The 54416-nt window shown below is 71.4% G+C and carries 59 protein-coding genes and 4 tRNA genes (2 of these 63 running past the window's edge); 50 read left to right on the top strand and 13 right to left on the bottom strand.

Annotation, left to right across the window (positions count from 1 at the left end; translation table 11 throughout):
• Nucleotides 1-509, bottom strand: the 5' portion of a protein-coding gene (locus BJ971_RS35835; protein WP_184997737.1) for a TetR/AcrR family transcriptional regulator. 154 nt of this gene lie to the left of the window's left edge; 509 of the gene's 663 nt are visible here — the first part of the coding sequence; it begins with the start codon at nt 507-509; its stop codon lies beyond the left edge, outside the window.
• A gap of 229 nt (nt 510-738) precedes the next feature.
• Between BJ971_RS35835 and BJ971_RS35830 the strand changes: the two genes are divergently transcribed.
• From BJ971_RS35830 to moeZ, 5 genes are all read left to right on the top strand, one after another.
• Nucleotides 739-2733: a Daple gene (locus BJ971_RS35830; RefSeq protein ID WP_221478914.1), complete on the top strand. Its 1995-nt coding sequence runs from the start codon at nt 739-741 to the stop codon at nt 2731-2733.
• Nucleotides 2733-3701, top strand: a complete 969-nt coding sequence (locus BJ971_RS35825) for an alpha/beta fold hydrolase (protein ID WP_184997735.1) — start codon at nt 2733-2735, stop codon at nt 3699-3701. Before BJ971_RS35830 ends, BJ971_RS35825 begins: the two co-directional genes overlap by 1 nt.
• A 65-nt stretch (nt 3702-3766) precedes the next feature.
• Nucleotides 3767-4642, top strand: coding sequence for a DUF3152 domain-containing protein (locus BJ971_RS35820; protein WP_184997734.1), 876 nt, complete (start codon nt 3767-3769; stop codon nt 4640-4642).
• A gap of 71 nt (nt 4643-4713) precedes the next feature.
• The gene (locus BJ971_RS35815; protein WP_239087629.1) at nt 4714-5577 is read left to right on the top strand and encodes a DUF3152 domain-containing protein; all 864 of its coding nucleotides are present in this window, start codon (nt 4714-4716) and stop codon (nt 5575-5577) included.
• A gap of 110 nt (nt 5578-5687) precedes the next feature.
• Nucleotides 5688-6869: an adenylyltransferase/sulfurtransferase MoeZ gene (moeZ, locus tag BJ971_RS35810; RefSeq protein ID WP_184997732.1), complete on the top strand. Its 1182-nt coding sequence runs from the start codon at nt 5688-5690 to the stop codon at nt 6867-6869.
• Nucleotides 6870-6915: 46 nt separating this feature from the next.
• Here moeZ and BJ971_RS35805 read toward each other — a convergent pair whose 3' ends face one another.
• Nucleotides 6916-8199, bottom strand: coding sequence for a glutamate-5-semialdehyde dehydrogenase (locus BJ971_RS35805; RefSeq protein WP_275411387.1), 1284 nt, complete (start codon nt 8197-8199; stop codon nt 6916-6918).
• Between the two features lie 33 nt (nt 8200-8232).
• Nucleotides 8233-9393 (bottom strand): glutamate 5-kinase, encoded by a 1161-nt coding sequence (gene proB / locus BJ971_RS35800; RefSeq protein ID WP_184997730.1) that lies wholly within the window; start codon nt 9391-9393, stop codon nt 8233-8235.
• 12 nt (nt 9394-9405) lie between these two features.
• Between proB and BJ971_RS35795 the strand changes: the two genes are divergently transcribed.
• Complete coding sequence (locus BJ971_RS35795) at nt 9406-9708, top strand: MGMT family protein (protein WP_184997729.1); 303 nt, start codon at nt 9406-9408, stop codon at nt 9706-9708.
• Nucleotides 9708-10505: a class I SAM-dependent methyltransferase gene (locus BJ971_RS35790; RefSeq protein ID WP_184997728.1), complete on the top strand. Its 798-nt coding sequence runs from the start codon at nt 9708-9710 to the stop codon at nt 10503-10505. Before BJ971_RS35795 ends, BJ971_RS35790 begins: the two co-directional genes overlap by 1 nt.
• A 308-nt stretch (nt 10506-10813) precedes the next feature.
• Here the strand turns inward: BJ971_RS35790 and BJ971_RS35785 are convergent, their stop codons facing one another.
• Nucleotides 10814-11488, bottom strand: coding sequence for a TetR/AcrR family transcriptional regulator (locus tag BJ971_RS35785; protein WP_184997727.1), 675 nt, complete (start codon nt 11486-11488; stop codon nt 10814-10816).
• 102 nt (nt 11489-11590) lie between these two features.
• Here BJ971_RS35785 and BJ971_RS35780 point away from each other — a divergent pair, with 102 nt between their 5' ends.
• A complete protein-coding gene (locus BJ971_RS35780; protein ID WP_184997726.1) occupies nt 11591-12520 on the top strand; it encodes an NAD-dependent epimerase/dehydratase family protein in 930 nt (309 codons plus the stop codon).
• Here BJ971_RS35780 and BJ971_RS35775 read toward each other — a convergent pair.
• Nucleotides 12513-13934: a gamma-glutamyltransferase gene (locus BJ971_RS35775; protein ID WP_184997725.1), complete on the bottom strand. Its 1422-nt coding sequence runs from the start codon at nt 13932-13934 to the stop codon at nt 12513-12515. The genes BJ971_RS35780 and BJ971_RS35775 overlap by 8 nt on opposite strands.
• Before the next feature lie 49 nt (nt 13935-13983).
• On the opposite strand from BJ971_RS35775, the gene BJ971_RS35770 reads away from it, so the two are divergent.
• Genes BJ971_RS35770 through BJ971_RS35755 form a run of 4 tightly spaced genes read left to right on the top strand, consistent with a single transcriptional unit; the run spans nt 13984 to nt 18663 of the window.
• Nucleotides 13984-15291, top strand: a complete 1308-nt coding sequence (locus BJ971_RS35770; RefSeq protein ID WP_184997724.1) for an MFS transporter — start codon at nt 13984-13986, stop codon at nt 15289-15291.
• A gap of 10 nt (nt 15292-15301) precedes the next feature.
• A complete protein-coding gene (locus BJ971_RS35765; protein WP_184997723.1) occupies nt 15302-16753 on the top strand; it encodes a pyridoxal phosphate-dependent decarboxylase family protein in 1452 nt (483 codons plus the stop codon).
• Nucleotides 16754-16769: 16 nt separating this feature from the next.
• Entirely contained in the window at nt 16770-17330 is a 561-nt protein-coding gene (locus BJ971_RS35760; protein ID WP_184997722.1) for an NADH-quinone oxidoreductase subunit B, read from the top strand.
• Between the two features lie 31 nt (nt 17331-17361).
• Nucleotides 17362-18663 carry a DUF2252 domain-containing protein gene (locus BJ971_RS35755; protein WP_184997721.1) on the top strand — a complete coding sequence of 434 codons (1302 nt, stop codon included), beginning with the start codon at nt 17362-17364 and terminating at the stop codon, nt 18661-18663.
• A gap of 7 nt (nt 18664-18670) precedes the next feature.
• On the opposite strand, the gene BJ971_RS35750 is transcribed toward BJ971_RS35755, so the two are convergent.
• Nucleotides 18671-19678, bottom strand: a complete 1008-nt coding sequence (locus tag BJ971_RS35750; protein ID WP_184997720.1) for a hypothetical protein — start codon at nt 19676-19678, stop codon at nt 18671-18673.
• Complete coding sequence (locus BJ971_RS35745; RefSeq protein WP_184997719.1) at nt 19671-20183, bottom strand: RNA polymerase sigma factor; 513 nt, start codon at nt 20181-20183, stop codon at nt 19671-19673. Before BJ971_RS35745 ends, BJ971_RS35750 begins: the two co-directional genes overlap by 8 nt.
• 122 nt (nt 20184-20305) lie before the next feature.
• Here BJ971_RS35745 and BJ971_RS35740 point away from each other — a divergent pair, with 122 nt between their 5' ends.
• The 14 genes from BJ971_RS35740 to BJ971_RS35675 all read left to right on the top strand — a co-directional run bounded on the left by BJ971_RS35740 (nt 20306) and on the right by BJ971_RS35675 (nt 33857).
• Nucleotides 20306-21004, top strand: a complete 699-nt coding sequence (locus BJ971_RS35740) for an NADH-quinone oxidoreductase subunit C (protein ID WP_184997718.1) — start codon at nt 20306-20308, stop codon at nt 21002-21004.
• The gene (locus BJ971_RS35735) at nt 21004-21963 is read left to right on the top strand and encodes a complex I subunit 1/NuoH family protein (RefSeq protein ID WP_184997717.1); all 960 of its coding nucleotides are present in this window, start codon (nt 21004-21006) and stop codon (nt 21961-21963) included. The genes BJ971_RS35740 and BJ971_RS35735 overlap by 1 nt, the downstream gene beginning before the upstream one ends.
• A gap of 58 nt (nt 21964-22021) precedes the next feature.
• Entirely contained in the window at nt 22022-22606 is a 585-nt protein-coding gene (locus BJ971_RS35730; protein ID WP_184997716.1) for a NuoI/complex I 23 kDa subunit family protein, read from the top strand.
• Nucleotides 22603-23118: an NADH-quinone oxidoreductase subunit J family protein gene (locus BJ971_RS35725; protein ID WP_184997715.1), complete on the top strand. Its 516-nt coding sequence runs from the start codon at nt 22603-22605 to the stop codon at nt 23116-23118. Before BJ971_RS35730 ends, BJ971_RS35725 begins: the two co-directional genes overlap by 4 nt.
• Nucleotides 23118-23450: an NADH-quinone oxidoreductase subunit NuoK gene (gene nuoK, locus BJ971_RS35720; RefSeq protein WP_184997714.1), complete on the top strand. Its 333-nt coding sequence runs from the start codon at nt 23118-23120 to the stop codon at nt 23448-23450. Before BJ971_RS35725 ends, nuoK begins: the two co-directional genes overlap by 1 nt.
• Entirely contained in the window at nt 23447-25339 is a 1893-nt protein-coding gene (locus tag BJ971_RS35715) for an NADH-quinone oxidoreductase subunit 5 family protein (RefSeq protein ID WP_184997713.1), read from the top strand. The genes nuoK and BJ971_RS35715 overlap by 4 nt, the downstream gene beginning before the upstream one ends.
• Nucleotides 25336-26883 carry a complex I subunit 4 family protein gene (locus BJ971_RS35710; RefSeq protein ID WP_184997712.1) on the top strand — a complete coding sequence of 516 codons (1548 nt, stop codon included), beginning with the start codon at nt 25336-25338 and terminating at the stop codon, nt 26881-26883. Before BJ971_RS35715 ends, BJ971_RS35710 begins: the two co-directional genes overlap by 4 nt.
• On the top strand, nt 26880-28331 hold the full coding sequence (locus tag BJ971_RS35705; protein WP_184997711.1) for an NADH-quinone oxidoreductase subunit N: 1452 nt from the start codon (nt 26880-26882) through the stop codon (nt 28329-28331). The genes BJ971_RS35710 and BJ971_RS35705 overlap by 4 nt, the downstream gene beginning before the upstream one ends.
• Before the next feature lie 120 nt (nt 28332-28451).
• Entirely contained in the window at nt 28452-29336 is an 885-nt protein-coding gene (gene htpX, locus BJ971_RS35700) for a zinc metalloprotease HtpX (protein WP_184997710.1), read from the top strand.
• 105 nt (nt 29337-29441) lie between these two features.
• Nucleotides 29442-30707, top strand: coding sequence for an MFS transporter (locus tag BJ971_RS35695; protein WP_184997709.1), 1266 nt, complete (start codon nt 29442-29444; stop codon nt 30705-30707).
• An 81-nt stretch (nt 30708-30788) separates the two neighbouring features.
• Entirely contained in the window at nt 30789-31253 is a 465-nt protein-coding gene (locus tag BJ971_RS35690; RefSeq protein ID WP_184997708.1) for a DUF1707 SHOCT-like domain-containing protein, read from the top strand.
• A 73-nt stretch (nt 31254-31326) separates the two neighbouring features.
• A complete protein-coding gene (locus BJ971_RS35685; protein ID WP_184997707.1) occupies nt 31327-32343 on the top strand; it encodes an LLM class flavin-dependent oxidoreductase in 1017 nt (338 codons plus the stop codon).
• 36 nt (nt 32344-32379) lie between these two features.
• On the top strand, nt 32380-33201 hold the full coding sequence (locus BJ971_RS35680; protein WP_184997706.1) for a GNAT family N-acetyltransferase: 822 nt from the start codon (nt 32380-32382) through the stop codon (nt 33199-33201).
• Nucleotides 33198-33857: an MOSC domain-containing protein gene (locus BJ971_RS35675; RefSeq protein WP_184997705.1), complete on the top strand. Its 660-nt coding sequence runs from the start codon at nt 33198-33200 to the stop codon at nt 33855-33857. Before BJ971_RS35680 ends, BJ971_RS35675 begins: the two co-directional genes overlap by 4 nt.
• On the opposite strand, the gene BJ971_RS35670 is transcribed toward BJ971_RS35675, so the two are convergent.
• Nucleotides 33854-34315, bottom strand: coding sequence for a hypothetical protein (locus BJ971_RS35670; protein ID WP_184997704.1), 462 nt, complete (start codon nt 34313-34315; stop codon nt 33854-33856). The two genes, BJ971_RS35675 and BJ971_RS35670, sit on opposite strands and share 4 nt — an antisense overlap.
• 135 nt (nt 34316-34450) lie before the next feature.
• Here BJ971_RS35670 and BJ971_RS35665 point away from each other — a divergent pair, with 135 nt between their 5' ends.
• Nucleotides 34451-34729 (top strand): hypothetical protein, encoded by a 279-nt coding sequence (locus BJ971_RS35665; protein WP_184997703.1) that lies wholly within the window; start codon nt 34451-34453, stop codon nt 34727-34729.
• On the opposite strand, the gene BJ971_RS35660 is transcribed toward BJ971_RS35665, so the two are convergent.
• Nucleotides 34720-35514 carry an AAC(3) family N-acetyltransferase gene (locus BJ971_RS35660; protein ID WP_184997702.1) on the bottom strand — a complete coding sequence of 265 codons (795 nt, stop codon included), beginning with the start codon at nt 35512-35514 and terminating at the stop codon, nt 34720-34722. The genes BJ971_RS35665 and BJ971_RS35660 overlap by 10 nt on opposite strands.
• Before the next feature lie 259 nt (nt 35515-35773).
• Nucleotides 35774-36442 carry a hypothetical protein gene (locus BJ971_RS35655; protein ID WP_184997701.1) on the bottom strand — a complete coding sequence of 223 codons (669 nt, stop codon included), beginning with the start codon at nt 36440-36442 and terminating at the stop codon, nt 35774-35776.
• A gap of 471 nt (nt 36443-36913) precedes the next feature.
• Here BJ971_RS35655 and BJ971_RS35650 point away from each other — a divergent pair, with 471 nt between their 5' ends.
• The 4 genes from BJ971_RS35650 to BJ971_RS35635 all read left to right on the top strand — a co-directional run bounded on the left by BJ971_RS35650 (nt 36914) and on the right by BJ971_RS35635 (nt 40145).
• Nucleotides 36914-37480, top strand: coding sequence for a hypothetical protein (locus BJ971_RS35650; RefSeq protein WP_184997700.1), 567 nt, complete (start codon nt 36914-36916; stop codon nt 37478-37480).
• Between the two features lie 10 nt (nt 37481-37490).
• Nucleotides 37491-37775, top strand: coding sequence for a YbaB/EbfC family nucleoid-associated protein (locus BJ971_RS35645; protein WP_184997699.1), 285 nt, complete (start codon nt 37491-37493; stop codon nt 37773-37775).
• Nucleotides 37772-39088 (top strand): hypothetical protein, encoded by a 1317-nt coding sequence (locus BJ971_RS35640; RefSeq protein ID WP_184997698.1) that lies wholly within the window; start codon nt 37772-37774, stop codon nt 39086-39088. The genes BJ971_RS35645 and BJ971_RS35640 overlap by 4 nt, the downstream gene beginning before the upstream one ends.
• A gap of 103 nt (nt 39089-39191) precedes the next feature.
• Complete coding sequence (locus BJ971_RS35635) at nt 39192-40145, top strand: hypothetical protein (protein WP_184997697.1); 954 nt, start codon at nt 39192-39194, stop codon at nt 40143-40145.
• Nucleotides 40146-40981: 836 nt separating this feature from the next.
• Here the strand turns inward: BJ971_RS35635 and BJ971_RS35630 are convergent.
• Together BJ971_RS35630 and BJ971_RS35625 are read right to left on the bottom strand one after the other, a co-directional pair.
• Nucleotides 40982-41365: a barstar family protein gene (locus BJ971_RS35630; RefSeq protein ID WP_184997696.1), complete on the bottom strand. Its 384-nt coding sequence runs from the start codon at nt 41363-41365 to the stop codon at nt 40982-40984.
• Between the two features lie 226 nt (nt 41366-41591).
• A tRNA-Tyr gene (locus BJ971_RS35625) sits at nt 41592-41672 on the bottom strand.
• Between the two features lie 150 nt (nt 41673-41822).
• Between BJ971_RS35625 and BJ971_RS35620 the strand changes: the two genes are divergently transcribed.
• The 3 genes from BJ971_RS35620 to BJ971_RS35610 are packed head-to-tail and all read left to right on the top strand — an operon-like array spanning nt 41823 to nt 43475.
• The gene (locus tag BJ971_RS35620; RefSeq protein ID WP_184997695.1) at nt 41823-42317 is read left to right on the top strand and encodes a YajQ family cyclic di-GMP-binding protein; all 495 of its coding nucleotides are present in this window, start codon (nt 41823-41825) and stop codon (nt 42315-42317) included.
• Nucleotides 42318-42347: 30 nt separating this feature from the next.
• A complete protein-coding gene (locus BJ971_RS35615) occupies nt 42348-42650 on the top strand; it encodes a hypothetical protein (protein ID WP_184997694.1) in 303 nt (100 codons plus the stop codon).
• Nucleotides 42651-42662: 12 nt separating this feature from the next.
• A complete protein-coding gene (locus BJ971_RS35610) occupies nt 42663-43475 on the top strand; it encodes a sulfurtransferase (RefSeq protein ID WP_184997693.1) in 813 nt (270 codons plus the stop codon).
• On the opposite strand, the gene BJ971_RS35605 is transcribed toward BJ971_RS35610, so the two are convergent.
• The gene (locus BJ971_RS35605; protein ID WP_184997692.1) at nt 43476-43871 is read right to left on the bottom strand and encodes a hypothetical protein; all 396 of its coding nucleotides are present in this window, start codon (nt 43869-43871) and stop codon (nt 43476-43478) included. It lies immediately after the preceding gene.
• Between the two features lie 256 nt (nt 43872-44127).
• On the opposite strand from BJ971_RS35605, the gene BJ971_RS35600 reads away from it, so the two are divergent.
• From BJ971_RS35600 to rpoB, 16 genes are all read left to right on the top strand, one after another.
• A complete protein-coding gene (locus tag BJ971_RS35600; RefSeq protein ID WP_184997691.1) occupies nt 44128-44268 on the top strand; it encodes a hypothetical protein in 141 nt (46 codons plus the stop codon).
• 72 nt (nt 44269-44340) lie between these two features.
• A complete protein-coding gene (locus BJ971_RS35595) occupies nt 44341-46869 on the top strand; it encodes a putative bifunctional diguanylate cyclase/phosphodiesterase (RefSeq protein WP_184997689.1) in 2529 nt (842 codons plus the stop codon).
• A 102-nt stretch (nt 46870-46971) separates the two neighbouring features.
• Nucleotides 46972-47047, top strand: a tRNA-Thr gene (locus BJ971_RS35590).
• Between the two features lie 28 nt (nt 47048-47075).
• Nucleotides 47076-47148, top strand: a tRNA-Met gene (locus BJ971_RS35585).
• Between the two features lie 127 nt (nt 47149-47275).
• On the top strand, nt 47276-47443 hold the full coding sequence (gene rpmG / locus BJ971_RS35580) for a 50S ribosomal protein L33 (RefSeq protein ID WP_067495822.1): 168 nt from the start codon (nt 47276-47278) through the stop codon (nt 47441-47443).
• A gap of 68 nt (nt 47444-47511) precedes the next feature.
• Entirely contained in the window at nt 47512-47958 is a 447-nt protein-coding gene (locus BJ971_RS35575; protein ID WP_184997688.1) for a MaoC family dehydratase N-terminal domain-containing protein, read from the top strand.
• Between the two features lie 2 nt (nt 47959-47960).
• Nucleotides 47961-48356, top strand: coding sequence for a MaoC/PaaZ C-terminal domain-containing protein (locus BJ971_RS35570; RefSeq protein WP_184997686.1), 396 nt, complete (start codon nt 47961-47963; stop codon nt 48354-48356).
• A 99-nt stretch (nt 48357-48455) separates the two neighbouring features.
• A tRNA-Trp gene (locus BJ971_RS35565) sits at nt 48456-48528 on the top strand.
• 127 nt (nt 48529-48655) lie between these two features.
• Entirely contained in the window at nt 48656-49030 is a 375-nt protein-coding gene (secE, locus tag BJ971_RS35560; RefSeq protein ID WP_184997685.1) for a preprotein translocase subunit SecE, read from the top strand.
• Nucleotides 49031-49054: 24 nt separating this feature from the next.
• Nucleotides 49055-49783: a transcription termination/antitermination protein NusG gene (gene nusG, locus BJ971_RS35555; RefSeq protein WP_184997683.1), complete on the top strand. Its 729-nt coding sequence runs from the start codon at nt 49055-49057 to the stop codon at nt 49781-49783.
• Between the two features lie 64 nt (nt 49784-49847).
• Nucleotides 49848-50564, top strand: a complete 717-nt coding sequence (gene rplA, locus BJ971_RS35550) for a 50S ribosomal protein L1 (RefSeq protein ID WP_184997682.1) — start codon at nt 49848-49850, stop codon at nt 50562-50564.
• 66 nt (nt 50565-50630) lie between these two features.
• Nucleotides 50631-51368 (top strand): ATP-binding cassette domain-containing protein, encoded by a 738-nt coding sequence (locus BJ971_RS35545; protein WP_184997680.1) that lies wholly within the window; start codon nt 50631-50633, stop codon nt 51366-51368.
• Complete coding sequence (locus tag BJ971_RS35540) at nt 51365-52066, top strand: hypothetical protein (RefSeq protein ID WP_184997678.1); 702 nt, start codon at nt 51365-51367, stop codon at nt 52064-52066. Before BJ971_RS35545 ends, BJ971_RS35540 begins: the two co-directional genes overlap by 4 nt.
• A 257-nt stretch (nt 52067-52323) precedes the next feature.
• The gene (gene rplJ / locus BJ971_RS35535; RefSeq protein WP_184997676.1) at nt 52324-52869 is read left to right on the top strand and encodes a 50S ribosomal protein L10; all 546 of its coding nucleotides are present in this window, start codon (nt 52324-52326) and stop codon (nt 52867-52869) included.
• Nucleotides 52870-52926: 57 nt separating this feature from the next.
• Nucleotides 52927-53310, top strand: a complete 384-nt coding sequence (gene rplL / locus BJ971_RS35530; protein ID WP_184997674.1) for a 50S ribosomal protein L7/L12 — start codon at nt 52927-52929, stop codon at nt 53308-53310.
• Nucleotides 53311-53910: 600 nt separating this feature from the next.
• Nucleotides 53911-54416, top strand: the start of a protein-coding gene (rpoB, locus tag BJ971_RS35525) for a DNA-directed RNA polymerase subunit beta (RefSeq protein WP_184997672.1). It continues 2935 nt past the right edge of the window; 506 of the gene's 3441 nt are visible here — the first part of the coding sequence; the start codon lies at nt 53911-53913; its stop codon lies beyond the right edge, outside the window.

Genomic DNA, 54416 nt, shown 5'->3' with positions numbered 1-54416 from the left:
GCGCCGACAAGTCCGGACGCGAGCAGTTCCGCCTCCGCCCGGCCGAGGCCGGTGTCGGAGACCACCGTGTCGGTGATCGCGGCGATGGAGCCCTGTTCGACCCGTTCGACCCGCTCGCGGACCTGCGGGTCGTTGCGCAGGTCGGACTCGAAGACGAGCCGGAACGCCTCGCTCTCGTGGTCCATGAAGTCGAAGTAGGCCCGGACCGCGCCCTTGACCCGTTCCTTGTTGTCCGGAGTCGCCTGCATCGCGCCGCGCACCTTGGCGATTATCGCGTCGCAGTGGGTGTCCAGTAGGGCAAGGTAGAGGTCGAGCTTCCCGGGGAAGTGCTGGTAGAGCACGGGCTTGGAGACGCCGGCCCGTTCCGCGATCTCGTCCATCGCGGCGGCATGGTAGCCCTGTGCCACGAAGATCTGCTGCGCGGCGGCAAGCAGTTGCTTACGGCGTGCCGAGCGCGGCAGGCGCGTGGGGCGTCCTGCCGTCTGTGCCCCGCCGGACGCAGCGGTCATGTGTACCTCCGAGACTTGGTCCCCCGCGCCATGGCGAAGATTGCCCGGTTAGCCGCCTACCGGTTTCCGGGCGGGCAATTGTCGCGACGCTGCAACTTATCGCCACTGCAACCACACGGTAGCCTCAGCGGGGGCAAGCGAGGAGCGCGCGGTGGACGAAACAGGGCATTCCGGGGACGCCGGGGCAGGGGAAGGTGGCGCTGGTGCTGAGTCGCGTGACCGTACCCTGTTGAACGGCTGGGCGACACGGGAGAGCCCGTGGTCCAACGCCGGCTCGGCGCTGGACGCGGAGTCCGACGTGCCGGCCTGGCGCCGGCCACCGGCCGAACTCCGGTCCTTCACCCAGGAGCGGCCCCTTCCGGCGGACACCCCTTCGGGGGAGATTCATCCCTTCGCGCCGCCGTCCTTCACGCCCGCGAGCCCGGCCTCGGCGCCGCCCTCGGCCATCGAGGGTTCCCGGCCCGACAACGCCGCGGCGCCGCGCTGGTCCGACAGCCGGACGCGCTACCAGGACCTGATGGCGCACCTGTCGCCCAACGGCAGCGAGCCACGGCAGAACGAGCCGCCCCGCGCGGCCGAGCCGCCCCGCGCCGCCCTGGTGCGGCCGGACCCGCTCTCGCCGGAGCTGCTGCGGCCGGACGCGCAGGACACCACCGAGCTGCGCGCGGTCGGCGGAATCCTGCCGGCCAGCGCCCCGCCGTTCCCCTACGAAGGTGATCTTGACGACGCCCGGCGCGACGTGTCGCGCCCGCCGGTGGGGCAGCAGCGCACCGTGGTGCCCGCCGAGCGGCCCTTCCCAGCGGTACGCCCGGCGACGCCCGGCGGACGCCGCCCGGACTGGTCGGCGATCGACTCCGCCCGGCACGCCCTCGACCCGCCGCTGGACGGCCTGTCCCCGGCGGCCGACGAGTCGCGCTCCGGCGATCAGGGATCGGTCCGGCCGTCCTACGACCCGTCCAGCTTCCCCCGCCGACTGCGGTCCGAGCCGTCCGACGCCCCGGCCCGCTACGGAGCGGCGGGGTCGTTCCCCGGCCGCGCCGCGGACGAGGCCGGCACCGGCGACACGCCGGACCGGTCCTCGGCGGCCCTGCCGCAGCGCGTTCCGGCCCAGCCGGACGTGCCCACCGTCCCGGAGCCGCCGTCGGTGGAGCCGACCGCCGAGACACCCGCACTGGCCCGCATCGCGACGCATCTGCGCCGCGGTGACGTGCTGTCTGCGCAGGAGCGGCAGGAGGGCTTCGACGTGAACGCGATCCTGGAGGCCGTCCGCGAGGTCGACGGTGTCCGGGACGCGTCGCTGCGTACGACGCCGGCCGGGGCGCACAGCCTGCGGCTGGACCTGTCCGAGGGCGCCGACCCCGCCGAGGTGAGCCGCCAGGTCGCCCGGCTGCTCCAGGACCGGATGGGCCTGGACGCCGCCATGCAGGGCGCCACCCCGCTCGCCGGCGCGCCGGTGCCCGCGCCGCGGTCGGCGCCGCCGGCGCTCTCGCCCGCCCCGCGCTCGGCGCCGCCGTCCTACTCACCGGCCGCTCCGGCCTCGGCGCCGCCGGCCGCCCAGCGGTCCGCCCCGCCGGCCGTCCGGACCGCGCCGCCGCCGGCCGCCCGGACCTCGGCCGCGCCGTCCTCGGCGCCGCCGGCCCGGGTCGTCGCGCCGAACGCGCCGGTCACGCCGTTCGTGCCAACCCAGCCCAACCCGGCCGGCCGGTCGATGCAGCCTGGCCAGGGCCTGCCCTCCGCGCCGACCGCCGGATACATGGCGCCGCTGCCGTCCGGCATCGAGCCGGCGCCGCCGCGCCCGCTCGACCCCGGCGAGCAGCCCGGCCCCCGCGTGATGATCGAGAACGTGCGGGTCAACACGTTCGGCACCGAGGCGACCGTCGAGGTGCGGCTGATCGTCAACGGCCTGGTCACCTCCGGGGAGGCCACCGGCCCCGCGGTCGACGGCTACCTGCTGCGGCTCTGCGCGATGGCCACCGCCAGCGCGGTCGACGAGTTGCTCACCCATTCGGACCACGCCGACGGCCCGGCGAAGTGCTTCGTCGAGCACGCCGCGTCCGTGCCGTTCGGGTCGACGCAGGTCGCCGTCGTCGTGCTGCTGCTCTCGGTCGGCGGCTGGGTCGAGCAGCTCTCCGGGTCTGCGGTGATCACCGGCGACGACCGGCATGCCATGGTTCGCGCCACTCTCGCCGCGATCAACCGCCGGCTTGAGGCACTGTTGTCCTGATGAAGGGTGCGATCCTCGCGGCGGACAAGGTACTGCCGCCCGACGGCGCCGTACCGATGCCGTGGCCGGCACGCCGGGTCGTCATCGACGGCGCCATGCTGCACGTCCGCGACACCCCGGCCACCGCGCCGGGCGCCGAGCCCGCGGTGTACGTGCACGGGCTGGGCGGCTCCTCGCAGAACTGGACGGACTTCGCCGGGCTGCTCACCGACCGCTTCGACGCGCAGGCCGTCGACCTGCCCGGCTTCGGCTACAGCGACCCGAGCCCGCGCTACTCCATCCCGGCCTTCGCCGACCGGCTCATCGGCTACCTCGAGTACGCCGGCCGCGGCCCGGTCCACCTGGTCGGCAACTCGCTCGGCGGCTCCATCTCCGTACGCGTGGCCGCCCTGCGCCCCGACCTGGTCAGGACCCTGACGCTGGTCTCGCCGGCCATGCCGTTCCTCGACCCCCGGCGCACGGCGCAGGGCCCGATGCTGCCGCTGCTCGCCCTGCCGCGCGCGGAGCGGCTCTTCGCCTGGGGCCTGGCCCGGCTGACCCCGGAGCAGCTCGCCGAGCAGGTGCTGCTGGCCTGCTTCGGCGACACCGCCAAGGTGAACCCGCAGCGCCGCGTGGAGGCGATCGAGGAGATCAAACTCCGGCACACCGTCGAGCACTACCCGCGGGCCTACCTCGGGACGCTGCGCGGGCTGGTGTCCAGCTTCCTGCGGGCGTACCTGCCGGGTGCCGACTCGCAGTGGCGGCTGGCCGCGCGGATCACCGCGCCCACCCTGGTGATCGGCGGCCTCCGGGACGAGCTTGTCGATCCGCGGGTGCCGGCGCAGGTCGCCAAGGCGATACCGGACGGCCGGCTGCTGATCCTGCCGGGCGTCGGCCACGTCGCCCAGATGGAGGTTCCGCGTCTGGTCGCGCGGGCCGTCGTCGGGCTGCTGGACGACGTCGATTCCGCGGTCGGCCGCGGCGCGTGACCTAAATCGCCCGTGCGGTCGTCCGGGCGGCCGTGTCCGTGCCGCTGTGGCAGGCTTGTTCCCAAATGATCGATTCCCGTGCCCCCGACGCGGCCGCCGTCGCACCCGGAGTTGACAGCGATCGACGGCGCCGCTGGTGGATCGCGGGTCTGGTCATCGCGGCCCTGCTGCTGGCCGGCGGGATGCTCATCCCGGCCTTCCTGCCGGTGGCGCCCCTGACCGTGCCGGCCGCGGCGCCGACACCATCGACCCCGTCCGCGTCGCCGTCGGTCTCGCCGCCACCCCCGTCGCCGTCGCCCTCGCCGGCCACCGCCGCGGCCTTGCGACCCGACCTGCTGGCGCTGCCGGGCCCGGTGCCCACGCGCGGCTCGGGCAAGTTCGCGTACGCGCCGGGTCGCGGCCGGGTGCTGGGCACCAAGGGGGAGCTGCGGCGCTTCCGGGTCGCGGTGGAGCGGGGCGGCAACGAGGACGTGGCCGCCTTCGCGGCGCAGGTGGAGGCGACGCTGGGTGACCGGCGGAGCTGGACCGGCGACGGGCGGCTGCGGTTGCAGCGGGTCTCCGGCGGCGAGCCGGCGAGCTTCACGGTCTACCTCGCCACCCGGGACACCGCCGGGAAGATGTGCCGCCGGGGAGGCACGAACATCACGATCGGCGGGCGCCCGCACACGTCGTGCCGGGTCACCGGCAAGGTGATCATCAACCTGGACCGCTGGCGGCTGTCGGCGCGGCCCTACCTCGACGCGAAGGTGCCGCTCTCCACGTACCGGCACTACGTGGTGAACCACGAGGTCGGTCACGAGCTGGGCCAGGGCCATCAGGGCTGCCCGAGGCGCGGCGGGCCGGCGCCGGTGATGGTGCAGCAGACGCTGACGCTGCGCGGCTGCGTGCCGTACGCGTGGCCGCGCCGGGGCGATCGCCGGTTCACCGGGCCGGGGCTCTGAGCGCGGCGGGTCTCCCGAAACCCCGGTGACGCCCGCCCGCCTCTGGCAGGCTGGCGGTGGCGATGGCACACGTGGCAAGGGGTTCGGCGGTCGATCGGGCCGCGCCACCGGGAGCGCCCGCCAGGGCGGTGCGGGCCACGTCCCGGCACTGGCACCGGCGCCGCCGCGAGCGGCGCCTCAGGGCCGTGCTCTACCTGTTGATCATCGCGGTCGTCGGCCTCGCGGTAGGCGGGATCATGGGGAACGAACGCGGCGGCGACCGGGTCGCCGACGGCCCGGCCGAACCGGCCCCGGCCCCGGCCCCGCCCCCGCCCTCCGTCCGTGCCGTGCCGCCGCCCGACGCCGCCGACGCGGTGCCGGCCGGATCGGCGCCGAAGGCCGGCCGGTTCGCCTACGCCGGCGGATACGGCCCGGTGCTCGGCACCGCCGGCCCGGTGCGGCGCTTCCGGGTCGCCGTCGAGGAGAACCTCGGCGAGGGCGACGGCGGGGACTTCGCCGGCGAGGTCGACCGGATCCTCGGCGATCCGCGCAGCTGGATCGCCGGCCGGCGGTTCCGGTTCCAGCGGGTGCCGCACCCGGCCGACGCCGAGTTCACGATCTTTCTGGCCTCCGCCGGCACCTCGGAGCGGATGTGCGCCCGCGGCGGCCTGCGGACCGAGGGCTTCACCTCGTGCCGGCTGCCGGGCCAGGTGATCATCAATCATGATCGCTGGCGGTACGCGGTGCCGGACTACGGCGCCCCGCTGCGCACCTACCGGGCGTACGCGATCAACCATGAGGTCGGGCACCAGCTCGGCCACGGCCACGAGGCCTGCGCCGGCCGGGGCGAGCCCGCGCCGGTGATGATGCAGCAGACCTACGGCCTCAAGGGCTGCGTCGCGAACTCCTGGCCGTACCTGCACGGCAGGCGGTACGCCGGCAACCCCGTTGACTGACGTTTGATTCCCTGTCCCGCATACCGGGCCGGTGTTACACGTCATGTCCTTCCACGGCCCCGGACGAGCAAGAATGGGTGGCACCTACCGTCGATCCCGGGGAGTTCACCGTGTCACTGCCCCCGCTCGTCGAGCCGGCCGCCGAGCTGAGCATCGACGAGATCCGCCGCTACTCGCGTCACCTGATCATCCCCGACGTCGGGATGGACGGGCAGAAGCGGCTGAAGAACGCCAAGGTCCTGGCCGTCGGCGCGGGTGGTCTCGGCTCTCCCGCCCTGCTCTACCTGGCCGCGGCCGGCGTCGGAACGCTCGGCATCATCGACTTCGACACCGTCGACGAGTCCAATCTCCAGCGCCAGGTCATCCACGGCGTCTCCGACGTCGGCCGGCCCAAGGCCGAGTCCGCCGCGGACAGCATCCGGGAGATCAACCCGCTGGTGAACGTGGTCGTCCACAACACCGCGCTGGACCGCGACAACGTCAAGGAGATCTTCGGCGGCTACGACCTGATCGTCGACGGCACCGACAACTTCGCGACCCGCTACATGGTCAACGACGCCGCGGTGCTGCTCGGCAAGCCGTACGTCTGGGGTTCGATCTACCGCTTCGACGGCCAGGCGTCCGTGTTCTGGGAGGAGCACGGCCCCTGCTACCGCTGCCTCTACCCGGAGCCGCCGCCGCCCGGCATGGTCCCGTCCTGCGCCGAGGGCGGCGTTCTCGGCGTGCTCTGCGCGTCGATCGGCTCGATCCAGGTCAACGAGGCGATCAAGCTGATCACGGGCATCGGCGAGCCGCTGGTCGGCAAGCTGATGGTCTACGACGCCCTGGAGATGGAGTACCGCAAGGTCAGGGTCCGCAAGGACCCGGCGTGCGCGCTCTGCGGCGAGAACCCGACGGTCACCGACCTGCTCGAGGACTACGAGGACTTCTGCGGCGCGGTCTCCGAGGAGGCGCAGGAGGCCACCCTGAACGCGACGATCACCGCGCGCGAGCTCAAGGACTGGATGGACACGGGCAAGGACGTGTTCCTTGTCGACGTCCGCGAGCCCGCCGAGTACGAGATCGTCAGCATCCCGGGCGCGACGCTGATCCCCAAGGGCGACATCCTGTCCGGCGGTGCGCTGTCCCGCTTCCCGCAGGACCGGCAGATCGTGCTGCACTGCAAGTCCGGCGTGCGCTCGGCGGAGGCCCTCGCGGCGCTGAAGGCGGCGGGCTTCAAGGACGCCGTGCACGTGCAGGGCGGCATCGTGTCGTGGGTCAACACCGTGGACCCGTCGCTGCCGTCGTACTAGAGCCGAACGGCCCGTCCCGCAGCTGCGGGACGGCGGCCGTCGTGGTTCAGCGGGTGTGGCCGTTGCCGGTGACGATGTACTTCGTCGAGGTCAGCTCGGGCAGGCCCATCGGGCCGCGCGCGTGCAGCTTCTGGGTGCTGATGCCGATCTCCGCGCCGAAGCCGAACTCGCCGCCGTCGGTGAAGCGCGTCGACGCGTTGATCATGACGGCCGCCGCGTCGACCCGGGCCGCGAAGTGGCGGGCCGACACGACGCTCTCGGTCACGATCGCCTCGGTGTGGCCCGTGCCGTAGCGGCGGATGTGGTCCAGCGCGTCGTCCAGCGAGTCCACCACCGCGACCGCGATGTCCGCCGACAGGTACTCCGTGCCCCAGTCCTCCTCGGTCGCCGGTACGACGCCGTCGAAGCCGGCCACCCGCGGGTCGCCGTGCACGGTAACGCCGGCCGCCACCAGCTCCTCGATCACCATCGGCAGGAACGACTCGACCATCGACGCGTGCACCAGCAGCGACTCCGCCGTGTTGCAGGTGGACAGCCGCTGGGTCTTCGAGTTCAGCACCACCCCGAGCGCCTTCTCCAGGTCCGCGCCCTCGTCCACGTACACGTGGCAGTTGCCGACGCCCGTCTCGATCACCGGAACCGTCGACTCCTCGACCACGGTCTTGATCAGCGAGGCGCCGCCGCGGGGGATCAGGACGTCGACCAGGCCGCGGGCCCGCATCAGCTCCTTCACCGAGTCGCGGGTCGACGCGTCAAGCAGCTGGATCGCGTTCGCCGGCAGGTTGGCGTCCGCGACCGCCTTGCGCAGCACCGACACGATCGCCGCGTTCGAGCTCATGGCCGAGCCCGAGCCGCGCAGCAGCACCGAGTTGCCGGACTTGAGGCAGATGCCCGCGGCGTCCGCTGTCACGTTCGGCCGGCCCTCGTAGATGATGCCCACCACCCCGAACGGGACACGGACCTGGCGCAGCTCGAGGCCGTTGGCCAGCTTCGATCCCCGGACCACGTCACCGACCGGGTCGTTCAGCGCGGCGAGTTGCCGCAGGCCGTCGGCCATCGCGGCGACCCGCTCGCCGGTCAGCGTCAGCCGGTCGATCATCGCCTCGGACGATCCACCGGTACGGGCGTTCGCCACGTCGACGGCGTTCGCGGCGACGATGTCGTCGGCGCGCTCGACCAGCCGGTCGGCCATCAGCAGCAGCGCGGCGTCCTTCTCGGCGCGGGTGGCGGCGGCCAGGTCGACGGCGGCGACCCGCGCGTCGGAGGCCTGCGCAAGCACGGTCATCTCGACTCCTCGTTGTACCCGCCGGGCTGACGGCGACGGCTCAATCCTGCACCGGAAGTCCGGCGAAATCACGCACGGTCACAGCAGGACCAGGTCGTCGCGGTGGACCACCTCGCGCTCGTAGCCCGGGCCGAGCGCCGCCGCGAGCTCCGGCGTCGAGCGCCCCAGCAGCGCCGGCAGCTCCACCGCGTCGTAGTTCACCAGGCCGCGCGCCACCGGCGCGCCCGAGCCGGCGTCGACCAGGTCGACCGGATCCCCGGCCGCGAACGAGCCGTCCACCGCCGTGATCCCGGCCGGCAGCAGCGACTTGCGCCGCGCCACGACCGCCGCCACCGCGCCCGGGTCCAGGTGCAGCCGCCCGCGCGGGGAGGTCGCGTGCGCGAGCCAGAAGAGCCGGGCCGTCGGGCGGCGCTCGGCCGCGTGGAACAGCGTGCCGATCTCGGCGCCGTCCAGGGCGGGGCCCGCGAGGCCGGCCGCGGTCAGCACCACCGGGATGCCGAATCCGGTCGCGATCCGGGCCGCCTCCACCTTGGTCACCATGCCGCCGGTGCCGACTCCGGAGGCGCCCGGCGTGCCGACGGAGATGTCCGCCAGGTCGGCGTCGCTGTGCACCACCGACACCCGGCGGGCGCCGGGGGAGGACGGGCTGCCGGTGTACAGCGCGTCCACGTCGGAGAGCAGGACCAGCAGGTCGGCGTGGACCAGGGCGGCAACCAGGGCCGCGAGCCGGTCGTTGTCGCCGAACCGGATCTCGTCGGTGGCGACCGTGTCGTTCTCGTTGACGATGGGCAGCGCGCCGAGGTCCAGCAGCTTGCGCAGCGTGCGGTAGGCGTTGCGGTAGTGCGCGCGCCGGGTCACGTCGTCGACGGTGAGCAGCACCTGCCCGACGGTCAGCCCGTGCCGGGCGAAGCCCGCCGTGTAACGGCCCATCAGCAGGCCCTGGCCGACCGAGGCCGCGGCCTGCTGGGTGGCCAGGTCGCGCGGGCGCCGGCGCAGCTTGAGCGGGGCTAGGCCGGCGGCGATGGCGCCGCTGGAGACCAGCACGACCTCCCGGCCCTGCGTGGCCAGCGCGCCGAGCACGTCGACGAGGGCGTCCATCCGCTGCTCGTCGATTCCGCCGGCCGCGGTGGTCAGGGAGGACGAACCCACCTTCACCACGACCCGCCGGGCACCGGTCACCTGTTCACGCACCCGCCCATTCTGCTCGCCGGGCGCTGTTCGGCCGGGGTGAGATCCCATATCGTGGCGCCGGTGACACCGCAGGAGTACGTGGAAGAGGTCCTCCGGCTCGTGGAGAGCATCCCCGAGGGCAAGGTCATGTCGTACGGGGCGGTCGCCGACGCGCTGGCCGAGCGGTCGGGCCGCAACTCGGCGCGGCAGATCGGCTCGATCATGGCGCGGCACGGCGGCGGCGTACCGTGGCACCGGGTGGTCAACAGCGCCGGGCGGACGCCGCCGGGTCACGAGCAGGAGGCGCGGCAGCGGTTGCTCAGCGAGGGCGTGCCGATGAAGGGCGAACACGTGGACATGGCCCGCGCGAGCTGGCTGCCCTGATGGAGACGGGACAGCCGAGCCGGACGGCCTTCAGCGCGGCCCGTTACCGGGCGGCCCATCAGCTCATCGAGGGCGGCGAGATCTTCTCGGATCCGCTGGCCGTGCGCATCCTGGGCGTGCCGCCGGACGCCGAGGAGGCGCCGGGGCGGCGGGCCATGCGCCTGTTCATCGCCGCGCGGACCCGGTTCGCCGAGGACGCCCTGGCCGTCGCGGTCGGCAACGGCACCCGGCAGCTCTTCGTCCTCGGCGCGGGGCTGGACACGTTCGCGTACCGCAATCCGTGGCCGGAGCTGCGCGTCTTCGAGGTCGACCACCCGGACACCCAGGCGTACAAGCGGCAGCGGCTGGCCGAGGCCGGTATCGCGGTGCCGGAGACCGTGACGTACGTGCCGGTGGACTTCGAGACCGGGAAGCTGGGGCTCACGGCCGAGCCGGGCGCGTTCTTCCTCTGGCTCGGCGTGGTGCCATACCTGACCCGGGCGGGCTTCGACGAGACGCTCGACGTGATCGCGGCGACCGAGCGGGCCGAGGTCGTCTTCGACTACGCGATGCCGCCGTCGTCGATGTCGCCCGAGCGGAGGGCAGCCCTGGAGGCCCGCGCGGCGCGCGTGGCGCGCATCGGGGAGCCGTGGCAGACCTACTTCATGCCGGACGACCTCGCCGCCGAACTGCGCGCCCGGGGCTTCGGCGAGATCGAGGACCTCGGCCCCGCCGAGCTCGCGGCCCGCTGGTTCGGCCGGCCCGACGTCCCCCGGGACACCCCGGGCGGCCACGTCGTCCACGCCAGACGCCCCTAGCTATCCGCTGACCGCGACCGGCAAGGTACGTCCGCTTGACCCACCACCCACCCCGGCCCGCCCGACCAAACCCCCTGCCGAGCCCACCGCGCGGCAGCCAGACCACCCACCGCAAGGTGCACGCAAAAGCCCACCCACGCACCCACCAGCGAGGAACCAACACCCCACCGCAACGGACCCCCCATGCAAGGGTGGGGCCGGGGGTGACCACGCACGAGCGTAAAAACGCTCCACCAGCCGTGCGTGGTCACCCCCGGCCCCACCCGTCCACCGCAACCGAACCCCGAACATCACCACGCGCCACCCATCTAGCGGAACCCGATCGCGGCGGCCTCGCCGCGCATCTGGAGCTCGAAGAACTCCCGGCGCTGGTCGATCGTGTTGTTGAGCTGCCCGAACAGCTCAGCGCTTATCGCGCCGCACAGGTGGATCCAGGCGCCCATGCTGCGCGCGACAAGCTGCGGCGGCGCGCCCGGCGAGGTGTGCTCGGCGACGACCTCCAGCTCCGCGAGGAGCGGGCCGGTGATCGGCTCACCGGCCTCGACGTCGCCGGCCAGGGTTGCGTCGTGCACGATCGCCCCGACCTGCAGGATGACCCGGATGGCGGGCTCGACGGTGTCCCGCGGCGCCTGGTAGCCGGGCACCGGGCTGCCGTAGATCAGCGCCCACTCGTGCGGGTTGGCCAGCGCCCAGTCGCGGACCGTGTGGCAGAGCGCCAGGAAGCGCTCCGCGTGGCCGCCGGTGCGGGCCGACTCCTCGGCGGCGGCGCCGAGCGCGTTGTACGCGTCGATGATCAGCGCCGTGAGCAGGTCGTCTCGGCTGGCGAAGTAGCGGTAGACCGCGGACGAGGCCATGCCGAGGTCGCGGGCGACCGCGCGCAGCGACAGGTTGGCGCCGTCGGTGGCGAGGTGGCGCCGGGCCACGGTCTTGATCTCGTCGGTCATCTCGGCGCGCACCCGGGCACGGATCGAAGCAGCGGTCATGGCGGCAAGTGTGCCACAAAGGAGAGCACTGCTCTTGCCAAGTTTCGGCATAGGTGAGATTGTTGTTCTCAACAGAGAGCAGTGCTTACAAGGGAGAACATGATGTCGAACCACGTGATCGTCGGCGCCGGCCCCGTCGGTTCCGCGGTGGCCCGCCTGCTCGCCGGGCAGGGCGAGTCCGTGCGCGTCGTGACCAGAAGCGGCGGCGGGCCGGAGCATCCACTGATCGAGCGGGTGGCCGCCGACGCGACCGACGCGGCCCGGCTCACCGACCTGACCCGCGGCGCGACCGTGCTCTACAACTGCGCCAACCCGAAATACACCCGGTGGGAGACGCTCTGGCCGCCGCTGGCCGCCGCGATGGTCACCGCCGCGGGCGCGGCCGGCGCCGTCCTGGCCATCACCGGCAACCTCTACGGCTACGGCCCGGTCCCCGGCGGCCGGATGACCGAGCGCACGCCGCTCGCCGCGACCGGGCGCAAGGGCCGGGTCCGGATCGCGATGTGGCAGGACGCGCTGGCCAGCGGGGTGCGCACGGTCGAGGTCCGCGGCTCGGACTACATCGGTGCGGGCACCGCGTCGATCTTCTCGGCGGTGCTGCTCCCGGCGATCGCCAAGGGCCGCACGGCCTGGGCGCCGGTCGACGTCGACGCGCCGCACACGTTCACCTACACCGGGGACATGGCCCGCGCGCTGGTGACCCTTGCCGGCGACGAGCGGGCGTTGGGCCGGGCGTGGCACGTGCCGTCGCCGGCCGCGCTCAGCGTCCGTGACCTGGCCGACCGCTACTGCGCGCTGGCCGGCGTCAAGCCGGTCGCGGTCCGGTCGCTGCCGCGCTTCGTGATGCGCGCCGCCGGCACGGTCGTCCCGATGGCCCGGGAGCTGGCGGAGATGGACTACCAGTTCTACGCGCCGTTCCTCATGGACAGCACCGAGACGCAGCAGACGTTCGGCCTCGCCGCGACCGACCTGGACGTGGCACTGCGGGAGGTCGCCGACGCCGCTGAGGAAACCGCGGCACGGACTATGTGAGCAGCAGCCCGACGCCGTCGCGGCGGGGGTCGCCGGCCGCGCCGCCGGCACCCACCGCCGTGACGCCGCCGAAGTAGTGGTCCACGTCCGGCCACTGGTTCACGATCCAGCCCGCCTCGGACAGGGCGGCCAGCTCGTCGCCGGGACAGCCCGGCTCGGCGTGGACCGTGTCGTCGACCACGTGGAAGCGGGGCCGGGCGATCGCGTCCGGGGTGTCGACCCCGTCGACAAGCACCCCCAGCAGCGTGTGCACCAGCGCCGTGCGGATCCGCGAGGCGCCCGCGGACCCGGCGGCGACGGCCAGCTCCCCGGCGGCGTCGATGACCACGAGCGGGCACATGTTCGACGACATCCGGACGCCGGGCGACAGGTCGTCGGTGATCAGCTCGCCCTCGCCGAGCATGGAGTTCATGTTGATGCCGAGCCCGGGCAGCCAGACCGCGGCGCCGAGCCCCATCGTCGTGGTGATCACGCAGGCGTTGCCCTCGGTGTCGACCACCGAGACGTTCGTGGTGTCGCCGATCTTCTGCCGGCCGCGGTCCCGCAGCGCGGCCGCGAGGGCGACCGCCCGGGCCGGTCGCGACTGGTCCGGCAGGCCGCGCGGCAGCGCGGCGATCGTGTCGACCGTCCGATTGAGATCGTGCCGGGCCCGCACCCGGTACGAACCCAGCGTGGCGTGGTCGACCGGCGTCTCCAGCACCCGGTAGGCCGCGAGATCGATCGGCCCGAGCGCGCCGCCGCCGGCCCGCACGGTGTCGACGATCAGCGACGCGATCGAACCGGTGTAGAAGAGCGCGGGCCCCTCGGCGGCGAGCCCCTCCAGCGCGGACGCGAGCCCCGGGTGGAAGAGCAGGTCGCCGCCCTGCAGAAGGTTCCCGCGCGGTGCGTAGAACGCGGCGCCCTCGCCGTGCGCGAGCGCCGGGGCGCACGAGCCGAGCGTCCGGGCGTGCGCGGGCGGCAGCGCGACTCCGGTCCGGGCCAGGCCGAGCGCCGGCTCGACCAGGTCGGCCCAGGGCAGCCGGCCCCAGCGGCGGTGCACCTCGCCGCAGCCGGCCGGCACGCCCGGCACGGCGACGCTGGCGCCGCCGATCGAGTAGACCTGCGGCATGCCGCCGAAGAACACGTCGACGGCGATCATCGGCCCGGCTTGGCGGTCCCCGTCCGTTCCGGGCACCGAGACGAAGAAGTCCAGGCAGGTCACCGAGCCGCTGGCCGCGTCGAAGTAGGTGGCGAAGCCGCCACCGCCGAGGCCGGTGTAAATGGTCTCGGCGACGCAGGTGGCGAGCACGGCGGCGACCGCTGCGTCCGCCGCAGTGCCCCCGGCCCGGAGGATCCGCAGCCCCGCCTCCGCCGTCGCCGGATGGTTCGCCGCGACCCCGGCGGCGACCCGGGTAGGCCGTGGGGAAAGCTCCATTCGCCGAAGCGTATGCCCAGCGGCCCAACGATGGTTACCATCCGCGTCCATGACGGTCACCGGTCCCTCGCACGGCGTACGGCTGCCCCGCCGCGTTGTCACGGGATATTCGCTGGGTTCGCTGGTCACCGGGCCGTTCGGGACGGTGCCGGGCCTACTCCTTCTGCCATATCTGACCGACACGCTCGGTGTCGCCGCGGGCGTCGCCGGACTGCTCGTGCTGCTGCCGAAGGCCTGGGACGTCCTGATCAACCCGGTCGCGGGCCGGATCTCCGACCGCACCGGCAACCGGCGCGCGTTCCTGCTGGGCGGTGGCCTCGCGCTCGCCGTGCTCTTCGCGGCGATCTTCGCCGGGCCGTTCGGCGCCGGCGGCCTGGCCGGTGCGTACGTCGCGGCCGCGTTCCTCGCCGCGGCCACCGCGTTCGCCTTCTTCCAGGTGCCGTATGTCGCGATGCCGGCCGAGATCACCGACGGCTACGCCGAGCGCACCCGGCTGATGACCTGGCGGGTCGCGGTCCTGGCCTGCGGGATCCTGGTCTCCGGCGCGCTGGCCCCGCTGATCGTCGACCTGGGCGGCGGCGGCCTGGCCGGCCACCGGTTGGCCGGCGCGTTCGTCGGCACCCTCATCGTCGTGGGCGCCCTTAGCGCCTTCTTCGGTACCCGCACCGCGGAGTCCCACTCGGCCCCCGAGCCGGAGCCGAGCCTGCGGGCGCAGCTACGGGTAGCGGCGGGCAACTCGTCGTTCCGGGCGCTGCTGCTCTGCTGCATCGTCCAGGCGGCCGGCATCGCCACGATGCTCGCGGGCGTCCAGTACTTCTCCGACCACGTCATCCGGCAGGACTCCGGCGCGACCTTCATGTTCGCGGCCTTCGTCGGCCCGGCGCTGCTGGTCATGCCGCTCTGGACCCGGGTCGGCGCCCGGCACGGCAAGCGGCGCGGGCTGATCGCCGCCTCCCTGCTCTTCGCCGGCGGCGCCCTATCCCTGCTGCTGTCGCCGGCCCTGCCGGCCCTGGCGGTGTACGGGCTCACCGCCCTCATCGGCTGCGGCTACGCCGGGCAGCAGGTCTTCGCCCTGGCGATGCTGCCCGACCTGATCGAGCGCGACACCGTGCGGACCGGGCGCCGCCAGGCGGGCGTCTTCACCGGCCTGTGGACGGCGGGGGAGACGCTGGGCCTGGCGCTGGGCCCGGGCATCTACGCGCTGATCCTCCAGCTCTTCGGCTACGTCTCGTCGTCGACCGGCGAGGCGGCGGCACAGGACTCGGCGGCCCGGCTCGGCGTTCTGATCGGCTTCACCCTGGTACCCGCCCTGCTGGTCGGAGCGGCGGTCACGCTCCTGCGCCGGTACCAGGACTAGCGTCGTGGCCATGATCGAAGCCTTGCCGTGCAACGGGGTGCCGACCGACCAGGTGCTCGCCGAATTGCGGGAGTTGCGGACCGTCGACCTGCCCACGCACGGCGGCCGGCTCTTCGCGTACGTCTACGACCCGGCCGTCGCCGGGCTGGACGATCTGGCGCGGGCCGCGTACGCGATCTCGGCGCACGTCAACGGCCTTGACCCGACCGCCTTCCCGTCCCTGCTGGTCATGGAGAACGCGCTTGTCACCTCCGCCGCGCGGCTGCTCGGCGGCGGGCCGGGCACGGCCGCGCCGGACGTCGTCGGCAGCGTGACGGGCGGCGGCACCGAGTCGCTGATCCTGGCGGTCAAGGCGGCCCGCGACGCACACCCGGAGATCGAGCGGCCGCGGCTGGTGATCCCGTCGAGCGCGCACGCCGCGTTCGCGAAGGCCGCGCACTACCTGCGGGTCGCCCTCGACGTCGTGCCCGTCGACGCCGGCCTGCGCGCCGACCCGGCGGCGATGGCCGCGGCGATCGGCGCCGAGACGGTCCTGGTGGCGGCCTCGGCGCCGTCGTACGCGCACGGCGTGGTCGACCCGATCGCGGAGATCGCCGCGGCCGCCGCCGAGCGCGGCGTCCGGTTCCACGTCGACGCCTGCTTCGGCGGCTGGGTGCTGCCGTACCTCAAGCGGCTCGGCGCCGACCTGCCGGACTTCGACTTCTCCGTGCCCGGCGTCACCAGCATCTCCGTCGACCTGCACAAGTACGCGTACGCCCCGAAGGGCGTCTCCGTGCTGCTGCACCGCGACGCCGCGCTGCGGATGCCGCAGTACTTCGCGTACGCGGACTGGCCCGGGTACACGATGGTCAACCCGGTCATCTCGTCCACCCGGTCCGGCGGCCCGATCGCCGCGGCCGTTGCCACGCTGCGGCACCTCGGCGACGACGGCTACCTGCGGCTGGCCGGCAAGACCCGCGACGCGGTCGGCGTGCTGGCTGCCGCGGTCGAGGCCACCGACGGCGTCCGGCTCTACGCGCCGGCCGAGACCACCGTCGTCTGCCTGGCGGCCGAGCCGGGCGTGGACCTGTTCGTGCTCGCCGACGAGCTGGCGGCGCGGGGGTGGCACACCCAGCCCCAGCTCGCGTACGGGAATCTTCCGGCGACCATCCACCTGACCGTGACCGCCGCAGTAGGGGAGACCGTCGACGGGTTCGCGCCCGACCTTGCCGCCGCGGTGGCCGCGACGCGGGCCCGCGGCCCGGTCGCGCTGCCGCCCGAGTTGCTCGAGGCGGCCGGGGCGCTGACCCCGGAGATGGTCACGCCCGAGCTGATCGAGGGCCTGGCCGCGGGTCTCGGCCTCGGCGACGGCGCCGGCGGCGCGATGGCCGCCGTGAACTCGCTGCTGGACGTCGCGCCGCCCGCGCTCCGGGAGGCGCTGCTGGCCGGCTTCCTGAGCCAGCTCCAGCGGCCGGCCTGGTAGGGGGTAGGTTGACGGCGTGGCCGGTCTGCCAGGAGTGCTCGGGGAACCCATCAAGTTCGTGCTGAACTGGGGACGCCGCTACTCGATGTGGGTTTTCAACTTCGGCCTGGCCTGCTGCGCGATCGAGTTCATCGCGACGAGCATGAGCCGGCACGACTTCATGCGGCTCGGGGTGATCCCGTTCGCGCACGGCCCGCGCCAGGCCGACCTGATGGTGGTCTCCGGCACGGTCACCGACAAGATGGCCCCGGCGATCAAGCGGCTCTACGACCAGATGCCCGAGCCCAAGTACGTGATCTCGTTCGGCTCGTGCTCCAACTGCGGCGGCCCGTACTGGGACTCGTACTCGGTGACCAAGGGCGTCGACCAGCTCATACCCGTCGACGTCTACGTGCCCGGCTGCCCGCCGCGGCCCGAGGCGCTGCTGCACGGCATCCTGCGCCTCCAGGAGAAGATCGCGGCCGAGCAGTCCGGGCTGGGCGGGGTGTCCCGGCCCGACCCGCTGATTCCCGGCCCGCCGGCCGAGCCCCGCGACGCCGGCTCGCTGACCGCGCCCCTGGTGCGCCCGCCGGTCTGAGGGCGTGACCGCGAGGACTAGTCTGCGAACCATGAGCGACCAGAACCGCGCCGATTTCATCATCGACGTGCTGATCAGGGAATTCGGCGAGCTGATGGCGCTGGACCCGGCGGCCTTCCGGCGCAAGTTCCGCAAGATGGCGGCCTCGCCGTTCGCGTTCTACCGGGGCAGCGCCTCGCTCTTCTACGCCGACCAGGCCGGTGCCTACCGCGACGACAGCTTCCTCGACGAGCGCACCAGCCGGGTCTGGATTCACGGCGACCTGCACGCGGAGAACTTCGGCACGTACATGAACTCGTCCGGCGTCCTGGTCTTCAACGTCAACGACTTCGACGAGGCCTACGTCGGCCCGTTCATCTGGGACCTCAAGCGGTTCAGCGCGAGCGTCGCGCTGATCGGCTACAGCAAGGCACTCTCCGACGACGTGATCAGCGGGCTGGTCACCGCGTTCGCCAACGGTTACCTGGCCGAGCTGCGGGCGATCGCGGCCGGCGGCGACGACGCGATCGGCTCCATCACCCTGGACACCGCCGACGGCGTGCTGCGCCGGGTGCTCCAGGAGGCACGGCTCAACACCCGCGTCGACCTGCTCGCCGGGCAGACCACGATCGACGACTACGAGCGGCGCTTCTCGCTCGGCGACGGCGTGTACGAGGTCGACGAGGCCACCGCCGCGACGGTCGTCGGCGCCTTCCAGCGGTACCTGCCGACGCTGCCGGAGCACGGCGCCCCGGTGTCGACGAACATCAAGGACATCAAGCTGCGCAAGGGCGTCGGCATCGGCTCGGCCGGGCTGCCGTCGTACAACCTGCTGCTCGAGGGCAACACCCAGGCGCTCGAGAACGACGTGATCATCTACATGAAGCAAGCGCAGGTGCCCGCCGTCGCCCGCTGGATCGACGACGAGCGGGTCCGCTCCTACTTCAAGCACCAGGGGCACCGCACCGCCGAGTCGCAGCGGGCCCTCCAGGCGCACGCCGACCCGTGGCTCGGCTACACCGAGCTCGGCGGCGTCGGCCAGCTCGTCGCGGAGGTCTCGCCGTACGCGGCCGACCTGGACTGGGCCGACGTCAACGAGCCCGATGAGCTGGCCGGCGTCGTCACCGACCTGGGCCGCGCGGTGGCCCGGATGCACTCGGTCGCCGACGACGAGTCCAGCCACGACCTTGTCGACTTCTCCACCGAGGAGGCCATCGTCGCCGAGGTCGACCGGGACGAGAAGGGCTTCGTCGCGCTGCTCGTCGACTTCGCCCACCGGTACGGCGACCAGGCCCGGGAGGACCACCAGGACTTCGTCGACCTGTTCCGCAACGGTCGGCTCCCGGGCCTGTAGCGGCGGCTCAGGCGGGGCTGACCTGGTAGGCCCAGCCGGCGTGGTTCCGGGCCGGGCCGTCCGGGACCACGATGATCATCAGCGTGGTGTCCGCCGGCAGCGAGAGGACGTCCTCCTTGGTGAGCCAGGGACTCCGGTCGCACAGGACATCGAGCGACAGCAGCGCCTGGTGGTCGCTGGTCGGCACGCCGCCGGGTGGCACCGCCGCCACGGTCAGGTTCAGCGAGCCCGGCCCGGCGCAGGCGAACCGGAGCTCGAGATTGCCGGGCCTGGCGTAGCCGGTGGCCTGTCGGGTCCGCATCTGCTCGGTCGTCACCCGCAGCGGTGACGTCGCGCCGGCCGACGTGAGCACCTCCGCCGCCCGGTCCGCGTTCCGGATCGACTCGTCGGCCGCCGCGGCGTCGTCGTCGTGGAGGGCGTCGTCGCCCGACGGGCCGTCGTCGCCGAGCTTCACCGCGTATACGGCGTTGCCCGCCGCCTGCCAGTTGCCGGCGACCGAGACGAGCACCGGGCCCTTGAACGTGATCAGGATGGGTGTGACCGCGACGACCGGACTCTCGGCGCAGGGGACGATCCGGCGGCCGAGCACCGCGGACTCGTCGGCGTTGCGCGCCTGCTCGATGTCGATGGTGATCAGTCCAGGCCCGGCGCAGGTCACCGCCATCGTGTAGCCGCCCGGTGTGACACCGGCGAACGCCAGCCTTCCCCCGGCCTCGACGGCCCCGGTCTCCAGCCGGCCGGTCAGCTTCGGCAGTTGGTCGTCCAGCGCCAGCCTCGCGGCGTCGACCAGGTCGTTCATCCGTTCGGCGGGTGACACCGGCCGCTGGCGTTCGGTCGGCAGGTTGGCCGCGGCCAGGCCGCCGGCGACGGTGAGCGCGACCGCGGCGGTGGCGACCGTCCGCCTGGTGCGGCGCCGCCGCACCGTGTGCCGGGCGGCCTCCGTGCCGGGCGGGCGCACGTGGGGCAGGGTCTCGGCGCGCAGGTCGGCGAAGAGCGCCTCGAGCTGGTCAGGCACGGCGGGCCTCCTGGGCGGTCGTGTCGGTCGGGTCAAGCTGGGCGGCGAGTGCCGCCCGGGCCCGGTGCAGCCAGGACTTCACGGTGCCCTCGGCGACACCCTCGCGGTCGGCGATCTCGGCGATGGTCATGTCGGCCAGGTAGCGCAGCACCATCGCGCGGCGCTGCGCCGGCGGCAGCGTGCCGAGCGCGGCGACCAGGGCCACCCGCTCGGGGCCGGGCCCGGCGACCTGCGCCTCGGCGAGCCGCTGCTTGCGCAGGAAGCCGAGGGCCGTGCGGGTGCGGCGCCACCTGCTGACGGCCAGGTTCCAGGCGACCCGGCGGATCCACGCGACCGGGTCGTCGTACCCGGAGACGGTCCGCCACCGGGCCAGGGCGCGGCAGAACGCCTCCTGCGCGATGTCCTGCGCCTCCTGCCGGTCGCCGAAGTACGCGTAGAGCTGCACGGTCAGATCGGCGTAGTGCGCGGCGTACAGCTCGTCGAACGACGCTGGGGTGTCTGGCACGGCGATGAGCGTCTCCGGTCTGATGGCTGTGGCCTGGATTGTCACAGCGACAACACGCCCCTGAACATCGAAGGGTTGCGGTCGGCCGGGGTCCTTCTCCGGGTGACCATAGGATGTGCCCCATGACGCCCGAAGAGGTCGGCGAGCGGATGGTCGCGCTGCTGACGGCCGCCGAGCCAGACGCGCCCGACGAGGGTGAGATCACCGCCGGTGTCTCCGGCGGCGGCCCGGGGCACGAGCGGGCCGTCGTGGACGTTCCCGCCGCCCGCTGGTGGGCCGCGCTGGAGGCGGCCCGCGATCCGGGCGCGCTCGGCTGCGACTTCTTCGACTGGCTCTCGGCGGTCGACGAGCTGGACGAGGGCTTCTCGATCGTCGCGCACCTGTGGTCCAGCCGCCGCCGCCACGGCGTGCTCGTGCGGGCCCGGCTGGACCGGGAGAACCCGGTGGTCGAGTCGGTGATCGACCTGTTCCCCGGTGCCGCCTGGCACGAGCGCGAGACGCACGAGATGTTCGGCATCCACTTCGAGCGCCACCCCGGCCTGCGGCCGCTGCTGCTGCCGCCGGGCTTCGAGGGCAATCCGCTGCGCAAGGAGTTCGTGCTCGCGTCGCGGGTCGCCAAGGCGTGGCCGGGCGCGAAGGAGCCGGGCGAGTCCGAGTCGGGCACGGCCAAGCGGGCACCGATGCGGCCGCCGGGCGTACCCGACCCGAACGAGTGGGGCCCGATGAAGGGCAAGATCCCGCCGCCGGAGACCCCGGCCCGCCGCGCACCGCGCGAGCGCCCGGCGCCCCCCGCGCCGAAGACGGACGGAGAGGGCGCCTGATGCCGCTCTGGCTCGATCTGCTCGTGCGGGTGGTCGCCGTCGTCGCCGCGTTCCTGGTGCTGCCGCTGGTCGTCGGCCAGATGGAGCACAAGGTGATGGCGCACATGCAGGGCCGGCTCGGCCCGATGTACGCGGGCTCCTTCCACGGCTGGGCGCAACTGGTCGCCGACGGCGTCAAGTTCGTGCAGAAGGAGGACATCACCCCGCGCGACGCCGATCGCACGGTGTTCCGGCTGGCCCCGATCGTCGCGCTCTTCCCGTACCTGATCGTGCTGCTGGCCATCCCGATCGGGCCCGGCGGCCTGGTCGCCCAGCGCATGGACATGGGCCTGTTCTTCGTCCTGGCCGTGCTGGGCGTCGGCGTGGTCGCGGTGCTGATGTCCGCCTGGGCCTCGGCGAACAAGTACAGCCTGCTCGGCGGCCTGCGCGGCGCGGCACAGCTGCTCGGCTACGAGTTGCCGCTGGTGCTCTCGGCGGCCAGCGTCGCGATGGCGGCGGGCACGCTGAGCCTGCCCGGCATCGTCGAGGCCTGGTCGCCGTGGTGGCTGCTCTGGCAGGCGCCGGCGGCGCTGGTGTTCTTCGTCTCCGGCCTGGCGGAGATCCGCCGGCCGCCGTTCGACATGCCGATCGCCGACTCCGAGCTCGTCTTCGGCTACCTGACCGAGTACACGGGCCTGCGCTTCGCGTTCTTCCTGCTCGCCGAGTACGTCGGCATCGTGGTGATCGCGGCGCTGACCACGGTTCTGTTCCTCGGCGGCTGGCACGGGCCGGACCCGGCGCACCTCGGCTGGCTCTGGACGCTGGTCAAGGTCTTCGCCGTGTCCTTTGTGATCATCTGGCTGCGGGTCACCTATCCGCGGCTGCGCGAGGACCAGCTCCAGCGGCTGTGCTGGCTGGTCCTGGTGCCGGTGGCGCTGGGCCAGCTCGTGCTGACCGCCGTGGTGAAGGTGGCGACGTGAGGGGTAAGAACGAGGGTGTGCTCGCCTCCGCCAGGGCGACCGGGCAGGATAGGCCCTTATGAGCGAGAGCGGTGAGCGGCGTACGCCGGGCAAGGGGCTGATCAACGGCCTCGCCGTGACGCTCAAGATGCTGGTCAAGCCCACCATCACCCAGCAGTACCCCGACGTCGAGCCGGACCTGCCGCCGCGCTCGCGGGGCGTGATCGCCCTGCTCGAGGAGAACTGCACGGTCTGCATGCTCTGCGCCCGCGAGTGCCCCGACTGGTGCATCTACATCGATTCGCACAAGGAAGAGGTCGTCGTGCCCGGCGCGGCCCGGGCCCGCCAGCGCAACGTGCTCGACAAGTTCGACATCGACTTCTCCCTCTGCATGTACTGCGGCATCTGCATCGAGGTCTGCCCGTTCGACGCGCTGCACTGGACGCCCGAGTTCGAATACGCGGAGACCGACGTCCTCGACCTGCTGCACGACAAGAGCCGCCTCGGCGACTGGATGCGTACCGTCCCGCCGCCGCCCGCGCATGACGTGCTCGGCGAGCCCTCGAAGGAGGAGTCCGCCGCCGCGCGCAAGGCCGCCGGACCGGGCGCGGCCACCGCCGCACAGACCGCCCGGCCACCGGTACGCCCGGAGCAGGCACCGTGACCGTCGCCGACGTGCTGCTGCTGGCGCTCGGAGCCGTCGCGGTCGGCTCCGGCGCGGCCGTTGTCACCACCAGCCACCTGGTCCGGGCCGGCCTCTACCTGGTCGTCAGCCTGGGCGCGATGGCCGGCATCTACCTGGTCCTCGGTGCCGAGCTGGTGGCCTGGGTGCAGGTGCTCGTCTACGTCGGCGCGGTCGTGGTGCTGCTGCTCTTCGCCGTCATGCTGACCCGCGCACCTATCGGCGCGTCGAAGGACCTCGACCGGCCGGCCTGGCCGGCCCGGATCGTCGGCGGCGGGGTCGGTCTCGGCCTCGCGGTGCTGCTGGCCGACGCGTTCCGCTGGATGCGCTTCGCACTGCCCGCGCCGGGCACGGCCGAGCGGATGGGCGCCGAGATCTTCGGGCGGTGGGTGCTGCCGTTCGAGGTGCTCTCGATCCTGTTGCTGGCCGCCCTGGTCGGCGCGATCGTGCTGTCGCGCCCCGACATCGGCGCGCGGAACGGAGACGAGCACTGATGCACGCGGTCATCCCGTACGTGACGGCCGCCCTGCTCTTCGGGCTCGGCGTCTACGGCGTGCTGCGCCGGCGCAACGCGATCCTGGTGCTGATGGCGGTCGAGCTGATGCTCAACGCGGTCAGCCTGATCTTCATCACCGCCGACGCCTCGCTTGCCAAGGGCGCCCCTGGCTACTCCGGCGCCGTGTTCGCCCTCTTCGTGATCGTGCTGGCCGCCGCCGAGGTGGGCGTCGGGCTGGCCATCGTGTTGCAGTACTACCGGATGCGCCACGCCGTGCAGCTCGACGAGATTCAGTTGGACGCGGAGACCGAGGGGCAGGCCGCCCGGTGATCGCTGAGGTCCTCGGTACGGCGCTGTTCGGCGTGCCTTTGCTGTTCGGCCTGTTCGGCCTCCTGCTGCCCGCCGGCGACGGCGGCCGGGCGCGGCGGCCTGCCGCGACGCTGGGCATAGCCGGCGCCGCCGTCGCCCTGCTCGCCACGGTCGTCCTGCTCATCGCCGGCGACACCGTCGACTTCGGCGTGGAAGTGGTCCGCTTCGGCGACCTGCCGGTCACCGTCGGCGTCTCGCTGGACCCGGCCGCGCTCTACGTCGCGCTGGCGGTCACCGTCGTCGCGCTCCTCGTGCAGATCTACTCGGTCGGCTACCTGCACGACGACCCGCGCTACGCGCACTACGCGGCCCAGGTCAGCCTCTTCACCGGGGCGATGCTGACGGTCGTCGCCGCCAACGACCTGATCATGCTGCTGGTCGGCTGGGAGGTGATGGGCGTCTGCTCGTACCTGCTCATCGGCCACGACCGGCGCCTGCCCGAGGCGCCCCGGGCGGCCGTCAAGGCCTTCCTGGTGACCCGCGTCGGCGACGTCGGCTTCCTGCTGGGCATCGCCCTGCTCGGCATCTCGGCCGGCAGCTTCCGGCTCACCGACGTGTTCGCCGCCGAGCCCGCGCACCTGACCGTCGCGCTGCTGCTGATCCTGGCCGGGGTGGCCGGCAAGAGCGCACAGTTCCCGCTGCACACCTGGCTGCCCGACGCGATGGCCGGCCCGACGCCGATCTCCGCGCTGATCCACGCGGCGACAATGGTCGCCGCGGGCGTGTACGTGGTCTTCCGGCTGTTCCCGCTCTTCGCGCGCTCGCCCGCCACGCTCGCCGTGCTCGGCGTCATGGCGGCGATCACCCTGCTGCTCGGCGCGCTCAGCGCCACCGCGCAGGACGACCTCAAGCGGGTCCTGGCCTGGTCGACGGTCTCCCAGATCGGCTACATGACCGGTGCCCTGGCGATCGGCGTGCCCGGCGCGGCCCTGTTCCACCTGCTGACCCACGCCGCCTTCAAGGCGCTGCTCTTCCTCGCCGCCGGCGGCGTCATCCACGCCGTCGGCACCAACCTGATGTCCCGGATGGGCGGCCTGCGCGCGCACCTGCCGGTGACGTTCTGGTCCTTCGTGATCGGCCTGGGCGCCCTGGCCGGGCTGCCGCCCCTGGCCGGTTTCTGGTCCAAGGAGAGCGTGCTGGTCGCGGCCGAGCACGCCGCGACCGCGGGCCACGGCCCGGCGCCGGCCTGGGTGGGCTGGGTGGTCTGGGTCGCCGGGCTGCTCGGCGTCGCGATCACCGCCTGGTACGCGACCCGCCTGCTGCTGCGCACGTTCTTCGGCCGCCCGCGCACCGAGCAGTGGGAGGTCGGCTTCGACGACGCCCGCTACGAGCGCGGTCCCGACGCGCCGCACGACCCGCCGCGGCTGATCCGCTGGCCGGTGCTGGTGCTCACCGTCCCATCGGCGCTGCTCGGCCTCGCCGTCTTCCTGCCCGGCTTCCGCTCCGCGATCGGGCTGCCGGCGCCGCACCTGGCGGCCGGCGTCGTGCTCCCGTTGCTGCTGCTCGCGCTCGGCGCGGGCGGCGCCTGGTGGCTGTGGCACACCGCGCCGGGCGTCGACCCGGCACAGGCCCTCGGCCGGCTGGGGCCGTTGTTCGCCGCCGGCTTCCGGATCGACGACCTCCAGGACCGCCTCGTCGTACGCCCGGTGCGCGCGCTGGCCACCGCCGTGCGCCGCTTCGACGAGCGCGTTGTCGACGGTGCCGTCGAGGGCTCCGGCACCTCGGTCACCCGCCTCGGCGCGATCCTGTCCAACGCGCACCGGGCGGCCCTGCCCCGGGCCGCCGTCGCGGTCCTCGCCGGCGCGCTGGTGCTCGGCGTCGCCGCGGCGATCTACGGAGCCGCCGCATGAACTACGTGGAGTACTCCTACACCGGCGGCTGGGCGACGCCGGTGCTGCTCATCGCCGTGCTGGCGGTGCCCGCGCTCGGCGCGCTCGCCGTCGCCCTGCTGCCGGCCCGGATGGATCGCGGCGCCCGGCTGCTCGCGACGGCGTTCGCGGCCGTCACCTTCGTGCTGACCGTGCTGCTCGCGGCGCTGCGCCAGCCGGACTTCGGCTACTTCGACTACGGCACCGGCCCGCTGGCGCTGGTGCCGTGGGCCGACGTCAACGTGCCCTGGGTGCCCGCGCTGGACGTCGGCTTCCACCTCGGCGTCGACGCGATCTCGTACCCGCTGGTCGTGCTCACCGGGCTGCTGACGGCGCTGTGCTGCGCGTACACGGTGTGGAAGGTGCCCGGCGGCGGCCGCGGCCGGGCGCTCGCCGCGCTGCTGCTGGTGCTCGAGGTCGGCATCCTGGGCACGTTCCTCGCCCTGGACCTGGTCCTGTTCTTCATCTTCTTCGAGGTCGTCCTCCTGCCCATGTACGCGGTCATCGCGGGCTGGGGCGGCCCGGACCGCCGGCGGGCGGCCCGCAAGTTCGTGCTCTACACACTGTTCGGCTCGGTGCTGCTCCTGCTGGGCGTCTTCACCGTGATCGTCGCGGCGGGCACCGGCGACATGGTGGCCCTTACCGGCGCCTCCGACCTGTCCCGCACGGTCCAGTGCTCGGCGTTCGCCTTGTTCGCGATCGCGTTCGCGGTGAAGGCGCCGCTCTGGCCGCTGCACACCTGGCTGCCGGACGCGCACACCGAGGCGCCGACGGTCGGCAGCGTGATCCTGGCCGGCGTGCTGCTGAAGATGGGCACCTACGGCCTGATCCGGGTCGGCGTCGGAGTGGTGCCGGAGGGCGCGGCCTGGGCGGCGCCGGTGCTCGGCGTCCTCGCGGTCGTCGCGATCATCGTCGGCTCCCTGGTGTGCCTGCGCCAGACCGAGCTGAAGCGGCTGATCGCCTACTCCAGCGTCGGGCACATGGGCTTCGTCATGCTCGGCATCGCGACGCTGACGGTCACCGGCATACAGGCGGCGCTGATCGGCAACGTGGCGCACGGCATCATCACCGGCCTGCTGTTCTTCCTGGCCGGCGCGATCAAGGACCGGGCGCACAGCGGTGAGCTGTCCGAGCTGGGCGGGCTGCGCGAGACCGCGCCCCGGCTGGCGGGCGTGCTGGGCTTCGCCGCGATCGCCTCGCTGGGCCTGCCCGGCCTGGCCGGCTTCTGGGGCGAGGCGTTCGCGGTGGTGGCGGCGGCGCAGCGCGGCGGTCCGCTGTGGATGACGCTGGCGGCGGTTGCGGCGGTCGGCGGCGCGCTCACCGCCGCGTACTTCCTGCGCCTGCTGCGCCGGGTGACACACGGCCCCGCGACTCCGGCGGTTACCGGCTTCGCGGAGATCTCCCGGCCGGAGTGGCTGGCCTGGTCGCCGCTGATCCTGCTGGCGCTGGTGGTCGGCCTGGTGCCGGCCCTGGTGCTCGCCGCGACCGCCGGCCCGGGTGCCGCGCTGACCGGAGTCCTCCCATGATCCAGTCGGTGAACCACTTCGCGCTGCTGCCGCTCTACGCCGCCGCCGGCACGGCGCTGCTCGTGCTCGTGCTGGAGCTGGCCGTCGGCCGCTGGGTGGCGCCGGCCGGCATCGCCGGTGGCCTCGCCACGATCGGCGCGGCGGTGACGCTGGCGCTGGACCCGGCGGACACGTTCTGCGGCCCGGCGCGGTGCTCCTGGGTGGCCACCCCGCCGGCGGCGGTCATGGCGGTGCTCTTCGCCGCGCTGACCATCGGCGTGCTGGCGCTCTCCGCGCCCGCGCTGCGCCTCGGCATCGCGCCGGCCGGCGAGTTCTGCTTCCTGCTGACCTCCTCGATGGCCGGGGGAGTGGTCGTCGCGTACGCGGGCGACCTGATCACGCTGATCGTCGGCCTGGAGACCCTGACCCTGCCCCTGTACGTGCTTGTCGGCCTGCGCCGGTTCGCGCCGCGCGAGCGGGGCACCACCGCGGGCGCCTCGGCGGCGGTGACGTTCTTCCTGGTCAGCGTGGTGTCCACGGCCCTGGCCCTGCTCGGCGCCGCCCTGCTGTACGCCTCGACCGGCGCCCTGCACCTGGCGGAGCTGACCGGCGGCGCGGGCCAATTCGCCCCGCTCGCGTCGGTCGGCGCCGCGCTGCTGGTGATCGGCTTCGCCTTCAAGGTCGCGGCCGTGCCCCTGCACGCCTGGGCGCCGGCCACCTACGACGGCGCACCGATCCCGGTGGCGGCGTACCTCTCGACGGCCTCGAAGCTGGGCGGCGTGATCGCGCTCGCGGCGGTGGCGCAGCGGCTGGACACCGGCCCGCTGGTGGCGGTGCTCGCGGTGCTGACCATGACGGTCGGCAACCTGGTGGCGCTGCGGCAGACCCGGATGATCCGCCTGCTGGCCTGGTCGTCGGTGGCACAGGCGGGCTACATCCTGGCGCCGCTGGCCGCCGGCGCGTCGGGCGTGCCGGCGGCGCTGGCGTACGCGGTGTTCTTCGTCCTGCTGGAGTTCGTGGCGTTCGGCGTGGTCGTCGCGCTGCGCGGACCCGGCGGCGACGGCGGCGACCTGGCGGAGTACCGCTCCGCCGGCCGCCACCATCCGTGGCTGGGCGCCGCGCTGGTGCTGTCCTTCGCCGGCCTGGCGGGCCTGCCGCCGGGCCTGGCCGGGCTGTTCGCCAAGGTGACGATCGTGGCGTCCCTGATCGACGACGGCTGGGGCTGGCTGGCGGGCGTGGTCGCCCTGAACGCGGTGATCGCCCTGGCCTACTACGTCCGGGTCGCCGCGAGCCTCTACGCCCCGGTCGGCCTCCCGCCGGAGCCGGTGCCCGCCGCCGAGCCAGGTGCCGTGGCGACGCTCACCCGGGTCGACGTGTCCCGCCCGGTGGGTGCGGCCGTCGCGGTGGCGACGCTGCTGACGGTGATCCTGGGCTTCGCCCCCCAATGGGTCTTCGACGCCCTCAGCTGATTCGGAGCCGTGGCCCAGGTCACACACAGTGAACTCACAGCTACATCCCGGATTGATTCACATACTCGCGATGTTCCATGAGACGTGGGCCCACCGGCCCGCTCTCTGAAGGAGTACATCGTGCACAGCCACCACAACGGCCTCAAGACGGCCGCTCTGCTGGGTCTGCTGACCGCCATGATCCTCACCATCGGGTACTGGCTCGGTGGCGGCGGCGGCCTGGTCTTCGCCGTCCTCCTCTCGCTGGCCCTCAACGCCGGCACCTACTTCTTCTCCGACCGGATCGCCCTGCGGTCGATGCGGGCGCGGCCCGTCAGCGAGGCGGAGTTCCCGGAGCTGTACCAGATCGTGCGCGAGCTCGCCACGACCGCGGGACAGCCGATGCCGCGGCTGTACGTCAGCCCGGCCCTGCAGCCCAACGCGTTCGCGACCGGGCGCAACCCGCGCAACGCCGCCGTCGCGGTCACCGTGGGGATCACGCGGCTGCTGGACGCCCGCGAGCTCCGCGGCGTCATCGGCCACGAGCTCTCCCACGTCTACAACCGCGACATCCTGATCTCCAGCGTCGCCGCGGCGCTCGCCGGGATCATCACGATGGCCGCCCAGCTGGCGATCTTCCTGCCGCTCGGCGGCTCGGACGACGACGACGGCCCGAACCCCGCGTCGCTGATCCTGATGCTGATCCTCGCCCCGCTCGCCGCGGGAGTGATCCAGCTCTCGATCAGCCGCAACCGGGAGTACCAGGCCGACGCGTCCGGCGCGACCCTGACCCGCGACCCGCTCGCGCTGGCAAGCGCGCTTCAGAAGATCCAGTACGGCGCGCAGCGGGCGCCGCTGCCGGCCGACGGTCAGCTCGCCGGCTCGGCGCACCTGATGATCGCCAACCCGTTGCGGGCCGGCGGCATCGCGTCACTCTTCTCGACCCACCCGCCGATGGAGGAGCGGATCCGGCGGCTGCACCAGCTCGCCGCGGTCACCGGCAACGGGGCCGGCCGCCCCTGGTGACGTCCGTGACAGGGCGTCTATTTCAGATGTGCGGAGCGCTCACCGAACGTTAGGTTCGATGAGCGCTTTCGCTCGTTACATATCCAGCTCGGGAGGCAGGACCGGATGGCCGCACTGCGTCAGTACCTTGGCGTGTGGCGGATGCCCGGCGGCCGGGTCCTCCTGATCGTCGGCATTCTCGCCCGCCTCGGCATCGGCATGACCCCGCTCGCCCTGCTGCTGCTCGTGCAGCGGGCCACCGGCAGCTACGCCGTCGCGGGCCTGGCCGGCGGCGTCTATGCCCTCTCCGGCGCCGCGATCAGCCCGATCGCCGGCCGCGTCGCGGACCGGATCGGCCCGTCGCCCGTACTGCTGACGACCGCGATCCTGCACCCGCTCGCGCTGATCGGCCTCCTGCTTGTCGCCCGCAGCGGCGGCGCGGCCCTCCCCGCGATCATCGTGGCCTCGGCGCTGGCCGGCGCGACCTACCCGCCGCTGACCGCGGCGATCCGCCGGGCCTGGACCGACGCGACCGAGGTCGGCACCGGCCGGCACGGGCTGCGCTCGGCCGCGATGGCCGCCGAGACCTCGCTCTTCGAACTGGTCTTCGTGCTCGGCCCGATGCTCGTCGCGGCCCTCGTCGTGATCACACACGACCCGGCGTCCGCGCTGATCTTCGCGGCCGTCGCCACCTTCGGCGGCACGCTCGCGATCGCCTGGCTGCCGGTCATGCGGCACTGGGTGCGGCACGAGGACGCCGACACCACCCGCGGCCTCGGCCCGCTGCGGGTCGGCGGCTTCCCGGCGCTGCTCGCCTGCGTCGCCGCGCTCGGCATGGCGTTCGGCGCGGCGGGCGTGATCGTCCCCGCCTACGCCGCGCAGCACGGCGGCGGCGACGGGCTCGGCGGCGTCCTGCTCGGCGTCTGGGGCATCGGCAGCGCGATCGGCGGCATCTGGTTCGGCACCCGGCGGCCCGCGATGGCGCTGCCCCGGCAGTTCGCGTGGCTGCTCGGCGCGGTCGCGCTCAGCTTCCTGGTGCTCGCGATCATGCCCAGCCCGCTGGCGCTCGGCGCGGCCCTGGTCATCGGCGGCGCCACGATCGCACCGGCCCTGACGGTGGAGAACAGCCTGATCGGCCGGATCGCGCCCGCGGGGATGCTGAACGAGGCGTACACGTGGGCCGTGACCGTGACGGTCGCGGGCAGCGCGGCCGGCGGCGCGGTGGCCGGCGTGATGGTCGACCGGCCCGGCGGCCTGCCGTGGGCGTTCGTCTTCGCGGCCGCGGTGCTCGGGATGGCCGCACTTGTCGCCGCCGTTCCGGCGGGTCCGATGGCCCGCGCCGACGAGCTGGCCGCCGCCCGCATGCGCGCGGCGATGGCGACGTCGCTCTGATCGCCGATTTGGCGGGGCGGTCCGGGCGGTATGCGCCGTTCGGGGCTGGAGAGGTCCCGATCGCTCGGTTAGCCTGACGGCATGGCGAGGGAAGTCGTGCCGCGACCCGGTGTCGAGACGATGCGTGCGGCGGACGCCGACCGTCACAAGATCGCCGAGGAGCTGAAGGCGGCGCTCGACGAGGGCCGGCTCTCCCTCGGCGAATACGACGACCGGGTGCGCGAGGCATACGCGGCCCGCACCTACGCCGACCTGCTCGGCCTGGTGGCGGACCTGCCGAAGCCGGGCCTGAGCGCGGCCGAGGTGCACGCCCGCCGCATGGCGGAGGCCCGCCGCCTGGCCCGCAAGATGCCGTTGGCGTTGCAGGTCCTCTGGACCATCTGGGCGTCGGTCGCGGCCGTCAACCTGATGGTCTGGTTCGTCGTCGAGGTGACCATCACCGGCCACGTCTACCCGTGGCCGATCTGGGTGCTCGTGCCCGGCGCCGCCCTCGCCGCCACCACGGTCGGCGTCCAGTCGATCCGCCGGCAGCAGCGCCGCCGGTAGCCGCTGTGGCGCAGCTCATGCGCCGGTGGCAGGTTGCGCCCGGCACCGGCGACGTAACGTCGGATCCGTGGTCATGAATCGTGTGCCTTTGTCCGTGCTGGACCTCGCCACCGTCAGCGAGGGGCACGACAGCGCCGACGCGCTGCGCGGCACCACCGAGATCGCGCGGGCCGCGGACGATCTCGGATACGCCCGCTTCTGGGTCGCGGAGCACCACAACATGCCGGCGGTCGCGTCCACCTCGCCGCCGGTGCTTATCGCGCACGTCGCGGCGAACACCAGCCGCATCCGGGTCGGCTCCGGCGGAGTCATGCTGCCCAACCACATGCCGTTCGTCGTGGCCGAGCAGTTCGCCCTGCTCGAGGCCCTGCACCCCGGCCGCATCGACCTCGGCATCGGGCGGGCGCCCGGCACCGACCAGGCCACCGCCGCCGCGCTGCGCGGCGGCTCGCCGCACCTGACCGTCGAGCAGTTCCCCGACCACCTCGGCATGGTGCTGGCCCTGCTCGGCGACGACCGGGTGCCGCCGGAGCGGGTCAGCCGGCTGCGGGCCACCCCGGCGCCGCGGACGTTCCCCGAGGTCTGGATGCTCGGCTCGTCCACCTACGGGGCACAGGTGGCGGCCGCGCTCGGGCTGCCGTTCTGCTACGCGTACCACTTCGCGATGAGCTCCGATGTGGACACCGCGGCGCGGCTCTACCGCTCGGCCTTCAAGCCGTCGCCGCGATACCCCGAACCGCACCTCATGGTCAGCGCCTCCGTGCTCGCGGCGGAGACCCGGGAGGAGGCGCAGTTCCTGGCCGGGCCGAGCCGGATCGTCGCGCTGAGCCTGCGCACCGGGCGCCTCGGCCCGATCGTCTCCCCGGAGTCGGCGGCGAACCAGGAACTGTCCGATCTCGACCGCGGCGTCCTCGACCAGCTACCCGGCACGCAATATGCGGGCACCGCCGACGACGTCGTCGCGGGCCTGGACGCGTTGGTGGAGCGCACCGGCGCGAACGAGCTGATCCTCGCCGGCGCGACCTACGCACCGGCGACCAGGCAGGATTCGCTGGCCCGCATCGCCAAGGCCTGGGGCCTGCCGAATTAGGGTGCGCCGCGCACGGCTCGCGGCACAGGATGGGGCATGACTTGGCACATCACCGACAGCGTCGACGACTTCCTCGCCGGGGCCGGTGAGTTCCTGCGCGCCAGCCCGGTGGAGAACACCCTGCTCCTGACCGTCAGCGAGACCGTGCGCGAACGCGGCCCCAACGCCTTCGGCGCCGAGCCGCCGATCTTCGGCTGGTGCGACGGCGGCGCCTTTCTGCGTACGCCGCCCCGCGCCGCCGTGCTCAGCGCGATGTCCCCGGCCGCCGCGGCGGACCTGGCCGGCCGGCTCGGCGGCACGCCGCTGCCCGCCGTCGCCGGGCCCGACGCGGTCGCGGAGGCCTTCTCCCGGGAGTGGCAACGCCGCACCGGCGCGACGCCGCGCGTCACCGGGCGCATGCGCCTGTTCCGCCTCGGCGCGCTGGTGCCACCGACCCCGCCGGCGCCCGGCCGGGCCCGCGTCGCCGGACCCGGCGACCGCGGCCTGCTCCTCGACTGGACGAACGCGTTCCTGCGGGAGCTCGGCGAGCCCCCGACCGCTGACGAACTGGTCGACGACCGGATCTCGTACGGTGGCCTGCGGCTGTGGGAGGTCGACGGCGAGCCGGTATCGATGGCCGGCGCCACCCGCAGGGACGCCGGGATGGTCCGGGTGCTGTCGGTCTACACGCCGCCCGAGCACCGGACCCGGGGCTACGCGGGCGCGGTCACCGTCTCCGTCAGCCAGGCCGCCCTGGACGCCGGCGCGAGCGACGTGGTGCTCTTCACCGACCTCGCCAACCCGACAAGCAACGCCCTTTACCAGCGAATCGGCTACCTGCCGATCGAGGACCGCAGCGTAGTGGAGTTCGCCTCATGACCAGTGCCGTCGTTCTCCAGGTCAACCTGGCCGTGCCCGAGAAGAGCAACGCCAAGCACGTCGGTACGACCGGCATCAACAAGCAGCCGGTCGACCACCCGGTCGCGGTGCGGGCGCCGGGGCCGAAACGCACCGGGCTGCACAGCGGCCTGGTGGGCGACCAGATCTTCGACGTCGAGCACCACGGCGGCGACGACCAGGCCGTCTACGCGTACGCCCGCGAGGACTACGACTGGTGGGAGGAGCGACTCGGGCGCAAGCTGCCGGGCGGCCTCTTCGGTGAGAACCTGACGACGGCGGGCCTCGACGTCAACGGCGCGATGCTGGGCGAGACCTGGCGGATCGGCGACGAACTGGTGCTACAGACCACCTTCGGCCGGATCCCGTGCGCGACGTTCCAGTGGAAGATGGCGGAGCCGCAGTGGGTCAAGCGCTTCGGCGCGGAACGCCGGCCGGGCGCCTACCTGCGCGTGGTCCGGCCCGGCGACGTGCAGGCCGGCGACCGCATAGAGATCCTCGACCGCCCCGGCCACGGCGTGAGCGTCGCGGACGGCTTTCACGCCTGGCTGCACGAGCCGGAGCTGCTGCGCGGGTACCTGGACCTGGATCTGCCGGAAACCCTGAAGGAGGACTTCCGCCGCCGCCTCAAGATCTAAGGCGCGCGGAGGCAGGGCGACCGGACCTGGAGGGACAGCGCCCGGGGCTTGGGCGTGACGGTCACGACGTCGATGGTGTATCCGTCCGGGGTGACGGTGGAGATGGCGCCCCGATAGCCGTCGACGGTGCTGTCCAGGGTGATCGGCATCCCGTTGGCCTGCCACGTGTCCCGGAGCACGGCCCGGGCGCGCGCGTGCCGGGTGACCCACATGGGCACCCGGTAGACGGCCTGCACGCTGTAGAGCCCGCCGGCGCAGGCCGACTCGGTGACGACCGCATTCGTCGTCGAGGACCGCAGGATGGTCGCGGTCTGCCCGGCGTAGCGCGCGACGTCGGCCACGGCCTGCCCCTTGCTCCGCACCGGAGGGCCGGCGGCCGCCTGAGCGCCGCCGTGCGCGCAGCCGGCCAGGGCGAGCAGCCCGCCCAGCGCGGCGGCGGCGAGACGCGACCGGCTCATTGGCGCCTCCCCTTTTGGCCGAGCATTGACCGGCACACAGGGTATCGGCGGCCCGCACGTCTTCTACCCTGGGGTTCCATCCCCGGCGACACCGCGCTGGCCGTCTACTTCGCCAGCTGTTACCACCACGACGGCGTGCACGAGACCTGGATCGACGCGATCTTCGGCACCTGGGGCGAGAACCGGGTCGACGATCACCTCACCTTCGGCTGCCGGGTCGGACCCGTCGCGAACTCGCCGGCGCCCGCCGCGACGCTCGTCGACGGCGGCGCCGCCACGCCCGACGACCCGATGTTCGGCCAGAAGCTCAGCCGCGAGCAGGGGCTGAGCCACCCCCGGCTCGCCGAGTTCTGGAAGGTCGTCGACACCATCCTCGAACACGACGCACTGGTCCGCCGCCACCTCTACGGATAGGCGCGGTTCGCCGCCAGCCAGGCAGTCGCGAAGTCGACCGCCGCCGGCTGGGACATCAGGCGGGCCGTCGCGCCGCCGACCCGGCCGACCACCGCGGCGCCGGTTGCCTCGAAGTCGGCACCGAGTCGCTCGAAGTCGCCCTCATCGGCATCGACGTCGAACCAGGTCGTCCACCGACCCGTCCCGTCCGGCTGCCGGACCGACGATCCGGTGACCACCCGCGGCGGGGAGGCCTGCCGATACTCCGCGAGGTGCAGCGAGGTGTTCGAGCCGTGGCCGCAGCCGAGCAGAAGCACCTTGCCGCCGAGCCGGTACAGCGCGCCCAGCGGCGAGGTCTCGCCGAACGCGTCGTCGAGCCGGTGCCCGCCGACGATCTCGGCGGCCCGCCCGCCCACCGCGGCGAACGAGACCTGCGGGTGGTCACTGCGCACCGCACCCGGCCACGTGCGGACCGTCTCGGCGATGACGCCCATGCCCCGGCTCGGAGTCCGCGCCGGGTCGAACGGCGGGGTGTGCGCGCGGATCACCGGCCACCACGCCTCGGGCACGGGCGGCCGCGACCACCCGGCCGGGTCGGTGTTCTCGGACGTCTGCGTCGGCACGACGAGGGTGCCGCCGGGCCCGAGCACGTCCAGCAGCGCCTGCACGACCGCCTGCGCGCCGCCGGCCACGAACCCGAGGCTGCGGATCGAAGAGTGCAGCAGCACCACGTCGCCCGCGGCTACACCGAGCGCGCGCAGGTCGGACGCCAGGGATTCGACGGTGTGCGGTGCCGGCTGATCCATTCGGCGCAGTGTAACGAGGTCGGCTCACCAGCATGGGGTGATCGCCGAGCCCGTGCGGAGGGCGGCCGGCTGACCGCTGTCTCCCGCGCTGCGTCAGAGGCCGGCCTTCTTTACGCCGTACCTGGCCTGCGCCGAGGTGAAGCCCACAGTGAAGAAATACTCCGTTGACCAGCAACAACACCGGTCTGCGGGGGATCTTCTGTCTCTGTTCGGAGCCTCACGCGAGTACGGGCGACCGAAAGCGCGGTAGCGGGTGGAGTTAGCTTCCGACGCCTGTCAACAAGACAAGGAAGAGGAAAAGCTGGCAGCAGAAGGTAATCGCGAAGGCGACCCAGTACTGCTGCTGGGGCCAGCCGATCGCGCGAGCCCGGTTGGCCTGTATGGCCGCGTAGATGATCCCGAAGAACCCAAGCAGGATTGTGAACCCGACGACGTTGGCGACCCCGCGGTCCGGCAGTCGGCCGGCGATCGGGTACGGGTGAACTCCTGGGGGCATCTGCGGCTGGATCCATGGATACGGACTGTGGGGCTGGCCGGGGGCGGCCTGGCCTCCATACGGATATCCACCGCCCGGTGTGCCATAGGGCCAGCCCGGCACGGCGTTGTAGGGCATCGGAGCTTGGGGGTGCTGCCACGGGCCGTGGTGGGCCGGCGCATTGGATCCATAGGCATGCGCCGTGGCCGGGTAAGCCTGGGGCGCAGCCGAGTAAGGAGACGACAAGGGCGCGCCATGCCATGGCGGATGCGGCTGGGGCCTGGTGTCGGTCGAGTGCCAGCCGGGCGCCAGGCCTGAGGGCATGGTCACCTCAGCCACAATGCGCTCGATCTCTGCTGGATCGGTGTAGAAGCGAGCTGCGACAGACTCCACCGCTTCACCTGCCGCGTAAGCGGCGATGATCTGGTCCTTGCGGGCTTCGTTCGGATCCATCACAGACTCCCCGAAGGCAAGTGCCGCCACCCTGGGCGAGGCCCGCCTGAGTGACCGACCGATCGCATCATCGGCATGCGCCGCCTACGACCTAAGCGTTCGGCGCGCGGCGCCACCGTTCACTGCCGTGACCCCCGACACCGGCCACGGAGTCACCCGGACCCCTCCCGCCGATCTGCACGGTGCGGCATCGATGGGACACCATGCGTAGGCACGGTGTCGCTACGATGGCGTGGCCGAGGGGGAGGGGCCGACTGTGCAGCACGACGAGTGGCGTCCCGATGTGGATGTGGCCTCGCCGGACGGCTCGGTCCGGCTTCTGGCCAGTGCTGACGGTCAGATCGGTGTTCGGCTTCGAGGTGTGCACAGGCACTCCGATGAGACATTGGCGCGTCAGGTACGAGCAGCGGCCCGCCTCGCTCTCGCCTCACTTCAGCAGGCGTCCTCCGGGGGTGGCCGGGGGCTGCGGTCGTGACGGCGACGCGGGGTCCGGCTGTCGCGGCCGGTGCGACCTTGGCGGTCGTCGGGTTCGCCGCCGGTCTGTGGTCATGGAAGCCGTGGACAGGCGGCGACCCCTGGGTGCCGACCTGCTCCGACCTGACCGTCGCGATGCCCAGCGTCGCCGCCGGCGCCTGGTCGGTCAGCGAAGAGGATCCCGGTCGGACCGCGACCGACTCGGCGGCCCAGTGCGAGCTTGCCTATGCCTCGACCGATCAACGGTTCGCGGGCCGGCTGCGGGTCTTCATCAGCGGCGAGTCAGACGCTGAGGTACTCCGGCAACGCGTGGCCGACGAGCAATGCGACGGCACCGCGGATCCCGGTGGAGTCCCGGACGGCTATGTGGCGTTTCGCGCCTGCTCGGCGGTGGTCGGGGACTTCGCGCACGGGACGGTCATCGCCGCGAAGGACGGCCGCTGGCTGAAGATGACCGCCTCGACCTCGATCCGCGACGAGAACAGGGACGACGCCCTGCCGTTCTCCCGCGACATCGCCCGCAAGGCCGCCGAGCAGGCCCTCACCCTCGACGAGACCAAGTAGGGGAGCGGCGATGGGCCGGCTCGAGCGCTACCAGGACGACGTCGCCGCGATCCACGCCACCGGTACCTCAACCTATGGGTGGGTCACAGTGACCCGGGCCGGCGACGGCGAACTCGACGTCAGGATCCGGCCCGGCATGCTGCGCACGCTCGCCGACACCGAGATCGCGGCCGAGATCCGCAGTGCGCTGCTGGCCACCCTGGCCGACCACCACCATAAGTATCGGCAGCTGCGCATCGACTATTTCGGCTCACCGGTCGGCGTCAGGGCCTTCACACCACCGGGGCACTCATGACCGACACCTCCACCCTGCAAGTCGAGACCCGCCAGCTGGTCGCGTACGGCGTCGAACGTTACGAGGATTCCGTCACCTACGGCGCGATCCGTCGCTACCTCGGCGACATCGGCGCCGTACCCAAGGCGGCCTGGGGCTCCCTGCCCGGCGTCTCCGACCGCCTCGCGCGTGACTGGCAGGTCTCCGTCGACGCCCGCGTCGACGAGGCCATCACCGCCCGGACCGAGATGGACCGCGTGGCCGACGGCCTGCTCCAGATCGCCACCGACTACGAAGGCACCGACCTCACGGTCGAGACCAGCTTCGACACCGTCAACCGGGACCTGGCGCCGTACCTGCCGGTCAGCGACGGCTATGTCCCCGGCATCAGCACCCGCCGCGGCGGCAGCGGCACCATTCTCCCGCCCCGCGACCGACACCAGCTCGGCGACGAACGCCCCACCGTGGTCATCCCGCCCGGCAACGAAAAGCTCACCGCGACCCGCCACGAAACCCTGCCCAGCACCCGCGCGGTCGAGGAACCCATCACCATCGGCACCACCGACGGCAACGACCTCGGCTTCAGCGGCGGCCGGACCACCTACTACGAGAACGGCGAGAAGGACCGCCTGGACGAGTTCGTCCAGGACTACCGCAGCGAGCTCCTGCAACTCGAAGCGATCCTCACCGACCTCGGCACCGGCATCCGCATGCCCCTCAACGACCTGATCATCCACGCCTGGCGTACCGCGCCCAAGGTGATCCGGAACCGCGCGGACCTGATGCACTCGGTCGCGAACACGTACGCCGAGGCCCGCACCAACATGGACGAGGAAACCAAGAGCCTCGCCCGCTACTGGAACGGCAACGCCTCCGAAGCCTTCATCCAGTACGCCCAGAGCGCCGGCGCGTGGCTCTCCCTGGTCCAGGCCCAGGCGGCGTGGCTGGCCGAGGAGGGCAAGAAGGCCGCCAGCCTCCTCGAAGGCCTCCGCAACGCGTACGCCACCACCGGCTACGAGCGCATCGCCACCCTGCTCGAAGCGATGAAGACCTACATCGCAGACGCCAACAGCCTCTTCTCCCCGTGCACCAACCCCGAGCAGGCGCTGATCAAGGCCACCACGTTCTTCATGGACTACATGATCGACGCCGAGAAGAACGCCGTCGAACTAGCCGCCAGCCTGCTGAAGATCGACGAACAGGAACGCAAGGAACGCCCGGACCTGGGCACCCGCGGCCACGACACCGTCCCCTTCCCGGCCCCCGCCGTCGGCGCCGGCGCCTGGACGGACCGAACCGCATGGAAACCCAACCCCAGCCGCCCCAACGCCTAGCGCGACCTGGTCTCTGCTGCCGCGGACCACGCACGGGCTGCGTGGCAGGAACACCTCCTCATTTTCGATCTCGTTGACCGCAAGTAAGGGAGACATTCGGCGTATGACCAACGAAAGCGGCAAGTCCTTCCCTAAGCCTGGCGAGGCAGACCTGATCGCAGCTCTCGACCAGACAGGATTTCTGCTTGAACAGCGCGTGGCTCAACACTTGACTCGGCGCGGGATCGAGTCGGTCCAAGTTGGTAGTGCCTTCAGGGACAAGACAACAGGAAAGACCAGAGAAAGTGACGTAACTGGCGAGTGGAGCGCCTATGCGGGCGACCGCAGCCTAGGTGCGCCATTTCTAACGGCTGAGATGATCGTGGAGTGCAAGAATACCCAGAACCCATTCGTGCTGATCGGGCAGCAAAAGGAAAGGCGCGGGGTATTTGGCAGCTGCGGGTTTAACACTGAATTCGACCCCTTGCACCTCGAGTTCACTAATATCGGATATGCGCACACCCTGTACTACCTAGGTTTAGACAAGCTGCCGGGAGCCCCGGGAGGTGATGGTTTCGTCGGGAATCAACTAATTAGAATGAACCTGCAGGGAGGGAGGTGGCGTGCAACGAACGATGGGGTATTCGACAGTATTATCTACCCGCTAGCCAAGGCGATTGCTGACAGGCCTAGATTCAACTTCGTTGAGGAGGGTAGGGAAGCTGAGATCGAGGTGCCGGTATTTTCCTTTTACTATCCGATTCTGATCACGGCCGGACCGATCTATGCTGTCTCCGTCAAGGACGGCGATACAGCTGTCAGGGAAGTTGATTGGGCCATCGTTACGAGGGAGCTTCAGGAGGACGAACTTTCAGGAACCTTCACGGTTGAAGTAGTAAGCTGCCAGAAGCTCGATGCCTATCTCGATGTTCGCTTCTTTGGCTACCTCGAGTCAGTCTCTCGAAAGCTTGTTGAGAACGCGCGATACTTTGACCCTCAATGGCTACTCAAGAACCTCGGAGAGCCCAAGAATAGGCGCCTCTTCGACGCTTGGGTTGAGAACCGTTCGCGGCTCTAGTGGAAGAAGGGATAGTTGACGCAGGCTTTGTATGTCTCGCCTGCGGCAGGGCTGGAACCGTCGACGCCGACGCAAAGCAGAGGCGTCGCCTCCTTGAAGACATGAAAGATCCTCATGCGTCTGCTGCGGCGCGGCGAGCACCTGCGGGTGGAGCCCGGCCTGCAGCAGCCCGGTGATCGAGAAGATTGAGATCTCCCGGCACCCGGTAGATGTGGCCAGCAACCTCGCCCCTCGCCGCGGAGAAGACCCGAACGCCTTCGCCTTACGGCTCGACAATCACCGCGCGAAGTGTTTCTCCAGCGGGTCAAGGTCCTCTGGTGGAACTAGAACGGTGGGCTGTCGTCGAACTGATCGCGCCTCAAGCGCCGATCGTCCCAAGACCGCATCCAACGAGGTAGCCACTTGGGCAGGTTCGAAAGATTGCCGTTTACGAACGCCAGTGCTTGACACTCCTCCAGCGACGGTACGTATCGCTTCGGCTGCTGTCCCATCGTGCGCGTCCAGCGGAGACCTGCGGCATCGGTGAACTCGACTCTCACCAAGGACTCGCGGGGGTCATAGGGATACGAGTCGAAGGGCAAGGGGGATCGCACTTGGCCGTGCCGGTGGCCTGGTCCTCGATCACCTCGCCCCAGCGGTTGTCCTCCCACTCGTCCATCCAGACGAGGAGGTCGAAGATCGGCGCTTGGCTGTGATTCCGAAGTCTCCACTTCACACCTCGCTGTGGAGATGGTCAGCCGGCGATCCAACCACTGCCGAATTGCTCTTGTATGGATCAACGCGCCGCCCAATCGCGGCGCGGGCCGGACGCGCTCGGCCTGCTGGCGGCCTCCGGCCTACTCCAGGCGGAACTGGCCGGGAACTTCTTGCTCAAAGATCTCTAACAGCCAGGCGAACGCCGTCTCGCCTCGTCCGGCGCGTGCTTCGTTGATCCGTTCTCGCATCGACTCGCGATGGCTTGGATGGCACGTCCGGATCTGGTGTTCCAGGTTGCGTATCACCTCGGCGTGCCCCAACGCGTTGCGGCTGTGCTCGTGGTCGCGCCAGACCACCTTGAAGTCACCGTCGTCCGGCGTGCCGAACCCACCGCGGAGGCAGTCGGCGAAGGCATCCAGGTTCCTCCCGAAGTACCCGCCACAACCCATCGCCTCACCCACGACTGCATAGAAGTCGTCGAGGCTGTTGATGCGCTTGCCGTCGAGCACGTAGACCGTCGTCACCGCGCGATAGTAAGGACGGCTTCCGCATCTCGCGTCCGGCGGGGATCTCCGGCTCCGGGATGGCGCGGGGCAAGGGGGTATCGGGAGAGGGACACGCATGATCGACCTGCCCACGATACGCCCACAACTGCTCGCGACGAGCCGGACTCGGCTGGACTCAGCCGGACTGAACGAGAACGGCCCCGGAGCGCGTTTCCGCAGCTCACGGGGCCGTTCTGTGTGCTTGTGGCGGGTAGAGGATTCGAACCTCTGTAGCTTTCGCGACGGATTTACAGTCCGCTCCCATTGGCCGCTCGGGCAACCCGCCTGGGCATGCCGCCGCGGTCGCCCGCAGCAGCGAACAACAGGATAGCCATACCGTCGGCCGGATTCACAACCGGGTACGGTCGGCATGTCGGGGGGTCGTCTCGGCCCTTCCGTGGACATCGATACGTGGCCCACCAGCAGGAGTCTGATCATGGCAGCCAGTCCGTCGTTCGACATCGTCAGCAAGGTCGACGGCCAGGAGGTGGACAACGCCTTCCACCAGGCGGAGAAGGAGCTCGGTACCCGGTTCGACTTCCGGGGGACCGGGACGACGATCGCGAAGTCGGGGGAGAACGGGGTCACCATCACCTCCGAGACCGAGGAGCGGGCCGTCGCCGCGCTCGACGTCTACAAGGAGAAGCTGGTCAAGCGGAACATCTCGCTGAAGTCGCTCGAGGCCGGCGAGCCGCGGCAGTCCGGCAAGACCTACAAGATCGACTGCAAGGTGCTCGAGGGTATCGAGGCCGACAAGGCCAAGGCGATCAGCAAGAAGATCCGCGACGAGGGCCCGAAGGGCGTGCAGGCGCAGATCCAGGGCGACCAGCTGCGGGTCACCGGCAAGAAGCGTGACGACCTCCAGGCCGTCATCGCGCTGCTCAAGGCCGAGGACTTCGGCGTCGCGTTGCAGTTCACGAACTACCGGTAAGCCGCCGGGCGGCGGCGCAGACTGAGGGCCATGAGCCTTGGTACCACCATGCTGGTGATGGGCGGCGTGATCGGCCTGGTCCTGGCGGGTTTCGGCGTGGGGATGCTGGTGACGGGCAAGGCGCCGGCCACCACGTTGCGCAACTTCACCGAGGTGCGTGCCGCCGCCCTGTACCACCTGCTCTTCGGTGTGGCGTTGCTGCTGCTGGTGATGGGCCAGACCTTGCTGACCGGCTCGGCGAGGCTGATGGTCAGCGCGCTGGCCGTCGGAGTGGTCGTGATCGCCGTGTTGCGTTTCCGGCCGCGCCGTGAAAGGCCGGATGATGACAAGTAGGAGGAGCGGCACGTGATCGATCCGGTGGTCGGCCTGGACTGGGTGCGTGAGCGGGGCGACCGGGTCGTTCTCGCCGACGTCCGCTGGTATCTCGACGGGCGGTCGGGGCGGGCCGCGTACGAGTCGGGGCATCTGCCGGGTGCCGTGTTCGTGGATCTCGACCGCTGGCTGGCCCGGCACGGCTCGGCGGACGGTGGGCGGCATCCGTTGCCGGAGCCCGAGGTCTTCGCGCAGGGCATGGCGGCGGTCGGCATCGGCGACGGTGACGTCGTGGTCGGGTACGACGACGCCGGGGGTGTGGTGGCGGCGCGGCTGGTCTGGATGTTGCGCGCCATCGGGCACGAGGCCGCGCTGCTCGACGGCGGGCTCAGCGCGTACGAGGGTGAACTGGTCCGCGACGAGCCGGATCGGCCCGCGGGGGTCTTCACCGCGCGGGCCTGGCCGGCCGACCGGCTGGCCGGCATCGATGATGCGGCCGACGGGTCGGCCGTGGTGCTCGACGCCCGCGACCGTGCGCGGTTCCGGGGTGACACCGAGCCGATCGATCCGCGGGCGGGGCACATTCCGGGTGCGCGCAGCCTGCCGTGCCGGGAGAATCTCGCCGATGACGGCCGTTTCCTGGCGGTGCCGGCTCTGCGGGAGCGTTTCCTGTCCGTTGGCGTGACGGCCGGCGCGGATGTCGTGTCCTACTGCGGCTCGGGCGTCACGGCCTGCCATAACCTGCTCGCCCTCGAGCATGCCGGCCTCGGCGTCGGCCGGCTCTATCCTGGCTCCTGGTCGCAGTACAGCGCCACGAGCCGGCCGGCGGCGACCGGCGACCAGTAACTAGTCAGGGCTGCCGGCTAGGCCGCGGGCCGCGGACGCCTCGTCGGGGTTGAAGCCCTCGTACCCGGTGAGCTCGTGCTGCCGCGCCTGCTCCTCGATCCAGCGGTTGTGCGCCTCCCAGGCGGCCTGTTTGCTGGTGCCCAGCGCCGCACCGATCTGGTTCCAGGAGGCGCCGGCCGCGCGCGCCGAGCGGACCATCGGCTGCCTTCCGTAGCCGGCCTTGCGGATGACCACCTCGCTGAGCGCCAGCAGTTCCAGGGTCTCCTCGCGGGTCAGGGCCTGCTCGTCGCGGTCCGGGGCCATCGAGGCGAGGGCCTCCCGCATCCTCAGCTCGTCGTAACGCGTTGTGGCGGTAGAGAGCGTGTGCTGTTGCTCCAGCTCGTCGGGAGTCGTCATGACTCGAGTCTTTCGTCAAGCTGTCTTGACGTCAAGGCGCCCTGACGGTGCTATGCGAATTGGGCTCACTTCTCCCGCTAAATCGGGCTCAAAGCCGTCAATTTTGCTGCCCACAATTCCATGAACGCCTCAGCCGTTCAGTCAAGATTTCGGGATGTGCGGGTTCGACCGGCCGTTCGACGCTGTCTGACGCACGCGGCGTGTGGCACCATCATGGAACGCCTACCCGATAACGACTTCACTACGGGAGCCACAGATGTCCGCAAAGAGGCTCGGCCGCTTCGCCGCCGGCTTGTTAGTGGCGCTCGGACTGGCCTTCGGCGGCGTGTCTCTGGTCGCCGCCACCACGGCGACTGCTGGCGCAACCGCGACTCAGACCGACGTCGACTGGTCCTGAAGTAACACGCAGGGGCCTGACGCGGTCCGGGGTAGGCCGCGCATGGAGCACCTCGAACGGTAGGGGCGTTGGATGGCAGGGCGTCAGTCCCCACCGCGACGATCTCCTGAATACGTCTGGCTGGTCACTGGGACGCTGACGGTCGTTGCCGTCGTGTTCAGCGTCATCCTCGCCGTCCGGCACGAGGGCTGGCAGAACGGGTGGCCGGTCGCGCTGCTGGCGCTCCCCTTCTTCGTACTGCTGGGAATGAGCTCGCGGCACATTCTGATCCGCCGCCACAGCGTCTCTCTGAGCATCATCGAGATTCCTCTCGTTCTCGCCTTCTTCTTCGTCCCGGCCGCCCTTGTGGTGGCCGTGAGCGCCGTTGCGGTGCTGATCAAGGAGATGCGCCGGCACGCCGCGCCGGACAAGCTCTCGTTCAACGTCGCCCGGGCCGCCGCCGCCACCGCGACCGGCGGCATCGTCCTGGAGCTGTTCCCGCCGATCGACGGCGTCGGCCCCGTCACCTGGGGCATCCTCGGTGTCGCGGTCACCGTCACCACGCTGGTGACGGTTCTCGCGGTGGCCGCCGCGATGGTGACCGTGCAGGGCCTGTCGGCGGGTCTCGACATGGTTCGCGTCGCCTGGCCGGTCCTGCTCGCCGCCGAGGTCTGCATCGTCATCGGGCTGGTCTTCACCATCGCGCTGGACACGACGTGGTGGTCCGCCTGCCTGCTGCTGGTGCTCGCCGCCGTGCTCACGCTGGCGTACCGGTCCTACTCGGACTTCCTTCGGCAGCACCACACCCTCGCCGAGCTCTACGAACTGGCCAACGCCGTCGTCGAGTCCGGACAGGACGTCACCCTTATCGACTCGGTGCTGGTGCGCGCGCGGGCCCTGATGCAGACCGAGTACGCGACGATCCGGCTGCCCGCCTCCGGCCGCTATCCCGAGGTGCTGCTGACCTCCAAGATCGAGGCACAGGGCCTGCTCGACTTCAGCCGCACGCCGGCCGCGCTCACCCAGCGGGCGACCGTCGAACGCCGCAGTGTCGCCGTCGGTACGCAGATCGGGACCGACCGGGACCTGCTGCCGGTGCTGCGGGAGGCGGGGGTCAAGGACTGCATCGTCGTGCCGCTGCGGTCGGGTCAGGCCGTGATCGGCACGCTCGAGATGGTCAACCGGCTCGGCGATCTGAAGCACTTCACCGCGGGCGACGTGCAGGTGGTCGAGACGATCGCCGCGCACGCGGCCGCGGCGGTGGAGAATTCCCGGCTGGTCGAGCGGCTGCGCTACGACGCGTACCACGATCGGCTCACCGCGCTCCCGAACCGGCGACGGATCATCGACGCGCTCACCGAGTCCGTCAAGATCCGTACGCCCGGCGAGGTGGTCGCGGTGATCCTCTTCGACGTCGACGGGCTGCGCGACGTCAACGAGTCGATGGGCCACGACGCGGGTGACAAGCTCCTCACCGAGGTCGCCGGTCGACTGTGCAAGATCGCCGATCCGGGTGCCCTGGTGGGCCGGATCGGCGGCGACGAGTTCGTCGTGACGCTGCGCGCGGAGAGCACCGAGGAGACCGTCCGGCTCGCCACCGAGATGCGCGAGCAGCTGCGCGGCCCGATGGCCGTCGGCACGCTCACCCTCGACGTGGACACCGCGGCCGGCGTGGCCGTGCAACCCGACCACGGCGACGACCCGGACGCCCTGCTGCGCCGTGCCGAGCTGGCCGCCAACGCGGCCAAGGCGCTGCCGTACGGCGTGCAGCTGTTCCACCCGGCGCTGGAGTCGCGGGCCGTCCGGCGCCTCGGCCTCGCCGCCGACCTGCGCCGCGCCCTGGACTCGGGCGAGCTCGAGGTCCACTTCCAGCCGAAGGTGACCATCCAGGACCGGCACCTGATCGGCGTCGAGTGCCTGGCGCGCTGGCAGCACCCCGCGCACGGCGAGGTGTCCCCGGAGGACTTCGTCGCCGTCGCCGAGCACACCGGGCAGCTGCACCGCCTCACCGAGGTGGTGCTGACCGCGGGCCTCCGACACTGCCGTGAGTGGGCGGACTCCGGTCGCCCGCTCTCCATCGCGGTGAACCTGTCGGCGCGCACGCTGCTCGACCCGCGCTTCCCCGACCAGGTGCACGGGCTCCTCAAGCAGTACCGGGTCCCGCCCGGACAGGTCACCTTCGAGATCTCGGAGCCGAGCATGCTCGGCGAGATCGAACGGGCGCTGCCGACCATGTACCGGCTGCGCGACCTCGGCGTGCGGTTGTCGGTCGACGACTTCGGCACCGGTGCGTCGTCGCTGTCCTACCTGCGGCAGCTACCGGTCCACGAGTTGAAGATCGATGACAGCTTCGTGCAGGGGATAGCGACCGACTCGGGTGACCTCGCCATCGTGCGCGCGGTCATCGGGCTCGCGCGTGAGTTCGGTCTCACCGTGGTCGCCGAGGGCGTCGAGAGCGAGCTGACCTTCGACCTGCTGGCCGAGCTCGGCTGCGAGATCGGACAGGGCTACTTCTTCAGCCGGCCGCTGCCCGTCGAGCGGCTGAACACGTGGCTCAGCGCGCAGACGGAGCCCGAGGAGACGCCCACCGGCGAGGTCCGCCGACTGCGCGCGGTCGGCTGACACCGCACTGACCTGCTGTTTCCGCGGGCCGGGGAGGCGATTTCACCTCGGCTGCGTGGCCGTGTAAGCTTCTGTCTGCGCATCAAGCGAGAGATCGCGCGCGCCCCCTTAGCTCAGTCGGCAGAGCGTCTCCATGGTAAGGAGAAGGTCTACGGTTCGATTCCGTAAGGGGGCTCCACCCGGGTTCGTGACCGAGAGCCTGGCGCGGCGGTGTAGCTCAGATGGCAGAGCAAGCGGCTCATAATCGCTGTGTCGCCGGTTCAAGTCCGGCCACCGCTACTCATCCGGGACCCGTCCCGGATGCCGTACGACCCGGGCTTTTCGTCCAGGTTTTTGCATGTCAGCGCGGCTAGCGTCTACGCTGTTATGTCGTATGTGAATCCCGTTAGCAGGAAGGCACCCCGCCGTGGCCAAGGCGACCGACGTCCGTCCCAAGATCACCTTGGCGTGTACGGAGTGCAAGGAGCGGAACTACATCACCCGCAAGAACCGCCGTAACGACCCGGACCGCATCGAGCTCAAGAAGTTCTGCCCCCGGGACGGCAAGCACACGCTGCACCGCGAGACCCGCTGACGACGTACCGAAAAAGCAACGCCTGCTGCGGCGACCGGTTTCCGGTCGCCGCAGAGTATTTTCAAGCAATGCCTTTGGACCAGTCGTTCGCCGGCCGCAGTTGGCCGCCCACCGCGCCCTATCTCGTGGGCCGCGAGAAGATCCGTGAGTTCGCCACCGCGATCGGCGCCACGGATGCCGAGTACCACGACCCGGAGGCCGCCCGCGCCATCGGTTACGCCGATGTGGTGGCGCCGCCCACGTTCCCGGTCGTGATCACCATGACCGCCAGCCGCCAGATCGTCGCCGATCCCGAGCTCGGCCTGGACTACAGCCGGGTGGTGCACGGCGACCAGCGGTTCGCGTACGCCCGGCCCGTGGTCGCCGGCGACTCCCTGGTCTGCGTGAACACGGTCGAGGAGATCACCTCGCGGGGCGGGCACGACTTCCTGACGACCCGCACCGACGTCACCACCGAGGCCGGCGAGGCCGTCGTCACGGTGTGGTCCAAGCTCGTTCAGCGCGGGGAGGAATGATCATGGCTGAAACGCTGCCCACCCAGACGTTCACCGTCACCCGGGCCGACCTGATCCGCTACTGCGGCGCCTCCGGCGACTTCAACACGATCCACTGGAGCGAGCGGATCGCCAACAGCGTCGGCCTGCCCGGCGTGATCGCGCACGGGATGTACACGATGGCCCTGGCCGGCCGCGCGGTCTCCACCTGGGCCGGCGCGCCGGACGCCGTTGTCGAGTTCGGCGTGCGGTTCTCCCGCCCGGTCCCGGTGCCGGACACCGACGAGGGCACCGAGGTCGTGGTGGCCGGTGTGGTCAAGGAGGTCACGGACGACGGCCTCACCAAGATCGAACTGACCGCGACCTGCAACGGCGAGAAGGTGCTGTCGCTCGCGAGGGCGACCATTCGTAAGAGGTAGGCCCGGGTTGGGAAAGCGGCGGCCCTACCCGTACACTGGTCCGCCGTGGGGTAAGTGAACCCTGCCTTTCGCGCTGCGACGGGCAGGAGAGCCCCACAAAGGGGTGTAGCTCAATTGGCAGAGCAGCGGTCTCCAAAACCGCAGGCTGCAGGTTCAAGTCCTGTCACCCCTGCGCACCGATCGGCCCAGTAACCGGACCGGCCCCGCGGCCGGTCCGCCCGGCGGCGGGCGGCCGGCTTGACCGAGCGCCGCACACGGCGCCGATGCGACACCCCTATCGACGACGGAAGAGGGCGGAAGTGGCCGAGAGGAAGCGACCCGGTGACGACGCTGCAGGCGACCGCCCCGAGGACGAGGCGTTCACCGACGGTGACGTCCAGGACGACGTTGTCGAGGCGGACGACGAGGCGGTGACCCGTGGCGGCGACAAGGCCGACCGCGAAGCCGACTCGGGCGGTGCCAAGACGACGAAGACGACCCGCCGCGGTGGCAACCGCATCGGCGGTTTCTTCCGCGAGGTCGTCAGCGAGCTGCGTAAGGTCATCTGGCCGACCCGCAAGGAACTGCTGACCTACACGACCGTGGTGATCGTGTTCGTCACCGTGATGACCACGATCGTGTCGCTGCTCGACTTCGGGTTCGGCAAGGCCATCCTGGCGACGTTCGGCAACTGAAGCTAGTTACGGAAGTGAGCAAGCGTGCCTGAGTACGACGACGAGACCGCCCCGACCGCGGACGAGCAGTCCACGGTCGCGACGGCGGACGACGCCGAGTCGGTAGAGGCCGCCAGCGCAGAGCCCGTCGCCGAGGCGGAGGCCCCCGAGGCTGACGAAAACTACGACCCGGTCGCCGAGCTGCGGCAGAAGCTGCGCTACGCCCCGGGTGACTGGTACGTGGTGCACTCGTACGCCGGCTACGAGAACAAGGTCAAGACCAACCTCGAGACCCGGATCACGAGCCTCGACATGGAGGACTTCATCTTCCAGGTCGAGGTGCCGACCCGCGAAGAGGTCGAGGTCAAGAACGGCAAGCGCCTCCAGGTGCAGAACAAGGTCTTCCCCGGCTACATCCTGGTCCGGATGGACCTCAGCCCCGAGTCCTACTCGTGCGTGCGCAACACGCCGGGTGTCACCGGCTTCGTGGGCGCCACCGACCGGGTCGACCGCCCGGCGCCGCTGTCGCTCGACGAGGTGCTGAAGTGGCTGGCCCCGGCCGTCGAGGCCGAGGAGAAGAAGGCCAAGCCCGAGGTCCGCGTGCTGGACTTCGAGGTCGGCGACTCCGTCACCGTCACCGACGGTGCGTTCGCGTCGCTGCCGGCCTCGATCAGTGAGATCAACGCCGACCAGCAGAAGCTGAAGGTGCTGGTCTCGATCTTCGGCCGCGAGACGCCGGTTGAGCTCAACTTCAACCAGGTCGCCAAGATCTAAGACGTACGTCGTGGGAGGGGCGCGAACCGCGCGCCCCGCCATCTACCACAGGAGTAAGAGAAAAATGCAGCGCAGCAAGGCTTACCGCAAGGCCGCCGAGCAGATCGACGTCGCGAAGCTCTACGAGCCCGCCGACGCCGTGAAGCTGGCCAAGGACACCAGCCCCACCAAGTTCGACGCCACGGTCGAGGTCGCGATGCGGCTCGGCGTGGACCCGCGTAAGGCCGACCAGATGGTCCGCGGCGTGGTCAACCTGCCGCACGGCACCGGCAAGACGGCCCGCGTGATCGTCTTCGCGCAGGGCGCCAAGGCCGAGGAGGCCGTCGCGGCCGGCGCCGACGAGGTCGGCACGGACGAGCTCGTCGCCCGCATCCAGGGTGGCTGGCTCGACTTCGACGCGGCGATCGCCACCCCGGACCAGATGGCCAAGATCGGCCGTATCGCCCGGATCCTCGGCCCCCGCGGCCTCATGCCGAACCCGAAGACCGGCACGGTCACCATGGACGTGACCAAGGCCGTCTCGGACATCAAGGGCGGCAAGATCACCTTCCGGGTGGACAAGCACTCGAACCTGCACCTGATCATCGGCAAGGCCTCGTTCAGCGAGGACCAGCTGCTGGAGAACTACGGCGCCGTGCTCGACGAGGTCCTGCGGGCCAAGCCGTCGGCCGCCAAGGGCAAGTACCTGAAGAAGGTCACCGTCAGCACCACGATGGGCCCCGGCGTGCAGATCGACCCGAACGTGGTCAAGAACCTGCGCGGCGACAAGTCCGACAGCTGATCGTCAGCAACATCTGAGAAGCCCCCGGGGTACACCCCGGGGGCTTTTTCGTGCGAGGCTGCCGCCGTGCGATTCGACAACGTCTGGTTCCGGTACGGGCGCCGCGCGGGCTGGACCCTGCGGACGGTGGACGCGACCGTCGAGCCGGGCGCCACGGTGGTGGTGCTGGGCCGCAACGGCGCCGGCAAGTCGACCCTGCTGCAACTGGCCGCCGGCGTGCTGCGGCCCGTGCACGGCGCGGTCCGGGAGCGCCCGCCGGTCGTCGGCTGGGTCCCGGAGCGCTTCCCGGCCGACCAGCCGTTCACGACCGAGCAGTACCTGAGCCACATGGCCGCCGTCCGGGGCCTGCGCGGCGGCGCCGGGACCGACCGCTGGATCGAGCGCCTCGGGCTCGGCGAGCACCGCCACACCCGCCTGGCGGACCTCTCCAAGGGCACCGCGCAGAAGGTCGGCCTCGCGCAGGCGCTGCTCGTCGCCCCGGGCCTGCTGGTGCTCGACGAGCCCTGGGAGGGCCTCGACTCCGTGGCCCGCACGCTGATACCGCAGATCGTCGGCGAGGTCACCGCCGCCGGCGGCGCGGTGCTGGTCAGCGACCACCGCGGCGAGATCGCCGGCCTGCCGGACGCGATCCGCTGGACGGTCACCGACGGCACGGTCACCCCGGCGGAGCACCGGCCGGGTGAGGAGCCCGACGAGGTGGTCGTCGAGGTCGCCGTCCGCCGGGCGGACGCCGACCAGGCGATGGCCCGGCTGCGTGCCGACGGTCACCGTGTCCTTGGCGTACGCGCGGAGCGGGCGCAGTGAGCGCGCTGGTGCGGATGCGCCTCGCGGGGTTCGTGCGTAGCGGACGCGCCCTGGCGCCGGTCATCGCCGCGGTGGTGGTCCTCGCGGTGGTGCACGGCGGCGGGCAGTCCGCGGCCGCCCCGGCGTACGGCTACTCCGCCGTGATGCTCTTCCCGGTGCTGGCCTGGCAGGCCAAGCTGCTGCTGGACGCGGAGCCGGACGTGCAGCGCCGGCTGGCCCGGCTGAGCGTCGGGCCTAGCCGGGAGGCCTCCGCCGGGCTGCTGGCCGCCGCCGCTCTCGGCGCCGTCTTCTGCGCCGTCGCGATGGTGGTGCCCTGGTGGCCGTTCCACGCGATCCGCGGTCCGCTGCCGGGCTCCGGCGAGCCGTCGACGGCCGCCGGCATCGCGCTCGGCGTGCTGGCGCACCTGCTGGCGCTGCCCGCCGCGGTGGCGCTGGGCGCGCTGGCCAGCCGCGCGGTGACGCGTACCGTCCGTAACGGGATCGCGGTGCTGGTCTCCGGCGCGGTGCTGGCGGTCGTCCTCGGCCTCAGCGATTCGATCGCGCCGTGGCTGGTTCCGCCGGTGATGGCCACCGCCCGGGCGCTGGCGGCCGACGCCGCGCCGCCCGGCGGCACGTTGTTGCTGCTCGCCGGCTGGACGCTGGCGTGGTGTGCGGTGGCGCTCGCCGGGTACGCCCGGCTGCGCCGGAGCCGCTCCTGACGCCGATTTGGTTTCGGGTGTACATCTCTGTAGGCTTCCTCCTTGAAGTTCCACCCATAGACCGCTGGTCGCCGCACCCTCACGGGTCGCGGACGAAGGCCTCGCAATATGCGGGCGGCCCGCGCAGGGGAGAACGGTTCGTGATCACGTCGACGCCGCAAGGCGTCCGTGTCCCGCCCCGTGCGCCCTGCGCCGGGGCGTTTCTCATGTTCGGGTCCGTCGGACGGCCGGCGGCCCAGCACTGAGAGAGGAGGGACATGGCGGACAAGCCGGTCCGGGCCGACAAGGCCTCTGCCGTCGCCGAGCTCACGGACAACTTCCGTAACTCGTCGGCCACCCTGTTGACCGAGTATCGCGGCCTCACGGTCTCGGAGATCACCGAGCTGCGGCGCTCGCTCGGCAGCGAGACCAAGTACTCCGTGTCGAAGAACACGCTCGCTAAGCGGGCGGCGTCCGACGCGGGCATCGAGGGCCTCGACGCGCTGTTCACCGGTCCTACCGCGCTCGCCTTCGTGGGCGGGGACCCGGTCGAGGCGGCCAAGGGCCTTCGTGCCTTCGCCAAGGCCCACCCCGTCCTGATCATCAAGGGCGGCGTCTTCGAGGGCAAGGCCGTCACGGCCGCCGAGGTTGGCAAGATCGCCGACCTCGAGTCCCGCGAGGTGCTGCTGGCGAAGCTTGCCGGCGCCATGAAGGGCAACCTGACCAAGGCGGCGGCGACGTTCCAGGCCCCGCTCGCCCAGGTCGCTCGCCTGGCCGCGGCTCTGCAGGACAAGCGCGCACAGGACGGTTCCGCCGAGGCCTGATCGGGCCCCGAGCGGAGTTTGACTTTCAATCCACAGAAACAACGAAAGGTTGCCAACATGGCGAAGCTCAGCACCGACGAGCTGCTCGGCGCGTTCAAGGAAATGACGCTGATCGAGCTGTCCGAGTTCGTGAAGCAGTTCGAAGAGGTCTTCGAGGTCACCGCCGCCGCGCCGGTCGCGATCGCTGCCGCCGGTGGCGCTGCCGCCGCGCCCGAGGCCGCGGTCGAGCAGGACTCCTTCGACGTCGTCCTCGAGGGTGACGGCGGCAAGAAGATCCAGGTCATCAAGGTCGTGCGTGAGCTGACCGGCCTGGGCCTCAAGGAGGCCAAGGACGCCGTCGAGGCCGCCCCCAAGGCGATCCTCGAGGGTGTCAACAAGGAGAAGGCCGAGGCCGCCAAGGCCAAGCTCGAGGGCGAAGGCGCCAAGGTCACCCTCAAGTGATCTGAGGCTGTGCCTCTCGGGGGTGGTGGTCCGTAAGGACCACCACCCCCGTTTCCGTTTCGATGGATACGCAGGTCAGCGGCGGTTTTTTCCATCGTCCGAAGGTCGACGGACAAAAGCCCCCAAACCCCGCTTTTCGTACGCTAAAGTCGCTTTTACGCGCTCGACGATCGTCGGCGCGGTACCGACCCATGGCGCAGCCCTTGACTGTGTGTCCCGTGACAGGCACGCTGACATCAGCAAGTTTCCGCGCTTGCAACAGCCGCCCTGCGGGTACACGGGACTCAACGGGTCCTCGCAGATCGGCACCCGAGGGAGATTGGCCGCGTTCCGAGCGGCCCCGCACGAGGCACTGACCCTGGAGGCGCAGGTCAGAGGCCGCGGGGATGCGTTCCGCAGGCACCCTCTGGTGTGGGCTGGACAGCGGTTAGCCGAGCGGCTACACTGCTAGTTTGCGCTGCCTTCTGTCTTGAGCCCTGCAGGAATATCCATCCGGATGATTTCCTGGGGGTTCATTGGAGTGCACGCAGACAAGTGACGCAGACAGTTGCATCAGCAGCTCAGCCGCATCAGCAGCACCGGTCCTCGGAAGGACGCATCTTGGCAGCTTCCCGCCCTGCGAAGACCAGTCGTACGTCGAGCGCATACGCTCCCCGCCGCATTTCATTCGGCAGGATCACCGAGCAACTTGAGGTCCCAAACCTCCTCGCCCTCCAGACGGAGTCTTTCGACTGGTTGGTCGGGAACGAGGCTTGGCAAGCGCGCTCGACGGACGATCCTCACGCCCACTCGGGCCTCGCAGAGATCCTCGAAGAGATCAGTCCCATTGAGGACTTCTCCGGCACCATGTCGCTGTCCTTCTCAGCGCCGCGCTTCGACGAGGTCAAGGCCTCGATCGAGGAGTGCAAGGAGAAGGACCTGACCTACTGCGCGCCGCTGTTCGTGACCGCGGAGTTCACCAACAACACCACTGGCGAGATCAAGAGCCAGACCGTGTTCATGGGTGACTTCCCGATGATGACCCCCAAGGGGACGTTCGTCATCAACGGCACTGAGCGCGTCGTGGTGAGTCAGCTCGTCCGCTCGCCGGGCGTGTACTTCACGAA

Source organism: Amorphoplanes digitatis, from assembly GCF_014205335.1.
Taxonomy (GTDB): domain Bacteria; phylum Actinomycetota; class Actinomycetes; order Mycobacteriales; family Micromonosporaceae; genus Actinoplanes; species Actinoplanes digitatus.
This window is presented reverse-complemented; position numbering and strand designations above follow the sequence as displayed.

Coding starts and splice junctions, on each gene's coding strand:
- BJ971_RS35825 (WP_184997735.1), top strand. CDS start 2,733: ATGAAGGGTGCGATCCTCGCGGCGGACAAGGTACTGCCGCCCGACGGC.
- BJ971_RS35820 (WP_184997734.1), top strand. CDS start 3,767: ATGATCGATTCCCGTGCCCCCGACGCGGCCGCCGTCGCACCCGGAGTT.
- proB (WP_184997730.1), bottom strand. CDS start 9,393: ATGGGATCTCACCCCGGCCGAACAGCGCCCGGCGAGCAGAATGGGCGG.
- BJ971_RS35790 (WP_184997728.1), top strand. CDS start 9,708: ATGGAGACGGGACAGCCGAGCCGGACGGCCTTCAGCGCGGCCCGTTAC.
- BJ971_RS35785 (WP_184997727.1), bottom strand. CDS start 11,488: ATGACCGCTGCTTCGATCCGTGCCCGGGTGCGCGCCGAGATGACCGAC.
- BJ971_RS35780 (WP_184997726.1), top strand. CDS start 11,591: ATGTCGAACCACGTGATCGTCGGCGCCGGCCCCGTCGGTTCCGCGGTG.
- BJ971_RS35775 (WP_184997725.1), bottom strand. CDS start 13,934: ATGGAGCTTTCCCCACGGCCTACCCGGGTCGCCGCCGGGGTCGCGGCG.
- BJ971_RS35770 (WP_184997724.1), top strand. CDS start 13,984: ATGACGGTCACCGGTCCCTCGCACGGCGTACGGCTGCCCCGCCGCGTT.
- BJ971_RS35765 (WP_184997723.1), top strand. CDS start 15,302: ATGATCGAAGCCTTGCCGTGCAACGGGGTGCCGACCGACCAGGTGCTC.
- BJ971_RS35755 (WP_184997721.1), top strand. CDS start 17,362: ATGAGCGACCAGAACCGCGCCGATTTCATCATCGACGTGCTGATCAGG.
- BJ971_RS35740 (WP_184997718.1), top strand. CDS start 20,306: ATGACGCCCGAAGAGGTCGGCGAGCGGATGGTCGCGCTGCTGACGGCC.
- BJ971_RS35735 (WP_184997717.1), top strand. CDS start 21,004: ATGCCGCTCTGGCTCGATCTGCTCGTGCGGGTGGTCGCCGTCGTCGCC.
- BJ971_RS35730 (WP_184997716.1), top strand. CDS start 22,022: ATGAGCGAGAGCGGTGAGCGGCGTACGCCGGGCAAGGGGCTGATCAAC.
- nuoK (WP_184997714.1), top strand. CDS start 23,118: ATGCACGCGGTCATCCCGTACGTGACGGCCGCCCTGCTCTTCGGGCTC.
- BJ971_RS35710 (WP_184997712.1), top strand. CDS start 25,336: ATGAACTACGTGGAGTACTCCTACACCGGCGGCTGGGCGACGCCGGTG.
- BJ971_RS35705 (WP_184997711.1), top strand. CDS start 26,880: ATGATCCAGTCGGTGAACCACTTCGCGCTGCTGCCGCTCTACGCCGCC.
- BJ971_RS35695 (WP_184997709.1), top strand. CDS start 29,442: ATGGCCGCACTGCGTCAGTACCTTGGCGTGTGGCGGATGCCCGGCGGC.
- BJ971_RS35690 (WP_184997708.1), top strand. CDS start 30,789: ATGGCGAGGGAAGTCGTGCCGCGACCCGGTGTCGAGACGATGCGTGCG.
- BJ971_RS35685 (WP_184997707.1), top strand. CDS start 31,327: ATGAATCGTGTGCCTTTGTCCGTGCTGGACCTCGCCACCGTCAGCGAG.
- BJ971_RS35680 (WP_184997706.1), top strand. CDS start 32,380: ATGACTTGGCACATCACCGACAGCGTCGACGACTTCCTCGCCGGGGCC.
- BJ971_RS35675 (WP_184997705.1), top strand. CDS start 33,198: ATGACCAGTGCCGTCGTTCTCCAGGTCAACCTGGCCGTGCCCGAGAAG.
- BJ971_RS35670 (WP_184997704.1), bottom strand. CDS start 34,315: ATGAGCCGGTCGCGTCTCGCCGCCGCCGCGCTGGGCGGGCTGCTCGCC.
- BJ971_RS35660 (WP_184997702.1), bottom strand. CDS start 35,514: ATGGATCAGCCGGCACCGCACACCGTCGAATCCCTGGCGTCCGACCTG.
- BJ971_RS35655 (WP_184997701.1), bottom strand. CDS start 36,442: ATGGATCCGAACGAAGCCCGCAAGGACCAGATCATCGCCGCTTACGCG.
- BJ971_RS35645 (WP_184997699.1), top strand. CDS start 37,491: ATGGGCCGGCTCGAGCGCTACCAGGACGACGTCGCCGCGATCCACGCC.
- BJ971_RS35640 (WP_184997698.1), top strand. CDS start 37,772: ATGACCGACACCTCCACCCTGCAAGTCGAGACCCGCCAGCTGGTCGCG.
- BJ971_RS35635 (WP_184997697.1), top strand. CDS start 39,192: ATGACCAACGAAAGCGGCAAGTCCTTCCCTAAGCCTGGCGAGGCAGAC.
- BJ971_RS35620 (WP_184997695.1), top strand. CDS start 41,823: ATGGCAGCCAGTCCGTCGTTCGACATCGTCAGCAAGGTCGACGGCCAG.
- BJ971_RS35615 (WP_184997694.1), top strand. CDS start 42,348: ATGAGCCTTGGTACCACCATGCTGGTGATGGGCGGCGTGATCGGCCTG.
- BJ971_RS35605 (WP_184997692.1), bottom strand. CDS start 43,871: ATGACGACTCCCGACGAGCTGGAGCAACAGCACACGCTCTCTACCGCC.
- BJ971_RS35600 (WP_184997691.1), top strand. CDS start 44,128: ATGTCCGCAAAGAGGCTCGGCCGCTTCGCCGCCGGCTTGTTAGTGGCG.
- BJ971_RS35595 (WP_184997689.1), top strand. CDS start 44,341: ATGGCAGGGCGTCAGTCCCCACCGCGACGATCTCCTGAATACGTCTGG.
- BJ971_RS35575 (WP_184997688.1), top strand. CDS start 47,512: ATGCCTTTGGACCAGTCGTTCGCCGGCCGCAGTTGGCCGCCCACCGCG.
- BJ971_RS35570 (WP_184997686.1), top strand. CDS start 47,961: ATGGCTGAAACGCTGCCCACCCAGACGTTCACCGTCACCCGGGCCGAC.
- rplA (WP_184997682.1), top strand. CDS start 49,848: ATGCAGCGCAGCAAGGCTTACCGCAAGGCCGCCGAGCAGATCGACGTC.
- rplJ (WP_184997676.1), top strand. CDS start 52,324: ATGGCGGACAAGCCGGTCCGGGCCGACAAGGCCTCTGCCGTCGCCGAG.
- rplL (WP_184997674.1), top strand. CDS start 52,927: ATGGCGAAGCTCAGCACCGACGAGCTGCTCGGCGCGTTCAAGGAAATG.